This window comes from Oscillatoria sp. FACHB-1406 (assembly GCF_014698145.1).
Lineage (GTDB): Bacteria > Cyanobacteriota > Cyanobacteriia > Cyanobacteriales > Spirulinaceae > FACHB-1406.
The window spans coordinates 1-57,154 of the sequence record NZ_JACJSM010000007.1; the positions used below are offsets into that span (position 1 = coordinate 1).

General features: G+C 46.9%; 58 protein-coding genes and 1 pseudogene (1 of these 59 cut by a window edge). 37 read left to right on the forward strand and 22 right to left on the reverse strand.

Going from position 1 to position 57,154, the window contains the following annotated elements:
- Positions 1–172 precede the first annotated feature (172 nt).
- The 5 genes from H6G50_RS09360 to H6G50_RS09380 all read left to right on the forward strand — a co-directional run bounded on the left by H6G50_RS09360 (position 173) and on the right by H6G50_RS09380 (position 5,258).
- On the forward strand, positions 173–445 hold the full coding sequence (locus H6G50_RS09360; protein WP_190715521.1) for a hypothetical protein: 273 nt from the start codon (positions 173–175) through the stop codon (positions 443–445).
- Positions 446–450: 5 nt separating this feature from the next.
- Entirely contained in the window at positions 451–906 is a 456-nt protein-coding gene (locus tag H6G50_RS09365; protein ID WP_190715523.1) for a type II toxin-antitoxin system VapC family toxin, read from the forward strand.
- A gap of 18 nt (positions 907–924) precedes the next feature.
- Positions 925–1,686, forward strand: coding sequence for a hypothetical protein (locus tag H6G50_RS09370; protein ID WP_190715525.1), 762 nt, complete (start codon positions 925–927; stop codon positions 1,684–1,686).
- 119 nt (positions 1,687–1,805) lie between these two features.
- Positions 1,806–4,802 carry a peptidase domain-containing ABC transporter gene (locus H6G50_RS09375; RefSeq protein ID WP_190715528.1) on the forward strand — a complete coding sequence of 999 codons (2,997 nt, stop codon included), beginning with the start codon at positions 1,806–1,808 and terminating at the stop codon, positions 4,800–4,802.
- A 255-nt stretch (positions 4,803–5,057) separates the two neighbouring features.
- The gene (locus H6G50_RS09380) at positions 5,058–5,258 is read left to right on the forward strand and encodes a hypothetical protein (RefSeq protein WP_190715530.1); all 201 of its coding nucleotides are present in this window, start codon (positions 5,058–5,060) and stop codon (positions 5,256–5,258) included.
- Positions 5,259–5,472: 214 nt separating this feature from the next.
- On the opposite strand, the gene H6G50_RS09385 is transcribed toward H6G50_RS09380, so the two are convergent.
- Positions 5,473–6,015 carry a transposase gene (locus H6G50_RS09385; protein ID WP_190715532.1) on the reverse strand — a complete coding sequence of 181 codons (543 nt, stop codon included), beginning with the start codon at positions 6,013–6,015 and terminating at the stop codon, positions 5,473–5,475.
- A 392-nt stretch (positions 6,016–6,407) separates the two neighbouring features.
- On the opposite strand from H6G50_RS09385, the gene H6G50_RS09390 reads away from it, so the two are divergent.
- The 8 genes from H6G50_RS09390 (at position 6,408) to H6G50_RS09425 (ending at position 15,101) form a co-directional block, all read left to right on the forward strand.
- Positions 6,408–6,623 carry a hypothetical protein gene (locus H6G50_RS09390; protein ID WP_190715534.1) on the forward strand — a complete coding sequence of 72 codons (216 nt, stop codon included), beginning with the start codon at positions 6,408–6,410 and terminating at the stop codon, positions 6,621–6,623.
- A 264-nt stretch (positions 6,624–6,887) separates the two neighbouring features.
- On the forward strand, positions 6,888–8,453 hold the full coding sequence (locus H6G50_RS09395) for an HlyD family efflux transporter periplasmic adaptor subunit (RefSeq protein WP_190715537.1): 1,566 nt from the start codon (positions 6,888–6,890) through the stop codon (positions 8,451–8,453).
- Between the two features lie 165 nt (positions 8,454–8,618).
- Positions 8,619–11,714, forward strand: coding sequence for a DUF4347 domain-containing protein (locus H6G50_RS09400; protein WP_190715539.1), 3,096 nt, complete (start codon positions 8,619–8,621; stop codon positions 11,712–11,714).
- 182 nt (positions 11,715–11,896) lie between these two features.
- Positions 11,897–13,007 (forward strand): peptide chain release factor 2 gene (gene prfB / locus H6G50_RS09405; protein ID WP_190715541.1). Its coding sequence is split into 2 segments (ribosomal slippage): positions 11,897–11,968 and positions 11,970–13,007, totalling 1,110 coding nucleotides; the frame shifts between segments, so codons are not numbered across the junction.
- A gap of 50 nt (positions 13,008–13,057) precedes the next feature.
- A complete protein-coding gene (locus H6G50_RS09410; RefSeq protein WP_190715543.1) occupies positions 13,058–13,255 on the forward strand; it encodes a DUF3285 domain-containing protein in 198 nt (65 codons plus the stop codon).
- A 6-nt stretch (positions 13,256–13,261) separates the two neighbouring features.
- A complete protein-coding gene (gene ybeY, locus H6G50_RS09415) occupies positions 13,262–13,783 on the forward strand; it encodes an rRNA maturation RNase YbeY (RefSeq protein ID WP_190715545.1) in 522 nt (173 codons plus the stop codon).
- 157 nt (positions 13,784–13,940) lie between these two features.
- Entirely contained in the window at positions 13,941–14,477 is a 537-nt protein-coding gene (locus H6G50_RS09420; protein WP_190715547.1) for a diacylglycerol kinase family protein, read from the forward strand.
- A gap of 18 nt (positions 14,478–14,495) precedes the next feature.
- Positions 14,496–15,101, forward strand: coding sequence for an aminodeoxychorismate/anthranilate synthase component II (locus H6G50_RS09425; protein WP_190715548.1), 606 nt, complete (start codon positions 14,496–14,498; stop codon positions 15,099–15,101).
- 276 nt (positions 15,102–15,377) lie between these two features.
- Here H6G50_RS09425 and H6G50_RS09430 read toward each other — a convergent pair whose 3' ends face one another.
- The 3 genes from H6G50_RS09430 to H6G50_RS09445 form a co-directional block, all read right to left on the reverse strand.
- Complete coding sequence (locus H6G50_RS09430; RefSeq protein WP_190715885.1) at positions 15,378–15,548, reverse strand: hypothetical protein; 171 nt, start codon at positions 15,546–15,548, stop codon at positions 15,378–15,380.
- Positions 15,549–15,683: 135 nt separating this feature from the next.
- Entirely contained in the window at positions 15,684–15,887 is a 204-nt protein-coding gene (locus tag H6G50_RS09440; RefSeq protein ID WP_190715552.1) for a type II toxin-antitoxin system HicB family antitoxin, read from the reverse strand.
- A gap of 157 nt (positions 15,888–16,044) precedes the next feature.
- Positions 16,045–16,449, reverse strand: a complete 405-nt coding sequence (locus H6G50_RS09445) for a hypothetical protein (RefSeq protein ID WP_190715555.1) — start codon at positions 16,447–16,449, stop codon at positions 16,045–16,047.
- A gap of 242 nt (positions 16,450–16,691) precedes the next feature.
- On the opposite strand from H6G50_RS09445, the gene H6G50_RS09450 reads away from it, so the two are divergent.
- Positions 16,692–16,955, forward strand: coding sequence for a helix-turn-helix transcriptional regulator (locus H6G50_RS09450; RefSeq protein WP_190715557.1), 264 nt, complete (start codon positions 16,692–16,694; stop codon positions 16,953–16,955).
- A complete protein-coding gene (locus tag H6G50_RS09455; RefSeq protein ID WP_190715559.1) occupies positions 16,952–17,869 on the forward strand; it encodes a hypothetical protein in 918 nt (305 codons plus the stop codon). Before H6G50_RS09450 ends, H6G50_RS09455 begins: the two co-directional genes overlap by 4 nt.
- Here the strand turns inward: H6G50_RS09455 and H6G50_RS09460 are convergent.
- The gene (locus tag H6G50_RS09460) at positions 17,835–18,923 is read right to left on the reverse strand and encodes a DNA methyltransferase (protein WP_190715561.1); all 1,089 of its coding nucleotides are present in this window, start codon (positions 18,921–18,923) and stop codon (positions 17,835–17,837) included. The genes H6G50_RS09455 and H6G50_RS09460 overlap by 35 nt on opposite strands.
- A gap of 237 nt (positions 18,924–19,160) precedes the next feature.
- Between H6G50_RS09460 and smc the strand changes: the two genes are divergently transcribed.
- From smc to H6G50_RS09475, 3 genes are all read left to right on the forward strand, one after another.
- Positions 19,161–22,766 carry a chromosome segregation protein SMC gene (gene smc / locus H6G50_RS09465; protein WP_190715563.1) on the forward strand — a complete coding sequence of 1,202 codons (3,606 nt, stop codon included), beginning with the start codon at positions 19,161–19,163 and terminating at the stop codon, positions 22,764–22,766.
- Positions 22,767–22,848: 82 nt separating this feature from the next.
- Positions 22,849–23,463, forward strand: a complete 615-nt coding sequence (locus H6G50_RS09470; protein ID WP_206756564.1) for a cold shock domain-containing protein — start codon at positions 22,849–22,851, stop codon at positions 23,461–23,463.
- Positions 23,460–25,193 (forward strand): hypothetical protein, encoded by a 1,734-nt coding sequence (locus H6G50_RS09475; protein ID WP_190715567.1) that lies wholly within the window; start codon positions 23,460–23,462, stop codon positions 25,191–25,193. The genes H6G50_RS09470 and H6G50_RS09475 overlap by 4 nt, the downstream gene beginning before the upstream one ends.
- Before the next feature lie 42 nt (positions 25,194–25,235).
- On the opposite strand, the gene H6G50_RS09480 is transcribed toward H6G50_RS09475, so the two are convergent.
- From H6G50_RS09480 to H6G50_RS09495, 4 genes are all read right to left on the reverse strand, one after another.
- Complete coding sequence (locus H6G50_RS09480) at positions 25,236–25,841, reverse strand: Uma2 family endonuclease (RefSeq protein WP_190715569.1); 606 nt, start codon at positions 25,839–25,841, stop codon at positions 25,236–25,238.
- A gap of 110 nt (positions 25,842–25,951) precedes the next feature.
- Complete coding sequence (locus H6G50_RS09485; RefSeq protein ID WP_190715571.1) at positions 25,952–26,401, reverse strand: ATP-binding protein; 450 nt, start codon at positions 26,399–26,401, stop codon at positions 25,952–25,954.
- A gap of 14 nt (positions 26,402–26,415) precedes the next feature.
- On the reverse strand, positions 26,416–27,417 hold the full coding sequence (locus H6G50_RS09490) for a sugar transferase (protein ID WP_190715572.1): 1,002 nt from the start codon (positions 27,415–27,417) through the stop codon (positions 26,416–26,418).
- 30 nt (positions 27,418–27,447) lie between these two features.
- Complete coding sequence (locus H6G50_RS09495) at positions 27,448–28,098, reverse strand: DUF3318 domain-containing protein (RefSeq protein WP_190715853.1); 651 nt, start codon at positions 28,096–28,098, stop codon at positions 27,448–27,450.
- 225 nt (positions 28,099–28,323) lie between these two features.
- Here H6G50_RS09495 and H6G50_RS09500 point away from each other — a divergent pair, with 225 nt between their 5' ends.
- Positions 28,324–29,268 carry a GDSL-type esterase/lipase family protein gene (locus H6G50_RS09500; protein WP_190715573.1) on the forward strand — a complete coding sequence of 315 codons (945 nt, stop codon included), beginning with the start codon at positions 28,324–28,326 and terminating at the stop codon, positions 29,266–29,268.
- Positions 29,269–29,326: 58 nt separating this feature from the next.
- Positions 29,327–30,271 carry a homogentisate phytyltransferase gene (locus tag H6G50_RS09505; protein WP_190715574.1) on the forward strand — a complete coding sequence of 315 codons (945 nt, stop codon included), beginning with the start codon at positions 29,327–29,329 and terminating at the stop codon, positions 30,269–30,271.
- Positions 30,272–30,697: 426 nt separating this feature from the next.
- Here H6G50_RS09505 and prmA read toward each other — a convergent pair whose 3' ends face one another.
- Positions 30,698–31,585 carry a 50S ribosomal protein L11 methyltransferase gene (gene prmA / locus H6G50_RS09510; RefSeq protein ID WP_190715575.1) on the reverse strand — a complete coding sequence of 296 codons (888 nt, stop codon included), beginning with the start codon at positions 31,583–31,585 and terminating at the stop codon, positions 30,698–30,700.
- 143 nt (positions 31,586–31,728) lie between these two features.
- Complete coding sequence (gene serA, locus H6G50_RS09515; RefSeq protein WP_190715576.1) at positions 31,729–33,309, reverse strand: phosphoglycerate dehydrogenase; 1,581 nt, start codon at positions 33,307–33,309, stop codon at positions 31,729–31,731.
- Between the two features lie 183 nt (positions 33,310–33,492).
- Between serA and H6G50_RS09520 the strand changes: the two genes are divergently transcribed.
- The 3 genes from H6G50_RS09520 to recJ all read left to right on the forward strand — a co-directional run bounded on the left by H6G50_RS09520 (position 33,493) and on the right by recJ (position 37,369).
- The gene (locus tag H6G50_RS09520; RefSeq protein WP_190715578.1) at positions 33,493–33,999 is read left to right on the forward strand and encodes a hypothetical protein; all 507 of its coding nucleotides are present in this window, start codon (positions 33,493–33,495) and stop codon (positions 33,997–33,999) included.
- A gap of 120 nt (positions 34,000–34,119) precedes the next feature.
- Positions 34,120–34,899, forward strand: coding sequence for a photosystem II S4 domain protein (locus H6G50_RS09525; RefSeq protein ID WP_190715580.1), 780 nt, complete (start codon positions 34,120–34,122; stop codon positions 34,897–34,899).
- Positions 34,900–35,047: 148 nt separating this feature from the next.
- Entirely contained in the window at positions 35,048–37,369 is a 2,322-nt protein-coding gene (gene recJ / locus H6G50_RS09530) for a single-stranded-DNA-specific exonuclease RecJ (RefSeq protein ID WP_190715582.1), read from the forward strand.
- A 69-nt stretch (positions 37,370–37,438) separates the two neighbouring features.
- On the opposite strand, the gene H6G50_RS09535 is transcribed toward recJ, so the two are convergent.
- Together H6G50_RS09535 and H6G50_RS09540 are read right to left on the reverse strand one after the other, a co-directional pair.
- Positions 37,439–39,253 (reverse strand): DUF262 domain-containing protein, encoded by a 1,815-nt coding sequence (locus H6G50_RS09535; RefSeq protein ID WP_190715584.1) that lies wholly within the window; start codon positions 39,251–39,253, stop codon positions 37,439–37,441.
- A gap of 36 nt (positions 39,254–39,289) precedes the next feature.
- Complete coding sequence (locus H6G50_RS09540; protein WP_190715586.1) at positions 39,290–39,457, reverse strand: hypothetical protein; 168 nt, start codon at positions 39,455–39,457, stop codon at positions 39,290–39,292.
- 88 nt (positions 39,458–39,545) lie between these two features.
- Between H6G50_RS09540 and H6G50_RS09545 the strand changes: the two are divergent.
- Positions 39,546–40,705 (forward strand): annotated as a pseudogene (locus H6G50_RS09545) (IS4 family transposase); the annotation flags it as partial.
- A 74-nt stretch (positions 40,706–40,779) separates the two neighbouring features.
- On the opposite strand, the gene H6G50_RS09550 reads toward H6G50_RS09545, so the two are convergent.
- Both H6G50_RS09550 and H6G50_RS09555 read right to left on the reverse strand, forming a co-directional pair.
- Positions 40,780–40,998 carry a hypothetical protein gene (locus H6G50_RS09550; protein WP_190715588.1) on the reverse strand — a complete coding sequence of 73 codons (219 nt, stop codon included), beginning with the start codon at positions 40,996–40,998 and terminating at the stop codon, positions 40,780–40,782.
- Between the two features lie 55 nt (positions 40,999–41,053).
- Entirely contained in the window at positions 41,054–41,254 is a 201-nt protein-coding gene (locus tag H6G50_RS09555; protein ID WP_190715589.1) for a hypothetical protein, read from the reverse strand.
- Between the two features lie 32 nt (positions 41,255–41,286).
- Between H6G50_RS09555 and H6G50_RS09560 the strand changes: the two genes are divergently transcribed.
- The gene (locus H6G50_RS09560; RefSeq protein ID WP_190715590.1) at positions 41,287–41,502 is read left to right on the forward strand and encodes a hypothetical protein; all 216 of its coding nucleotides are present in this window, start codon (positions 41,287–41,289) and stop codon (positions 41,500–41,502) included.
- A gap of 65 nt (positions 41,503–41,567) precedes the next feature.
- On the opposite strand, the gene H6G50_RS09565 is transcribed toward H6G50_RS09560, so the two are convergent.
- A complete protein-coding gene (locus H6G50_RS09565) occupies positions 41,568–42,146 on the reverse strand; it encodes a GNAT family N-acetyltransferase (RefSeq protein WP_190715591.1) in 579 nt (192 codons plus the stop codon).
- Between the two features lie 267 nt (positions 42,147–42,413).
- Between H6G50_RS09565 and H6G50_RS09570 the strand changes: the two genes are divergently transcribed.
- From H6G50_RS09570 to H6G50_RS09600, 7 genes are read left to right on the forward strand one after another with little or no spacing between them, the layout of a single operon-like run.
- Positions 42,414–42,749, forward strand: a complete 336-nt coding sequence (locus tag H6G50_RS09570; protein WP_190715592.1) for a cation:proton antiporter subunit C — start codon at positions 42,414–42,416, stop codon at positions 42,747–42,749.
- Positions 42,746–44,194 (forward strand): cation:proton antiporter, encoded by a 1,449-nt coding sequence (locus tag H6G50_RS09575; protein ID WP_190715593.1) that lies wholly within the window; start codon positions 42,746–42,748, stop codon positions 44,192–44,194. Before H6G50_RS09570 ends, H6G50_RS09575 begins: the two co-directional genes overlap by 4 nt.
- The gene (locus tag H6G50_RS09580; protein ID WP_190715594.1) at positions 44,191–44,565 is read left to right on the forward strand and encodes a Na+/H+ antiporter subunit E; all 375 of its coding nucleotides are present in this window, start codon (positions 44,191–44,193) and stop codon (positions 44,563–44,565) included. Before H6G50_RS09575 ends, H6G50_RS09580 begins: the two co-directional genes overlap by 4 nt.
- Positions 44,566–44,576: 11 nt before the next feature.
- Positions 44,577–44,822: a hypothetical protein gene (locus tag H6G50_RS09585; RefSeq protein ID WP_190715855.1), complete on the forward strand. Its 246-nt coding sequence runs from the start codon at positions 44,577–44,579 to the stop codon at positions 44,820–44,822.
- Positions 44,819–45,103: a monovalent cation/H(+) antiporter subunit G gene (locus H6G50_RS09590; protein WP_190715596.1), complete on the forward strand. Its 285-nt coding sequence runs from the start codon at positions 44,819–44,821 to the stop codon at positions 45,101–45,103. The genes H6G50_RS09585 and H6G50_RS09590 overlap by 4 nt, the downstream gene beginning before the upstream one ends.
- Positions 45,090–45,650: a DUF4040 domain-containing protein gene (locus tag H6G50_RS09595; protein WP_190715598.1), complete on the forward strand. Its 561-nt coding sequence runs from the start codon at positions 45,090–45,092 to the stop codon at positions 45,648–45,650. Before H6G50_RS09590 ends, H6G50_RS09595 begins: the two co-directional genes overlap by 14 nt.
- Positions 45,647–46,306 (forward strand): Na(+)/H(+) antiporter subunit B, encoded by a 660-nt coding sequence (locus tag H6G50_RS09600; protein WP_190715600.1) that lies wholly within the window; start codon positions 45,647–45,649, stop codon positions 46,304–46,306. Before H6G50_RS09595 ends, H6G50_RS09600 begins: the two co-directional genes overlap by 4 nt.
- A 210-nt stretch (positions 46,307–46,516) precedes the next feature.
- Here the strand turns inward: H6G50_RS09600 and H6G50_RS09605 are convergent, their stop codons facing one another.
- Both H6G50_RS09605 and H6G50_RS09610 read right to left on the reverse strand, forming a co-directional pair.
- Positions 46,517–46,765 (reverse strand): helix-turn-helix transcriptional regulator, encoded by a 249-nt coding sequence (locus tag H6G50_RS09605; protein ID WP_190715602.1) that lies wholly within the window; start codon positions 46,763–46,765, stop codon positions 46,517–46,519.
- Between the two features lie 282 nt (positions 46,766–47,047).
- Positions 47,048–47,764: a C40 family peptidase gene (locus H6G50_RS09610; protein WP_190715604.1), complete on the reverse strand. Its 717-nt coding sequence runs from the start codon at positions 47,762–47,764 to the stop codon at positions 47,048–47,050.
- A gap of 149 nt (positions 47,765–47,913) precedes the next feature.
- Between H6G50_RS09610 and H6G50_RS09615 the strand changes: the two genes are divergently transcribed.
- A complete protein-coding gene (locus H6G50_RS09615) occupies positions 47,914–49,539 on the forward strand; it encodes a B12-binding domain-containing radical SAM protein (protein ID WP_190715606.1) in 1,626 nt (541 codons plus the stop codon).
- Between the two features lie 234 nt (positions 49,540–49,773).
- On the opposite strand, the gene H6G50_RS09620 is transcribed toward H6G50_RS09615, so the two are convergent.
- Positions 49,774–49,977 (reverse strand): NfeD family protein, encoded by a 204-nt coding sequence (locus H6G50_RS09620; RefSeq protein WP_190715607.1) that lies wholly within the window; start codon positions 49,975–49,977, stop codon positions 49,774–49,776.
- Between the two features lie 93 nt (positions 49,978–50,070).
- On the reverse strand, positions 50,071–50,541 hold the full coding sequence (locus H6G50_RS09625) for a hypothetical protein (protein ID WP_190715609.1): 471 nt from the start codon (positions 50,539–50,541) through the stop codon (positions 50,071–50,073).
- A gap of 125 nt (positions 50,542–50,666) precedes the next feature.
- On the opposite strand from H6G50_RS09625, the gene H6G50_RS09630 reads away from it, so the two are divergent.
- Positions 50,667–51,932, forward strand: a complete 1,266-nt coding sequence (locus H6G50_RS09630) for a hypothetical protein (protein WP_190715611.1) — start codon at positions 50,667–50,669, stop codon at positions 51,930–51,932.
- Between the two features lie 29 nt (positions 51,933–51,961).
- Here the strand turns inward: H6G50_RS09630 and H6G50_RS09635 are convergent, their stop codons facing one another.
- Both H6G50_RS09635 and H6G50_RS09640 read right to left on the reverse strand, forming a co-directional pair.
- Positions 51,962–53,530, reverse strand: coding sequence for a glycosyltransferase family 39 protein (locus tag H6G50_RS09635; protein ID WP_190715613.1), 1,569 nt, complete (start codon positions 53,528–53,530; stop codon positions 51,962–51,964).
- Between the two features lie 28 nt (positions 53,531–53,558).
- Positions 53,559–54,500, reverse strand: coding sequence for a hypothetical protein (locus H6G50_RS09640; RefSeq protein ID WP_190715614.1), 942 nt, complete (start codon positions 54,498–54,500; stop codon positions 53,559–53,561).
- A gap of 489 nt (positions 54,501–54,989) precedes the next feature.
- Between H6G50_RS09640 and H6G50_RS09645 the strand changes: the two genes are divergently transcribed.
- The 3 genes in view from H6G50_RS09645 to H6G50_RS09655 are tightly spaced (at most 40 nt apart) and all read left to right on the forward strand, a layout consistent with a single transcriptional unit that may run on beyond the window.
- Positions 54,990–55,991, forward strand: a complete 1,002-nt coding sequence (locus H6G50_RS09645) for an Npun_R2821/Npun_R2822 family protein (protein ID WP_199302785.1) — start codon at positions 54,990–54,992, stop codon at positions 55,989–55,991.
- A 14-nt stretch (positions 55,992–56,005) separates the two neighbouring features.
- Entirely contained in the window at positions 56,006–56,929 is a 924-nt protein-coding gene (locus tag H6G50_RS09650; RefSeq protein WP_190715616.1) for an Npun_R2821/Npun_R2822 family protein, read from the forward strand.
- A 40-nt stretch (positions 56,930–56,969) separates the two neighbouring features.
- Positions 56,970–57,154, forward strand: partial view of a DUF3747 domain-containing protein gene (locus tag H6G50_RS09655; RefSeq protein WP_190715618.1) — the 5' end (the start) only. The gene runs 523 nt beyond the window's last position; 185 of the gene's 708 nt are visible here — the first part of the coding sequence; the start codon lies at positions 56,970–56,972; its stop codon lies beyond the right edge, outside the window.

The window sequence follows — 57,154 nt, forward strand, 5'->3', positions numbered from 1 at the left end:
GAAGCACTAGCTCAAGCTTATGCTCAAGTGACTGAGCAGGATTTTCGTAACTGGTTTACACATTGCTGTTACTGTACCTCACTCACGTGAAAAACGCTATACAATTGAAAAAAAGAAGTTGTATTCTGAAAATGTATCGCTCGTTGATAACAATATAAACTTGTTAAAAGCTATGAAAATTGTTATTGAAGAAATTGTTAAGAAGCTTAATTTGTTGCCCGATATCAAAATATTCAAGGTTTTAAAGTTTATTGATTCTTTAACTTTGAATGCAAGAGAATTAGGAGGGCAGGAACTCGAACAGCCTCCTTCTCAAGAAAATGAAACATTTGAATCGCTAGCCGATTGTCTTGCTGAGGAGTTTCAATTGTACGCTGGAGTGACTATTCCTCTTTTATCGGATTACGCGGTGAGTCGAGCGGGAATTTATGAGGAGCATCCTTGAGCGCAGTGTATTTAGTAGATACCAATGTTTTATTGCGGTTTGCCGATCGCTCTCATCCGCTTCATCCCTCAATTAGAATTGCTGTCCGAAAGCTTTGTCAAGATGGACATACCCTCATAATTGCGTCTCAAAATTGTGTTGAATTTTGGAACGTTATTACTCGTCCTGTCGAGCGGAATGGATTTGGCTTAACACCTTCTGATGCCGATCGACTGTTGCAACTGATTGAACGCTTGTTTCCTGTATTACCCGACAGTTCGGGAGTTTACCAAGAATGGCGCAGGCTAGTCGTCAGGTTTGGAGTTTCAGAAGTTCAAGTTCATGATGCTCGGTTGGTTTCGATAATGAAAGTCAATGCAATCTCGTATATTCTCACTCTCAATGCAGAAGATTTTAAGCGATACAGTTCAGAAGGAATTACGGCAGTGACACCCGAAGACGTTGTGAGAGAAATTGGCTAATCCTAACTGTATACTGAATTGGCAATTATTTTGCTCTTCATTGGCATGACCTTAGACTCCATCTGGAACGCCGAGCAGAGTCCGATCGAAATTGAGGAATTCGCGATCGCGCTCTACGCCCAAACCCTCGATCCCAAAATCGCTCAACCCGACTTCCTGCGCTTCAGCGGCATTATTCCCGCCGACTGGGGACTAAAAGCCGCGCCCATTCTCCAAGATAACCTCACCCAAATCGCCTTCGATAGCGGCGTAACCCTCCTCGCTCAACCGCGCACAGTCAGTTTTTCAGAAGCGATCGCCACTAAAACGCCGTCCGCCCTAGAAGTCCCCGAACTCGCGCGCCGTTACGTCGAAAAACTGCCGAATATTCCCTATCAAGCCCTCTCCATCAACCCGAAACTGATGATCGGCTTTCCTCAACAACCCGAAGCCGCACGCGAATTCGTCCTCACCAAACTGCTCGCGGCGGGAGCTTGGCGGGAGTTTGGTATCGCTCAACCGCGCGCCAACGTTAATCTAATTTACCAACTCGAGCGCGCCCAACTGCAACTCGCGATCGAAGAAGTCCGCGTGCAACAGCCCTCGGGGGACGTAATCGCCGCCCTACTGTTTTCCGGAAGCTTCAACTACGCCATCGAAGGCGAAACCAGCGCGATCGTCCAAGCCCAACTCCAACAACAACTTGACAATTGGGCAACAGATTTAGACACTTTTAGACAGCTAGTGCGCAAACAATTTCTGGGCAGTTCGGATCGCATCTTTCCGAACAACCTTCTGTAACAAATTATCATGGTGCTGTCAGTCTTCCAGCCTTTCTGGTTTATCAAAACTAATAAGCAAGCCATAATCGAAATCCCCTTAAAGCGGTAGTCGCTGATGACCGATAACCGAGAACTGCAATGACCTACACTGCCTCTACCCTCCAAGCCTTCCTGGCAGAACGGACTCCCTTCGGCGACTTGCCCCCAGCCGTCTTAGAGCAGGTTGCCGAACGCTTGCAACCCCTGCGCTACCGGATGGGGCAAACGATCGCGCTGCGCGAAAAAATGCCCGATAGCCTCATTTTGCTCTACCAAGGTCAAGCGCGCCTCCTCGGTTACGAACCCGCCACCCAAATGCCGATCGCGCTGCAACTGCTCGAACCGGGCGAAATTATCGGTTTAGCGGGGCTAATACGCGGTGTCCCCTGCGAAACCGCGATCGCATCTACCGAATCCGTCGGCTTCAGTCTCAGCACCCAAGACTTCTTCAAACTCCTGCGCGATTACCCCGAATGGTCTTCCTACCTCCAATCCCGCCCCTACCTCATCGAAATCTTTGAAATCCTCGCTCGTCAAGAAGCCCTCGAAGCCCTAGGGGCAGCCCAACTCAAAACCATTGCCCTCAAAGCCGACCGCCACGCCCGCATCTACTCAATCGAACCCCGCCAATCCGTCACCTCCGAACTCAACGGCGATTGTCTTTGGTTCCTCAGTAGCGGTAGCCTCGGCGACCTGCCCTCGGGCAGTTGTATCAATGTCGAAGCCGAACGCGCGCCCCTGCGCGTCACTGGCAACCGCCCCGCCCGCCTGCTGGGGCTGCGCGAGAGCGATCTCGTCGTCGAAGACGAACCCTCACCCGCCGAACCCGCGCCCCCCGAAGATATCACCGCCCCTCTCGATACCAGTTTTACCCCCGTTCCCTACGCGCCCGACCCCGTTATCGACCTCGACGCTTCCCCTCGCGCCGAACCCGCTCGAGAGCAACGCAGAGGGCGATATCCCTTCGTGCGCGGTGGCAGTTCCTTGGAGGTCGGTCTCGCCTGCTTCCAAATGCTCTGCCAATACTTCCAAATCCCCTTCCGGCGAGAAGTCTTGCGCCGCGTCCTCGCCGACCAACTGCAACGCAACGGCAGTTTATCGCTCTATTTCTGCGGTGCAGTGGCGGAACTGCTGGGCATTAACGCTCAACTGATGGATGTTCCGGCGCGGGCGATGACGCGACTGCAAACCCCTGCTTTAGTGATGTGGCAGGATAGTTTAGCGATTCTTTATGAAATTAGCGATCGCGCCTGCGTCATTGCCGTTCCCGAAATTGGGATTCTCCGCCGCAAACCTGCCGATTTCCTCGAAACTTGGGGCAATCGCGGTCAAGTTCTACTCCTCCAACCCACCAAAGAAACCCCCCAAGAACGTTTCGGTTTGAGTTGGTTTTGGCCCTCAATCTGGCGCTACCGCATTGTTTTGCTCGAAGTGTTTATCGCCTCTTTCTTCGTGCAACTTTTCGGGCTAGCCAACCCCTTAATCGTTCAAATTATCATCGATCAGGTCATTGTTAAAAATACCCCCGATCTCTTACAAAGTTTGGGGTTATTTCTAATCGTGGTTGCCTTCCTCGAAGCCCTCCTTTCCACCCTACGAACGTATCTTTTTGTCGATACTACCAATCGCATCGACCTCGGTTTGGGATCGGAAATTATCGACCATTTAGTACGCTTACCCTTACGTTACTTCGAGCGCCGTCCGGTTGGGGAAGTCGCCAGTCGCGTCAACGAACTCGAAAATATTCGGTCTTTCCTCACTGGAACGGCTTTAACCGTCGTTCTCGACTCGATTTTTTCGGTGGTCTATATCGTCGTTATGGTTATCTATAGCTGGAAGCTAACGCTTGTGGCTTTAGCGGCGATTCCAGCTTTTATCTTACTAACGTTACTCTTATCGCCTACCATCCGCTCTCAAATTCGGGCTAAAGCCGAACGCAATGCCGAAACCCAAGCTTATTTAGTCGAAGTTACCTCCGGAATTCAAACCGTTAAGGCGCAGAATATCGAATTGCGATCGCGCTGGCAATGGCAAGAACGCTACGCCCGCTACGTTTCCGCTGGCTTTAAAACCGTTATTACTTCTACCTTTGCCCAATCGGCTAACAACTTCTTTAACAAATTCTCCGGTCTTGTCGTTCTCTGGGCGGGTGCATTCCTCGTTCTCGAAGGTAAACTTTCCCTCGGAGAACTGATCGCTTTTCGCATCATCGCCGGTTACGTGACCTCGCCCTTATTGCGCCTCGCCCAACTCTGGCAAAACTTCCAGGAAGTCGGGCTATCTTTGGAACGTTTGAGCGATATTGTCGATACGCCCCAAGAAGCGGAAGCCGATCGCAATAATATCCCTCTCCCCGCGATTTCCGGCGCGATTAAGTACGAAAATGTAACCTTCCGCTTTAAAGCCAATACTGCCCCCCAGTTAGTTAACGTCAACCTCGAAATTCAACCCGGTCAATTTGTCGGGATTGTCGGACAAAGCGGCGCGGGCAAAAGTACGCTCGTGAAGTTACTTGCACGCCTTTATAATCTCGAAACCGGACGTATTTTTATCGATGGTTACGATATTGCCAAAGTTGAGTTATATTCGCTGCGGCGGCAAATTGGTGTCGTTCCTCAAGATACTTTACTGTTTGATGGAACCGTGCAAGATAATATTGCGATTAATAATCCCGATGCGAGTACCGATGAAATTATCGAAGCGGCACAAATTGCCGCCGCTCACGATTTTATTATGGGATTGCCGAATGGATATAATACCCGCGTTGGGGAGCGCGGGGCGGGGCTTTCTGGGGGACAGAGACAGCGAATCGCGATCGCGCGCACAATCCTGCAAAGCCCGGAAATGGTCGTTCTCGACGAAGCCACCAGCGCCCTCGATTACACCACCGAACGGCAACTTTGTTCCAACCTCGCCGAAGCATTTGCCGAACGCACTGTTTTATTTGTCACTCACCGTCTCGCTACCATTAAGAATGCCGATATCATCGTCATGATGGATAAAGGGGCTGTCGTTGAAGTCGGTTCTCACGACGATTTAATGGGATTGCGCGGGCGATATTATTCCTTGTATCAGCAACAAGAAGCCGCGCGATAAAACCCACTACTCCTCATCCTTAGAGCGGGTCAGAGAGCAAACGCAATTAATTTTTAATGGATTATTTTGAATCACTTTACCCACCCCTAAACTTCGGCGAGCATTGCTGATTTAAAATTCTCTCTTTAACTTAAAGAAATTGCAGCAATTCCCACCCGACGACTCTTGCCCCCAGTCTTTCTTCGTCGCAGCGCGCACCTTGACTATAATGCCTATAATAGGAAGAACGACCCGGATTTAACTGGAGTGTTTTATATGGTTTCATCAGAACTCATCTCGACCTTGAAAAAGCTAAGTCGTTCGGATAAATTTCAGATCGTGCAAATCCTCATTTCGGAACTCGCACAACAAGAATCAGAACTAATTCAGCCCAACCAATCATATCCAATCTGGTCGCCCTACGATGCGTTTGAGGCAGCAGATACGATGTTGAAAGTGTTAAATGCAGCTAAGTAGGAAGGCATAAAAAAAGTTAATAAGATATGTAGGGGCGGGTTTACCTCACATTTCTGTATACACACGAGCGACTCGATGGGAAAACCCGCCCCTACTTGTTCACTTCTCCCGCTCCGCGAGAAGCGATGCACCGAGGACTTGGATGAATTGGTTGTTTAAATTGGTGCGTTACGGCGCAGATTCAAATCTGCTTTTTTAAAAAACTTACTCGCACCTAGCGCACCCTACTAATGTTATCTTTTTCCTTTATACCGAAAATTGGATTTTCAGTATCTTCTTTCCAGCGTTGAGGATTTTCCAGAACGTATTGTCGAATTTGTTCTAAGGCGCGTTCGTCGCGAATAATATGTTCGTAATAGTTGCGCTGCCAAACCGGAACATTCCGCATTTTACGCATTTGATTAATGCGACGCGCAGAAAAGGTTTTAAAACCCCGCACAATCTCGCTTAAACTCTTGGCTTTTGGGGTTATAACATCGGTTAATTCAATAATACCATGAAGATGGTTTGGCATAATTGTAAAAACATCTAATTTCACTCGCTCGTGATGGCGTTCCAAATTTTCCCAGAAAGTTTTAACCGTTTTTCCATAGAGGTTTAAGTGCATTTCTCCATTCACGATTTCGCCGAAAAGAGGTTCGCGATTGTGAAGGCATAGCGTCAGAAAATAGGCACCGGGCGACGCATAATCGTATCCCGGCAGGCGAATCGAACGACGATGGTGAATTTCTGGGTTATACCGCGTGGGTTTGGACATTGGTAGGGGCAGGTTTACCTAAAATCTCTGGTTTCATTTTATCAAATTCATTTGAAAACCTGCCCCTCGCCTTGATGAAACCGAAAAATTGGGCGGGTTTTTAGATTCGATTTGGCACGGGGGAACGATAGGTTTTGGATAAACCCGCCACTACCAATTGCCGGGATTATTCCTTGAAATCGGAAAATTGGGCGGGTTTTTAGATTCAATTTGGCGAGGGGGAACAATAGGTTTTGGATAAACCCGCCCCTACGAATAAAAAAATTTCGCGCTTCGCGCGATGGCAGAGGGTGAGGATTTTGTTCTCTAGTTTAACGCCTGCAAGCAAGCGCGCGCTCCTGCCATAATTTCTATAATCAAGAGACGACCTGGATTTAACTGGAGTGTTTTGTATGGTTTCATCAGAACTCATCTCGACCTTGAAAAAGCTGAGTCGTTTGGATAAGTTTCAGATCGTGCAAATCCTCATCTCGGAACTCGCACAACAAGAATCAGAACTAATTCAGCCCAACCAATCTTATCCAATCTGGTCGCCCTACGATGCGTTTGAGGTAGCAGATACGATGTTGAAAGTTTTAAATGCAGCCAAAGCTGAAGACGATGCCTAACTCCGAGCCATATCCATCCAAAAGTTTCTGAATCAGCCTATTTTTAGGGAAGGGGAGAACTCAAAGATAAAAATATTTGTGCGTTGGTCGATCCAATGATTGCCAGTGATTGCCAGAAGGTGGCAGGATATGGCATAAAAGACAGATTCCTCCATCCCGGACGCAGAAGTTAATCTTTATTAAGATTTCGATCGCATCGAGTCCTTTGCGGTTTGTCATATTGTAATGAAGATCGTTCGTCGAGTCGCAGAATAACGCATTATTATGAATAAACCACGGTCGCAAAACTCCCTCAGAAATCGCTTGCTCCCCCAGCAGCACGATCGCGCCGAAATTGCCAGCGATCGCGAATCGACTTCTTTTTTCGAGCCTTACAACTCTAGCGCGATCGATGCCTTCGATCGCCCTGTCGTCCTGCGTCAGTCCCCCGCTTGGTCGCGCGCTATCGTCTGGACGATCGTCGGCGTGGTAACGTTGGGCGTAACCTGGGCTTACTTTACTAAAATCGAACAGGTGATTCCCGCCCAAGGTCAACTCAAACCGGAAGGAACGGTTAAGGAAGTTCAAGCGCCACAAGAAGGGGTGGTACAGGCAGTCTACGTCGAAGACGGTCAGCCCGTCGAACCGGGAGATTTATTGGTTCGCTTCGATTCGAGCGCCGAACTCGCAAAAGTCGATGCGATGAAGAAGCAGCGCGAGGCGTTGAACAAGGAAAACCAACTCTATCGCAGTTTACTCTCCTCGCCCGGTAGTGCGAGCTTACAGACAAGCTTAGCGAGTTTGAAACTGCCGCCGCAAATTCTCGCCCTCACTAGCGATCGCGAAGCATTAGTGCGGGAAAATCAGACCTTTCGCGCGCAATTAGCCGGAACGCAAGGCGAAGATGCGGCGCGCGTTCGTGCTGCTCGTGTGGAAGCGGAATCTCGCCGTCGCGCGTCAGATTTAGAAGTGGCACAAATTCGCCAGCAGTTGATTCAAACTCAGGTGAAGATTGCCGACGCGCGATCGCAACTCGCCACGCAACAAGAGGTTGCAGAACGGTTGCGGGGACTGTCCGAAGAAGGCGCGATCGGACAATTACAATACATCGAACAAAAACAAAAAGTTCAAACCCAACAAGCGGAAATTAACCAGTTACAGGAAGAAGCAAAGCGCTTGCAACTCGATATCGCTCAAGGACGCGAAGAAACTGTCGTTACTGTAGCGAAGACGGAAAACGATTTGCGCGATCGCATTGCAGCGAATGAAAAACGGATGACTGAAATTGACAGTCAATTTTCTCAATCCGTTCTTCAAATTATCACGAGCAATGAAAAGCAACTCACCGAACTCAACGGACAGATTAGCTCCGCCGAACAAACCTTAAAATATAAAGAATTGCGCGCCAAAGAAGCGGGAACGGTGTTTGACTTAAAAGCCCACGCTGGCTCGGTCGCCAATCCGACAACCCCTTTAATGAGCATCGTCCCGAATCAAAAGCTCGTAGCGGAAGTATTTATTACTAATAAAGATATCGGTTTCGTGCGAGAAGGTCAGAAGACAGATGTCAGAATCGATTCTTTCCCCTTCAGCGAATTTGGCGATATTAAAGGCGAAGTGATTTCTATCGGTTCGGATGCCCTGCCGCCCGATGAAGTGCATCGCTTCTACCGCTTTCCGGCTAAAATCCGCTTAGACGAACAAGTATTGAAGGTGAAAGAGCGGCAAATTCCTTTACAATCTGGGATGGCGGTGAGCGTTAATGTTAAAGTGCGAGAAGACCGCCGCGCGATCGCTCTTTTCACTGAGTTATTTACCGATCGCATCGAAACTCTCAAAGAGGTTCGCTAGCGCTAAGGGTGTATTTCCGAGAAGGTTTCGACCGAATTCAGTCTATAAACCAACCGCTAAAATTAACCAATTTTCGGCTTTTCAATTCTCGTCGTCCGAGATATCCTGGTTGAAAAACCTGGAAGCGGAAGCCAAGTTTTCCTAAATCTGCGTGAGAGAGTGAAAATGAATACGAGCAGCCCAGCCTTAGCCAGTCCGAATCGCCCGATTCGCGAACAATCTACCCCTTACGAGGTTTTAGTCGCGATCGCTCCTGATATCGCCAATCGCCAGCAATTAGCGGCGGGAGTTCGTCCGGGGGTTAGCGTCCTGCTTCTCGATGCGAAGGAAGACGCGATCGCGCAAATTCGTTACCGCCTGCAACAATACTCCCATCCCGTTAGCCTTCACCTCATTACTCACGGCGCGCCGGGATGCTTGCAATTGGGCGCAACGCGACTGAATGCCGAAAACTTGGACGACTGGGCGCAACAACTCCAAACTTGGCGAGAACGAGTTAGCGAAATTTTACTTTACGGCTGCGAAGTAGCTTTATCACAAGGCAAGCATTTTGTCAATAAACTGGCAGAAATTACCGGCGCGAACATCGCCGCCTCCGAAACCGTAACGGGAAGCCAAGCATTAGGCGGAAACTGGAACCTGGAGTATGCAACCGGCGAAATTCAGACATCTTTAGCCTTCCAACCCGAAGTTTTAGCCGCCTACGAAGGGATTTTCTTCGATCGCACCGTTAACGACGTTACGCAGTTGATCCAGGCCATTAATGATGCCAACGATGAAGGAACAAATCCGGGTGCGGACACGATTCGGTTGGTCGCGGGAGTAACATACGGCCTGACCAACTTCTTTTTCCATGCGGGAAATGGTCTAGCTGACGGTCAAGTTTTTCCAGTTGGCAATAACCAAGTTTTGCGAGGGTTTGTCGGCCTACCCCGCATCAGTAGCAGCGTTACGATTGAAGGCAATGGTGCAACGATCGCAAGAAGCGGCGGCTCGGATTTCCGACTGTTCTATGTCGATGGAGAAGGTTCTTCAGGAAATCTGACGCTGAATAACCTGACGCTATCGGGAGGTAAAGCTTCATCGCCCAACCCGCCCTCAAACTCTGGAAACGACGGCGGCGCAATTTGGAGTACCGGTACGGTAACGATTAACAAGGCTACGATCCAAAACAACGAGGCTACGGATGATGGTGGCGCGATCGCCAACTTCGGGATTATGACCATCACCGATAGTATTATTCAAAACAACAAAGCGGGCGATGGTGGCGGCGCGATCGCCAACGAAAATAGCTTGAACAAAGGCGGACAGCTAACTCTGCTCCGAACGACAATAACTGGAAATACCGCCGCCGATGGAGGCGGCATTCGCAACGAAGATAACGGGGCGTTAGTTCGAGAGAATAGTCCCATTACCGGAAATACACTCAACGATATCACCAATACAGCCACCAATTTAGCCTCCGATATCGAAGTCCGCGACGGTGCAACGCCCATCTCCGATGGCAGTACCGGAGTTAACCTCGGTTCGCTTAATCCCGGTCAAACCAGAACCCTAACCATTGCCAATACGGGGAACTTTGACCTCGATATCCTCAACATCACGCTACCGGCTGGGTTTAGTCTCGTCGGAGCCGCCCCGACTACCATTGCCTCGGGAGCAACCCAGAATATCGTCATCGGCGGCACTGCCCTTGAAGATGGCGGCGTGAAAACAGGTAGCTTGTCGATTGACAGCAACGACGGCGATAATGCCCAAAATCCTTACGATTTTACCTTCAGCATTACCGTCAACGGACCGGAAATTAACGTCCTCGACCCAAATAATAATAACGTCCCCACCGGCACGGGCAACTTCAATTTCGGCACGGTAACGCCCGGAACGACCTTCCCCTTCACGATTCAAAATACGGGGACTCAAGCGCTTAATCTAAGCAACCTGCAACTTCCTAACGGTTTAGTTTTAGCAGGGAATTTCCCAACAACCCTCGCTCCTGGCGCATCGATCGCGCTGCCGTTGCAGATTGCCTCCAACTTCAGCGGTGCTTTCAACGGTACGATTCGCTTTAACAGCAACGACTTCAACGAAGGAAGCTATGAGTTCGCGATCGCGGGGACGGTATCGACGACTCCTCCGGGCCCTGGACCCGGCCCTGGCCCTGGACCCGGCCCTGGCCCCGGCCCGGGCGGGAATTTCCAAAACCTCACCAACATTGGCGATAACGTTTTTGTAATCGGAAATGGCGGTCAAACCAACCTCACATTCCAACTCAATTATCGCGAGGCCAGGTTTATCAACGAAATGGGGGTTTTCCGCGTTGGAGCGAACAACGAAATTTTGGACTTCCAAGGGAACTCCACTGGCATAACGCCCGGAAGTCAGAACTACACGCAAGCTGCATTGACCTATGGCAATGCCATTTTTTCTGCCGTGCCGACCGTTACTTATAACGATGGTCTGATTACCCGCACGCTATCCGGACTGAGCGATGGAACGAGTACGACTTCCTCAAAATTTAATGCTGGCGATCGCTTAGCCTTTTATTTGATCTCTAATGGTACGACTGATGGAAACCTCAGCGGAAGACCGCCTGCGGGAACCGCCCTACTCGGTTCGACCTTCGGTATCTCGAGCTTCCAACAACTGCGAACCAACGAATTGGGAACCGGTGCTTTCCTACTGTCTTGGGAAGATGGACCGGGCGGCGGCGATCGCGATTTTAACGATATGGCAGTGACAGTCAAGCAAACCACAGCAACCCCTCCTCTGGGGACGACCGTGCAAGGAAGTTTTGAGGGAGAAGTCCTGGATCTGCGATCGTTCAATACGTCTAAAACCGTTCGCTTTACTGTATTCCAGAAAGAGGCAAGCTTCAACAACCGAGTGGGTTTGTACCGCGTCGATCTCGACGGGCAAATTCTCAACCCGACTACAGGCGAAGCAACCGGCGTTCGGGTCGGTGCGGGCAATTATAAAGACGTAGCGCTCGCCAATCGCGTCAGCGGCTTGAATTTAAGCTCGAATACCGTGACTAGCACGCTCGACGTTAAACTCGAGGCAGGAACTAATGCCCTCTATGCTCCGTTTATTATCGCCAACGGAGATACGAATAATGTTTACTTCCCCTTCCTCGGTTCTAACTCCGATGGAGTCGATCATGTGCGCTTGCTAGCCGATAATACCTTCGGCTTTGAAGATTTTGCAGGCGGTTTCGACTTTGACTACAATGATTTCGTCTTCAAAACGGAAGTCGTAGCCTAGGTTTGACAGGAGAACGGGAAGGGGAGGTAATTTCCCTTCCTCGGTTCAAACTCCGCTGGAGTCGATCGCGCGCGCTTGCTGATAAGACCTTTGGTTTTGAAGGTTATGCAAGCCGTCTATTCAAACTTTTGACTACAATAACTTTGTATTCAAAGCAACGGTTGTCGCTTAATTATCAATAAATGGAAATCACCGACCTCAAACGCGATCTGCAAACGATCGCCACTCGCCTGGGGAAAACCCAGGACTATCTTTGACCTTCCCGCACTGAATGCCCAAATTCATGATTTAGAGCAATCGGCCGCGCAGCCGAATTTCTGGGACGACCAAACCTCAGCCCAAAAAACGCTGCAACGCCTTAACGATCTCAAATCGAATTTAGAGCAGATGCAGCAATGGCAGTCGGAATGGGAAGATAGTTCCGCGATCGCGGAATTACTCGAACAGGAAGACGACCAAACGCTCTTAGAAGAAGCAGCAAGCACCCTCCAACGGCTCGAACGAGATTTAGATCGTTGGGAGTTGCAACAACTTCTATCGGGGCAATACGATAGCGCTGGAGCCGTTTTAACGATTAATGCTGGGGCGGGGGGAACCGACGCGCAAGATTGGGCAGAAATGCTGCTGCGAATGTATACCCGCTGGGGCGAAAAACAGGGCTATAAAGTTCACCTTGCCGAACTTTCTGAGGGCGACGAAGCGGGGATTAAGTCCGTTACTTTAGAAATTGACGGGCGCTATGCTTACGGTTACTTGAAAGGCGAAAAAGGAACCCATCGTTTGGTTAGAATTTCGCCCTTTAATGCCAACGGCAAGCGGCAAACCAGTTTTGCTGGGGTAGAAATTATGCCCGCGCTCGAGGAGAATGAAATTGCTCTAGAAATTCCCGAAAAAGACTTAGAATACAGTACCTTTCGTTCCGGCGGCAAAGGCGGACAAAACGTGAATAAAGTGGAAACCGGCGCGCGCGTCGTTCACCTGCCAACGGGGATTGCCGTGCGCTGTACCGAGGAACGCTCCCAAGCACAAAATAAAGAAAAAGCGCTAACCTTGTTAAAAGCAAAGCTGTTAGTAATTGCCATCGAACAACGCGCTAAAGAAATTGCGGAAATTCGCGGCGATATGGTAGAAGCTGCCTGGGGAAACCAAATTCGTAATTACGTTTTTCATCCCTACCAATTGGTCAAAGATTTACGGAGTAACGTAGAGACGACCGCAATTAACGACGTGATGGACGGCGCGATCGATCCCTTTATTGAGGCATATTTGAGAATCGTCGATCGTGAATCGTGAAGGGCAAAGTATTAAATTTTGAATTTTTTTTAGTAATTTAAGAGGTTTTGATGAGCAATTCTTCTCCTTCTACACCGAGTTCGGAAGCGAACGAAACGACCTCAACAGAAGGTCAAAAACCGCCCAGTTATGTAAAACTGGCGATGCGAAATATGGTTCGCAAGCGGGGAACATCCCTGAAACACTTCTTTCTATCGACGGCGGGCATTCTCGCGCTCTTAATCGGTTTGGCTTATTTAACGCGGTGATGGGCGATGCAGAGTTCTTCCTTTAATAGCGCACCCCTCGAGATCGCGGTTAATATTCAAGATGCCTTTTTTGAAAACGAGCCTCAGAGCAGTCCAATTTCCCTAGAAACTTGGGAACAATGGTTTCAGGGGTGGATCGAAGCGCGGGTTGCAGATTTGCCGCCTGCCCCGAGTTACGAACTGACACTGCGCCTGACGAATGATGCTGAAATTCAGTCATTGAACGCCCAATATCGGGGTAAAGACCAGCCCACCGATGTTTTAGCGTTTGCAGCCTTAGAGGTCGATTTTCCGACGGCTGAGGAACTGGAATTCGAGCCGCTATATCTCGGAGATCTCGTAATTTCTGTGGAAACGGCGAAACGTCAAGCGAGCGAGTACAATCGAACTTTAAGAATGGAATTGGCTTGGCTGGCCGCTCACGGTTTCTTGCATTTGTTGGGTTGGGATCATCCGGAGGACGACAGTTTACAGCGAATGCTGGAGGAGCAGGAGCGGTTATTAGCGATAGGGGCTTGTTCTGAATAGTAAGGGGATAATTTATCTCGCCAGAGAATAATGAAGCTCGGAAAAATGTCAAATTGTGATTACTAAAGGAATAGGCTAAAACGCTCGCTATTGACTATAATGCCGATGACTGATATCGATCGGTCATTCGATCGCTAGGACGGACAGACTGACGCTCATGACCCTCAAGCAACACCTAACAACATCCGATCTTATGGAAACTGCCCCCTCTCAATTCTTTGGAACCGATGGTATTAGAGCCAAAACTGAAGTGACTTCGCCAATTCCCGATTCCCCCGAACCTACGCCCGCCGCTAACCGCAAATTAGCCTGGAAAGTTGCGCCCAATCTCTTCATTAGTTTCAAGTATGCTTGGGCGGGGTTGACTTATGCGTTTGTCACGCAACGAAATTTCCGCATTCATACGATTATTGGTACAGTCGCGATCGGACTGGGAATTTTTCTGCATCGTTCCGCGATCGAAATGTCCGCAATTGGCTTAACCATCGCGCTTGTGATGACGTTAGAACTGCTCAATACCGCGCTTGAATCCGTCGTGGATTTAACAGTGAAGCAGTCCTATCACGAACTGGCGAAGATTGCCAAAGACTGTGCGGCAGGGGCAGTCTTAATTGCTGCGATCGCAGCTATTTTTGTAGCCAGCTTGATTCTGATTCCGCCCTTGTACGTTGCCATTGTTACTCAGTTGAGATAGAACCCACTCTAAAACCGAATGATTCTTGTTATCGATAACTACGACAGCTTCACTTACAACTTAGTTCAATATCTTGGCGAAATAGGTCAAGAACTCGGGGTTGCATCAGAGATTCAAGTCTATCGCAACGATTGCATCGATATCGATAAAATTCTTCACCTCAATCCCGACGGAATCGTCATTTCGCCGGGGCCGGGGCGACCGGAGGATGCGGGCATTTCTTTAGAAGTTATCGAGCGTTTGGGGCCGACAATGCCGATTTTAGGCGTATGTTTGGGTCATCAAAGTATCGGTCAAGTTTTTGGTGGAAAAGTTGTTTCTGCTCCCGTCCTCATGCACGGTAAAACTTCAGAAATTCAACATACAGGGGTTGGAGTTTTTCAAGGTGTAGAGAGTCCATTTTCCGCCACTCGCTATCACAGTTTAGTTATCGAAAAAGAGAGCATTCCTGACGTTTTAGAGATTACAGCTTGGGTTGAAGACGGCACGATTATGGGAGTCCGACATCGCCAGTATCCCCACATCGAAGGCGTACAGTTTCATCCCGAAAGCGTATTAACGTCATCGGGGAAGACTCTACTGCGTAATTTTCTGGAATCGCTGCCCGTGCGAGAACTTTCATGAATTGACGTTATTTTATTAGATACAGAATAATCTTTGATGTAATGACGCTGCGATATAGTTCCAGCACCTCGATTAACGTCAGAAAACGCATTATACCAATTTAAGATTACGTTGCCTAGAATCAACTCTCCTAAATTCTCAGGATAGCGGTGCGTTACGCTTCGCTAACACACCCTACTTTTCATTCTATGCAGCTTCACATCAATCTGGTATTATGCTAATCGCTGATATAACTGAGAATTTTTGGTTAGCACATCATTAGCTGCATCAAAAAACTCATTCTTTTGAGAATTGAGCCAATCTTCTAAGTTTGCCTTCTATCTGCCAAGTTTCGGCTAAAACTCGAAAGCGAATATCTTGGGTAAAGAGAACGCGCTTAAGCTCCGTCACTCTGACCAAAAGCCGATCGTCAGGTAGTTCCGTAGTTCCGTCCTCAAAGGCAGTCAATACGTCTACGTCTCGGCATAGAGAGAATTTTTTCTACTTGAGGATTTTCATAAATATGATGGCTTCCAGTAATCCTCTGTAAAATCCAACCTTTTCGCTCAACAATCTTGCAAAGTTGTTTTCCGGAAATGGACTTCATACAGCAATTTCCACAACTCGAGCGCTTGAGTCTACATTCTTCAGCTTGTTAGCAACGGTCAACCAACCCTCAATTGCGTCACGTAAATTTTGCATCACCTCATCTAGGGTATCTCCTTCAGTGATACACCCTGGTAGTGCTGGCACTTCTGCCCAATAACCGCCCTCTTCTGCTGGATGAATGACTGCTTTAATCTTCATAGACTGATTCTTTAAATAATTTGACTTAATTATAGCGAGAGCGGAATTTTCAGAAAGATTTGCACTCTATTTGCCAAATCAATCCTTTGATTTTTGCTTTGTTTTCTCCTTGAACGCTTCATCTATGTGCATTGCCAGTCATGGAAAATATTTATTTTCAGACAGATTTATCCTTCCTTGGATTGCTCTCATTATGCCGATTGTACGTCACCCAGAAGGCCACAATCGGACTCATGACACCAACGCTGGGAGCCAGAATATTGATGAGGCTAATACTGCCAATCAGGATTGGGGAGGGATGAATCAATGGTTGATTTTGAGCATCGCGTCCAAAATTTTGCTGTCCCAGATCGGATAACCAGCCAAATGCGAAAATGTTGATGCTGAGTACCACTGAGGCTGCGATCGCCCATCCCTTCAAAATGCCAGGAGACAGATCTCGGCGAACAAAAACAGAGAGCAAAAAGAAGCCTAATGCTAGTATCCCACCAAGAGTTAAACCCGCGATCGCCAGACTGACAAGAGCGATCGCTTCAAAATCTCCAGGGTAAATATCCATCATGGCAACGATCGACACTCAATCTCTCCCGATCTCTAAGTTTGGCAGAAAGCAATAGCTAACGGCTAAAGTGAGCGGCGGCAGATAACCCATGTTTCACCACCAGTATATCTTGCCCGTCCGCTTCATCGACTTGTTGGGCTGCGTCACTACTGAAGTTTATTGAGGCAATATCCCAGTTTGGGATTATCCGAAAATAGGTTTATTGTACTTGATGTACACATGAGTGCTAAAGCCAAAGCACAATGAGATTTATTTCTAGCCATGAGTATGACATATTTTGTCGTTGTATGATTGCGGCTCGCAAGGACGCGCAACTTACTCAAGAATCTCTCGCTAAATATCTTCAAAAACCGCAATCTTTCGTATCAAAATATGAGAATGGTGAGCGACGCTTGGATGTTGTTGAGTTTCTTATAGTTAGCCGCGTAATTGGTGTAGATCCTTGTGTTCTTTTGAGTAAGGTTGAACAGCAAATATTTGAAGCGTCCCGTGAGGAAAAACTATGAACACACCGGATGTAATCAGACTTGCATCTCGATACCTTGCTAATTTAGCAGGGCATAAATTTGATGTTTTGGAGGTGTCTAAACCTGTAACTGTTGATTCAGCAGTTAATTTAGCCAAGGTAATCTCAAAGCTTTCACCGTTTCTTGGAAATTTAATTGAATTTAACACTGTTGAATTTTTGAACAAGCAAGATGATTTTTTTGAATTCGGAAAATGGAAGAGACAAGACCCAGGATTTCCAGACACTATTTTTGTTGGAGACGTTCAACCAACACCAGGATTAGAGATTAAAGCATGGTTTCCGTTAGCGACGGAAATAACTGCACGATTCAAAGATAGCCAAAATCACTTTCAGTTCGATCAAACTTATGTTGCAATGTTGGCATGGCTACCTGAGAAAATTATTTATGGAAAACCGTACATTCTAGACGTTTGTGTTGTATCTGGCTTATCAGTGGCTTTGGCTAGAGATACTCATTATCATAATCCACCAGACTATCTTATTCTAGAACCAGAAGATACAACCCAAAGAACCGCAAATCTTCAGCAAACAAACACCAGTGGTTATAAGTTTCAAGGTTCTGCCGATGAATTTTTAGAGGCTCAAAAAATAGTTGCTTCATGGGGTTCTGAAGCGAAAATCTATAAGCCAACTAGAGAGTATCAACAACTTCTACGAGAGTTATTGGTAGGGTATAAGTATAGACTGGATACTAATTTTGCAAAGATGGATAGGATTGTACATCCTGGTATTGAGGAGTTTAAGGAGCGTATTTATAATGTCGAAGTTTCCGGTATGACAGTAGGAGAATGGAATAGACTGTTATCAAGTCGTCGAGAAGATAGAATCAGAAAATTGCTCCAGGAACATCTAGAAATTAGAGAAGAGAATATTGATGAACTTCTTGATTAAATCGCTGGACTCCATAATAGAAGTAGTCTGGATCGATTTCACAAGAATAGGCTTTTCGGTTAATTTTTCTTGCTGCCAAAGATGCACTGAATAATCCTCCAAAAGGCTCCCAGATTATATCATTTTCATCACTTGAAGATTCAATAATCATACTCATCAAATCGAGAGGTTTTTGGTTAAAATGCAATGCCTTGCCAGAATTTGTTTTAACTCTTTCATTACCTCTCAGTGCTTGTCGTTCCCATACATTAGTAAAACCATAAGGGCATCTAAATTTCGAGCGCATTTTGCTCCATTCCTGCCCTGTTAAAGATTGATTACCATCTAATGAGAAGTAAGGCTTTCCTTCAGGACTACCATGTTCATTCGCGTAATTGACCAGCTTTTCAAACATTTCTGGAGGTGGAAAGTACCATAAGTGTCCCCGATCGAAATATTTTCTAGTCGCAGCATCTACTACGCCACACGCATCGTTTGCTCGTCGCAATGGTAATCTAGACCGTTTCCATTCATGTAACAACCAAGTCTTTAAAGTAAGTTCATTGAGTTTAACCTCTCTCACGTATTGAACGCATACCTCTGTAACTACTGGGAATCTACGGATTTTTTCTGTGTTAACATTTCCGGCAATATGACCCTTGCCTTTATTCCAAACATTGCAGTTAACATATCGCCAACCATACTTTTCTAAAATTGGATGCACAACAGCCCAGCCAATTTCTGAGTTCCAGAACCAGAGTGTTGTGCATGGCATTGCTGCATTTGACCATGCTTCAATATGAGGCTGATACCAATTGGGTAAATCAATGTGATCGGACGTATCTCCTTCAAAGCCAAGAACACCATAAGCTCCGTCTGAAACGATTACAGTAGGCTGCTCCCAGTTCTTGTAACATTCAAGACTGTCACCTAGCAATAATGAAACGCGTTCATCGCTCCATTCAGAGAAATTGAGTTTGGTATTTAGGTTTACAACCTTACCGCGCCCAACTGTACTCGTAGCTTTTCGTTTCAAAACTTCGGTAGAACTAGCTTTTGAATTAGATCGACTCATTTATTCTTGTAGCGCTTCAAATCCTGACGTATGTACTTTATCCCATTTTAGGATATTTGCATAGAGAGAAACACTAAAATTAATGGAGATTGCCGAAAAACTTCCAGTCCGTGGGAGTTTTATAGCAATCCATCTAGTATGCAGATATCTCTTCCTCGCGAAGATGGGCGCACCCGGAAAGTGCAAGATCGCCTATCATAGGTCAGAATACGCCTGTTCCCACGCTAACAGCGCCCGATGGTTCATATTAAGCGCGTCGAACTCTCACACTTTAAGTCCTTTGGCGGCACGACTCAGGTGCCGTTACTGCCCGGATTTACGGTGGTTTCGGGGCCGAATGGTTCGGGAAAATCGAATATCTTGGACGCGCTGCTGTTTGCGCTGGGTTTGGCGAGTTCTAAGGGGATGCGGGCGGAACGGTTGCCGGATTTGGTGAACCACAAGCAGGCGCAAGGACGCAATACGGCGGAAGTGAGTGTCAGCGTGACGTTCGATTTGGAGGGGTTGGAAGCGGGTGCGATCGCGGAATTTGCCCGGATTCCGGAGGAACAGGACGCGCTACCCGCCTTGGAATGGACGGTAACGCGCCGGTTGCGGGTGACGAAGGGGGGCAGTTATTCTTCGACGTTTTATATCAATGGCGAAACTTGCACGGCGACGGAGTTACATCAGTTTTTAAATCGGCTGCGGATTTACCCGGAGGGGTATAACGTGGTGCTGCAAGGCGACGTGACGCGGATTATTACGATGAATGCGCGGGAACGGCGAGAGATTATCGATGAGTTGGCGGGGGTGGCGGAATTCGATCGCCAGATTGGGAAGGTGCGCGAAACTTTGGGGGAGGTGAAGGAGCGGGAGGAGCGCTGTCATATTATTGAGGAGGAGTTGACGCGATCGCTCGAAAAGTTAGCAGCAGATCGAACCAAGGCGGAAAAGTATCAGAAGTTAAAGGAAAAGATTCAGGAAAAGCAGCGCTGGGAAGCGGTATTGTTATGGCGATCGCTGCGAGAAAAAACCAGCGTCCTACAAGCGCAGATTGAGGCGGGCGCGATGGAGGAGTTGCAACTAACGGCGCAACTGACAGCGTTAGAAGCAGAAATTGGGGCGAAAAGCACCGAACTCGATCGCCTCAACGCACAAGTCAAAGCCTTGGGGGAAGAAGAACAGTTATCCGTCGCCTCGAGCTTAGCGACTCAAAAGGCGAAATACGCCCAATTACAACAACAGAAAGGGGAACTCGCCGCAGCGCGAGAAGAAACGCAAACCGCGATCGCGCGCGCTAAAACGGAGATCGAGCAGTACGAGGCAGAACGAGAAGCCTTGAGCGCCGAATCTCGCCATTTACGAGCGGAAACGCTGACGCAGTTGCAATCGGAACGCGATCGCGCCCAAACGACCCTCGAAACCGCCCGAGAGCGCGCGACAGCCATTGCTGCGGCTTCTCAAGCTTGGGTTGCCGAGCAAACCGCCCTCAGCAAGCAAGTTAACGAACTCCAACAACAGCTTAATCCCCAACGTACCGAACAGGCGCAATTAGCAGAGCGCGATCGCCAACTCGCCCAAAAAATCCTCGATCTCCAACAACAGCGCCGAGGGAGCGAAATTTCCCTCGCCACCCAGCAAGAAACCACCGCCCAATTAAACCCCCAAGCCTCTCAGCAGCATATTTGGGAAATTGCCGAACGCCTCGCCGCTTTAGAATCGGAATGCGCCCTCGAGCAGGAAACGCAAAAGCGCTTGCAAAACGAACAGCGGGAAAAGCAGCGCCAACTCGATAAGCTCGAAGCCACCGCCCAAGCGCAGCAGGAAAGTTTGGGAACCTACGCCAGTCAAGCGATTTTGCAGGCAAATCTGCCGGGAGTTTGCGGGTTAGTCGCTCAATTGGGGCGCGTCGAACCCAGCTTTCAACTGGCGCTGGAAACCTCGGCGGGAGCGCGTTTGGGGAATATTGTGGTGGAGGATGATGGGGTAGCCGCAGCCGCGATCGAATTGTTGAAACAACGCCGCGCCGGACGTGCGACGTTTTTGCCCTTGAATAAGATTCGCGCGCCGCAGATTCCGCCGGCGACATCCTTGCGTTACGCGCGCGGATTCGTTGACTATGCGGTGAATTTGGTGAGTTGCGAACCCCGCTACCGCGAGGTTTTCGCTTATGTGTTCGGGGCGACGGTGGTTTTTGAAACGCTCAATGACGCGCGATCGCATTTGGGACAGTTGCGGATGGTGACGTTGGAGGGGGATATCCTCGAAAGTAGCGGCGCGATGACGGGGGGAAGTCAGCAAGGGGCGCGATCGACGCTACATTTTGGCAAGGCGGACAGCGGCGAGTCGCGAGAGGTGCAGGCGTTACGCGATCGCATTGCAGAGATTGATGTTATTGTCAAGCGTTGCGAGCAAAATATTAGGGAGAAAACGGGCGCGATCGCGGAATTATCGAGCGCGCTAACGGAATTGCGCCAGCAGCAGCGAGAGCAACAGTTGCGATTGGAACAGGGGGAAAAAGAGCGCGATCGCCTCGTGCGAGAACAGGCGAATTTAGACGCACAGTTAGGACAAAATCAGCAAGAGTTAGAGAAATTGCAAGCGCGGTTGCAACTGCTGACGATGGAGATTCCCCAGCAGGAAGTCCGCCTTGCGCAACTGCAAGAACAATTAACGCAGTTGGAAGCGTCGCAAACCCACAGCGAGTGGTTATCGATGCAGCAAGAAATTAAGCGTCAGGAAGGCGAGTTACAGGAGAAGGAAGCAGCGCTGCGAGAAGCAGAAGCAAGGTTGCAAGGGTTGGAGAATCAGCAGGTGCGTTTGGGCGAGAAAGTGCAAGAAAGTCGCGATCGCATCGAACGAGAGCAAGCGCGCGAAGTGCAAATTGACGGGCAAATCCGAGAAACGGGGGAACGTTTGGGGGGACTCGAAGCGCAGATCCAAGCCACAGAAAGCCAACTAGCGGAACTGACTGCCAAGATGGGAGAAGTGAAGGCAGAACGCGATCGCGCCGAGACTAGCTTACAGAATATAAAGAGCGATCGCCAGCACCGCTCCTGGCAACTCGAAAAACTCCAACAAACCCAGCAAGAACGCCAAGAAACCCTTACCCAACAACAAGAACAACTCAACATTCAACGCGAAGAACTCATCGCCGCAGAACGTTGGGAACTCGCCACCAGCGACGAAACCCCCGAATCGCCACTTCCCCTTTCCGAACAACTCGAACAATTGCAACAAGAAATTCGCAGCGGACAAAAGCGCCTCGAAGCGATGGAACCCGTGAATATGCTTGCCCTCCAAGAATACGAACGCACCCAAGAACGCTTGCAAGAACTGACTGAAAAAGTAACGACTTTAGAAGGCGAACGAACCGAACTGTTGCTGCGAATTGAGACTTTTACGACGCTACGATTGCGAGCTTTTAAAGAAGCGTTCGATGCAGTGAATGAAAACTTTCAGCAAATTTTTGCCACCCTTTCTGAAGGCGATGGCTACCTCGAATTAGAAAATGCTGAAGATCCCTTTGTGGGCGGATTGAACCTCGTCGCCCACCCCAAAGGTAAACCCGTGCAGCGTCTCAGTTCGATGTCCGGCGGCGAAAAATCCCTCACTGCGCTTAGCTTTATTTTCTCCCTACAACGCTATCGTCCTTCGCCGTTTTATGCGTTCGATGAAGTCGATATGTTTCTCGATGGCGCGAATGTCGAACGATTATCGAGCATGATCAAACAGCAAGCAAAAGATGCACAATTTATCGTCGTTAGTTTGCGCCGTCCGATGATTGAAGCCTCACAGCGCACGATTGGGGTGACGCAAGCGAGAGGCGCGCACACGCAGGTTTTGGGGATAAAGTTGTAGGAAAGTGTTAGAAAAGATTAGCAGGCTAAAGTTATTTTTAATTCAGTAGATCTTTATGAAAAATAGGAGCAATGTTGAAAACATGAATATTGGCAAAATTGATTGGTTTGGAGGGATTAACAATAAAACGGGTCAAGTTAACAATTTTGGCTTTATCAAGCCAAGGGAGAATGAGGGAAGTGAGGGAATTTATTTAAACAGGAAGAATGTTCCTCCCGAACTACAAGCTCGGTTAGAGCCAGGACTATATGTTGAATTTGAACTTTATGAAGACGATTTAGGCAGAAAAGCAGCAATCTTATTGGATTTGGTATACTGCGTCGGAGTTGTGAGTTGGTACAAAGACGGTAGAGGTTATATCAATTGCGAAAATAGACCTGATGTTCGAGTTTTAGATGCGGAGTATCTACGAAAAGACGATATTGTATTTTTTTCTCTCAAACACAACGCTAAGCTTAACAAGGATGAAGCTGTTTTAGTCAAAAAGATATTGCCCTCCGAAGAAGACCGCTTTATCATTGAGAAATGTGCAAACAGTAATATACCGAGTATTTATAGACAGTTCCTCCTAAACTACGCCTTGACTTTGCCAGCTTCAGAAGCAGTAGAATTAATTTTAGAACGAGTTGAAAAACTTAATATTGGGGAGAAAAATTCATTACTTAGAGGACTAATAGAGGAGGGAAAAAAATATTGATTAGCTCGCCCGAACTTCGCAAACATTTTATATTTAATAAAGCTCCTTACTTGGAAATTAATTATACTTTAGTATCAGATTTTGTCAACCAGCACATTGAGTCAAAAGAAGAGCCATTATTTGCTCGTCAATTGCTCGATGAAGTTGTGGATTCGCTCCGAAAAGCTGATGATAATATGCGTTTGATTTATTGGAAACACATTCGTATACTTTCAAGGCGATTAGAGTATCAGGGAAAGTTTTGGGATGTTGCACCGCTCAATGAGAAGAAAAAAAAGATTGAAGAAAAGTATTCCGCTTTTTTCGAGCTTTTAGAGCAATTCAAGCAACTTAAATATCCTTTTTCTGATGCCTTATCTTTACCTTGGAAAGATGTTTATAATTTCGACAGTATAGATAGAGATATAGTTTCAAATTGGTGTTCTGATGAAGCTGATTATTCTGATGAAGCTGATTATCAGGATAAATTAGCTAAAATGACTTCCGCTCGTGGGGCTGAGAAACTGGTGTTAAAGTTTTATGAGAAACTGGGATATACAGTTGAGGATACTTCCAGTCACCAAATTACCGGAGAAAGTGAAACTTGGTTGAAAGGAGATATTAAGCTCAACTCTAAATTTTTACTTGATGTTAAAAATGCGAGGAATCCCGTTAATTCAGATACTTATTCTGAATTTTGCGTCCCTACTTTTAAAAAAAATAATAAAAAGGGGCGAGAGCAGGATGTTTGGATTGCTGCCGTTTTATCACCTTATCTTCAGATAAAATTCATGAATGGTAGGACTGAGCCTAATTTTCGGGTTAAGAACCCTGTCTTTCTTGGAGTAGTTTCTCGTAAGATATTAGACCAGTTAGAGAAAATATTTAATAACAATATGCTGACCATCGATCTACGAAGGAAACTTGACTCAAACAAATATTTGCCTCCTTGGTTGTTCGATTATGGAAAATGCTTTTATGTCGAACAAGAAAAAGTTACATCTGCTTTCTTAAGCTTAGATGATTCGGATATTCCGGAATGGGAAGATATGAGAGTATTAGATAAAACACAGCTACCTCTTCTTATGGCAGCTTTTATAGCAGCAAAAAGAAAATTACCGAAAAAATGGAATATAGAAAATGAACTGCCTCAATGGCAAATTGATTTTGCAAACGAATTAATTGAATTGAATGTTAAGAAAATTTCACTCCCTTATTTGTTTTTAGCATTACTCAAGCATTTTTTGAAAATGGTAAAGTGTGAAGATTCAACCTATTCACCAGAAAAATACAAAGAATTATTATATTTTGAAATTGGCAAAAAGCACCCGCTTGGAATTTACGATCCATTAAATATAATTTTGGGATTCTGTAATACATTGCAAACTTTATGGGAGCATCGAAAAACTGCTAACTTAAATGAGTTCAAAAGCTTTAGCTTTAAGGGTTATGGGATATTGAAAGGAAAAAGAACCTTAAACAATGATTGGATAACTCTACTCGCCTATTGCGGAGGAGAAGTTCCGAAGAAAGGAAAGTGTGGATACAGACCTCTTGTTATCGGAGAACATGAGAACTGTCCCGTTTGCGGTCGTTTAATTTGTCCTCAAGAAAACTGTAACTTTTGTGAAGAGGGGTGTATTGAATATAAATTGAGGAGAACGAGATCGAGTAATCTTAATAGCTCGGGAATAAGTCAACTTAAACCGCCTTCTTATACTTCAAAAAAAACAACTCATTATTTTTGGTAATCGAGCTAGCTATTCGAGCGTTTTTTAAAGTCTTTTTGCAACTCACACAATGCTAAAAATTTGCTCTGCGGTCAATTTTAATTGAGGAAAAGTGGGAGAAACGATACAATCTTTAGCTCGAAACAGTTGAGATTCATATTCTCCCTTAACAAGGCGATTGACTGTGACAGTCGGCAGTTTTTCCGATCCGATAAATCTTCGTCCGCCCAAGCCTAAATAATCGACAATCCAATATTCTGGAATTCCCAAAGCTGCATAATCTTCTGCTTTCCGGGCATAGTCATTCTGCCAATTCGTACTGACAACTTCTGCTACCAGTTTAACCGAATTCCCCAACGTAATAATCGGTTCCTTTTGCCAAAGCGGTTCGTTGGTGAGTTCGGTTTTATCGAGGATTAATACATCGGGGCGGAAGGCTGTATTTTGTCCGAGAAGTTGAATCAGACAGCGCGAGGGTAAAAACCAAGGTAGATTTAAGCGATCGATTTCTACATTAAATTTACGAAGGAGAAAAGCGACAACTTCTTCATGAGGTCCCGTAGGTTCCATCTCGATTAATTCTCCGTCAATTAATTCATAACGGTAATCATCGCCATAGCGATCGAAAAAAGCCTCAAGGTCGAGAGAGCAAACGGTTGTTACCATCATAATCTTTTCCTGACAACAGTAAGCCGAAGTTTCGTTATAGACCCTCAATACAAGCTAACGAGTTAGTCCTAAAAGTTACCGATACAACTTTTAGGATTAGATGTCTTCATTTATCCCTTAGACCTTAAATATTTCCGCATCACCAAGCAATTGCGCGCATCGCTACCGCGCGTGTAACTGAGTTCGTCGGTGAGTTTGCTCATAAAGAAAAGTCCGCGTCCCCCTTCTCCTTGACCCAGCGGATCTTCTAGGCTGCAATTGAGTTCCCTTAACTTTGCGTGGAGATCGAAAGGTTGCCCCCAATCCCAAATCCGAATTTCTAGATATTCAGGAACGACTTTCACTTCAACTTCAATAGTGGTTGTTAACGGTAAATCTTTATGAGCGTGACGGACGGCATTAGTAAATCCTTCAGCTAAAGCAATCTGACATTGCCAGTATTGCTCTTCTGAAATTAAGGGTGTAACCATTTGCTCGAAGCGCTGAAGGATTTCATTAAGAGCGCCGAGTTCTGTTTTAAGTTGAAGCTGAAGTTGCTGGGGAATATTGAAATCTTGCATTCGCGCCAGAAAATCTAATAAGCACCACTGTTTTTGCGAAATAATATGAGAACGGTTTGGAGGATGAGCTTGAGATCGTAGGTCAAACTCCAGTTTTCTTGGTAGCGCAAGTCGAGGCGAATAACATCCTCAAAGTTACGGACTTGCGATCGCCCGTTAACTTGCCATTCTCCGGTCATTCCGGGTTTAACATCTAAGCGCTGCCATTCAGGGACTTCATAAATTTCGACTTCGTTGGGAGTTGGGGGTCGAGTTCCCACCAAACTCATTTCTCCTTTTAAAACGTTCCAGAATTGAGGAATTTCGTCAAGACTGGTGCGTCGTAAAAAACGCCCGACTCGGGTAATGCGGGGATCGTTTTCATTTTTGAAAAATGCACCGCTGGCTTGATTCTGAACTTTCGATTTGAGGAACTCCGCATTTTCACACATGGACCTAAATTTCCAGATGGTGAATTCCTGTCCCATCCAACCGCAACGGGTTTGACCGAAGAGAATCGATCCGGGGCTGTCGAGTTTAATGGCGATCGCGATTGGGATAAATAAAATTGCCACAATGACTAATCCGACTATACTGCCCATAATATCGACCAATCGCTTCAAGCGCGAGCGAATCGAGGGATGGGTTTCGGGGGGTTGGATGGGCGAGGAACCCTTGGGGGCATTTTCGGAAGCAGGCAGGCAGTTTTCGATCGCTAACACGCGATCGAGTCCCGTCATAGACAAAACCGCCATCACAGGAGGATGGACGTTTTGTAAGACTAATTTCTTACCTTGCGCCTGCGTGCTTTTAAAATTATTAACTAAAGCCCCTATACCACTACTATCGATAAATTTCGTGATTTGGAAATCAAGAATAATCCGTTCGGAGCTAACATCGCCCTCCAATAACTGGTGATAGCTGCTTTTAAAAGCAACAGCTTCTAGGACGCTCAAGCGAGCGGGAATTTGCATCACAATCGCATCCTTAGAGACAGTAATCGGGAATGCAGCTTGGGTTTCGGGGGTTTCACTCATTACAATGGCTCGAACGAGAAATGGGGTGAACTATACCATCGGTTTGCCTTCGCGCTGAGATTGCATTTGCGCTTTTGCTTTGGCTGCCCCTTTTCTCAGCGCTTGTAAGCGTTCTTCGTATTTTTGCCGTCCTCGACGATTAGGAGTTTGTTCGATCAGCGTTTTTAAGGCACTGCCCAAGCTTTTATAAGCGTTAGGAAGCGTGTAACCGAAGCGAGTCGCTAGCGAGATCGCTTTTTCGTCAGCGGCGATGCTTTCATCGATTTGTCGGCGATTGTTATTTTTTTGCCAGAGACGATAACCAGAAACACCGCACAATGCTAGGGCAAGCAGCAATAACAAACCATCTTGTACCCATAGTTCCCCAACTGCACCGCCTAAACCGATCGCGAGGGCTGCCATTTCCCACCCTTCTTTAGGAATGGTGTCGTTTTGAATGCGTCCGACTTCGTGCCAAAAGAGTAGGTTTCGCTGGTCGATGGCGAGGTTTTCCCACTTCACCAGATCGATTTGAATTTCAACCTCATCCCTACCAATCTCTTCGCAACGAATGAGAGGCGGATTAATTTCTGTCGAACCTTCAACGAGAACCCAGCTTTGCAGTTCCGGGGGCAGTAAGCTTTTTAACCGTCTCAGTTCGCTCATCTCAGCCCTGGCTGAGGCAGTTGCATAAGAAGTCATAGATTTTCCTAACAATACGCCTAAACCTATCATAATATTTCCTTTGAGATCGCAGGCATCCCGGGCAAATTCTGCCAATCTCGTTGGAAGCGCGATCGCCGCTGACCAATCCGTCGATTTTTTCGCAACTGCACGATTTTTTCCCGATCGCGGGACTCAATCGCTGTATGAAGGAGGGGGAAAAACCCGCAGGATTTAGAGTTCCCTTTAGTTGTTAATTTATCGATGAGCGATCCGTTTGTCCTAGCTGCTAGCTTACTAACCACCGCACAGGCTGCTACTCCGCCGATTCCCGTTCGCCTGCTGGGGTTCGATCCCGAACTTGCGGTTCGCACCGCAGAGGATGAGTTCGAGTTACCGACTTCTAGGGAGAGTCCGAGCGTGGAGCCAATTACGCCAGAGTTTAGCATCCCGTTCCCCGAAGCGTCGAATAATACCTTTGCCGAACTCAGTCCGGTTTCGGGGGCGCAGTTATACGAGCAGCGCCGTATGGCGTTGCAGGCAGGCACGCTGTATACTCGTCTGAGTTCGGATAGTTTTTACGAGCGTTGGGCGAATGCGACGCAACAGCCGACGCACGAACAATGGCAAAACTTGTTAGCTAGAGAAGCTACAGCGATCGCGAAGGGACAAGGCTCTAACCCGCTTAATATTTTGGTGGGAGATTCTCTCAGTCAGTGGTTTCCCTCTTCTTTGTTGCCGGGGGGCAAATTCTGGCTCAATCAAGGGATTTCCGGGGAAAATACCCGCCAAGTTCGCCAGCGCTTGCAAGCATTAGATGCCACTCGTCCCAATACGATTTACGTGATGGCGGGAATTAACGATTTGCGCCAGGGGGCGAGCGATCGCGAAATTCTCGATAATCTTCGCGCGATCGCGCATTCTCTCCGCAGCCAGCACCCCGGGGCAGAAATCGTCTTACAATCGATTCTCCCCACCCGCAAACCCGAACTCTCTAACGCCCGCATTCGCTATCTCAACCGCCAAATCGTCTATATCGCCCGCGTTGAGGGCGTAAGTTTCCTCAATGTCTACGATCGCTTCACCGACGATCGCGGACAATTGCGCGCCGATTTAACGACGGACGGATTGCATTTAAACCGGCGCGGCTATCAAGTTTGGCAGGGCGCGATGCAGGAAGCAGAAGATTGGATTGCCGCGAATCGATGAATTGGAAACGGGAAATGTCCGATAATTACGAATTACGAGTTACGAATTACGAATTACAATGACCCAGGTTTCCGCATCCCAGCCCCTCAACTTTTGGAAAAATCCTCGCTCTTGGCTTTATAGCTTCTGGAAGTTTTCGCGCCCCCATACGATTTTTGGCACCAGTTTAAGCGTTTTTGCGCTGTACGGCATTGCTTTTGCCCGCGCTCAGCCAAGTGAGGTTGCCGTAGTGCCGCTCTTGGTGGCTTGGCTGGCTTGTTTGTGCGGCAATATTTACATTGTCGGTCTCAATCAGCTAGAAGATGTCGCGATCGACCGTATTAATAAGCCCCATTTACCGATCGCGGCGGGAGAATTCTCGATCGGGGTGGGTCGATGGATAGTTGGAATAACTGGTACCGCAGCGCTCCTCTTAGCCGCGTTTTCCGGGCGTTGGTTGATGGCTGTGGTGGGGGCCAGTTTAGCCCTAGGAACCGCTTATTCTCTGCCTCCTGTGCGTTTGAAGCGCTTCCCTTTCTGGGCGGCGTTTTGCATATTGGCCGTAAGAGGGGCAATTATAAATATTGGATTGTACCTTCACTTTAGCACGATTTTTCAGCAAAAGGAAGTAATTTCACCGGCAGTTTGGGCGTTAACTTTCTTCGTGTTAATTTTCAGCATTGCGATCGCGATTTTTAAAGACGTTCCCGACACTGAAGGCGACAAAGAATATAACATTGCAACGTTAACGCTACTCCTGGGAAAACCCGCCATTCTTCAACTCGCGCGCGGTTTAATTAGCCTCGGTTATCTTGGATTAATCGTTGCGGCAATTCTTGGTTTGCCGGGAGTTAATGCAAGCTTCTTAGCCATCAGTCACTTATTCTTACTGGGTTTATTGTGGTGGCGTTCCCGAAGGGTAGATTTAGAAGATAAAAGCGCGATCGCGAAATTCTATCAATTCATTTGGAAGCTTTTCTTCTTAGAATATTTACTGTTTCCGCTCGCTTGCTTTTTGAGTTGAAAATTTGGGTCTAGCGAGCCTCAATCAATCCTAAACTGCGATCGCGTCACCCTAAATTTTTGAACGATCGGCTTAAAGCCCGTCCCCCTCCTGACTTCTGAACTTCTGAAGTTTTCCTCTAAAGGAAATTCACAGCCCAGATCTGCCCGGTATAAGCACCTAAGCAAATTTATTTACACATCACTCTACGCCAGAACCTTTGTAAATCAAGAGTTTCAGCGATCTAGAACAGGTAATTTATTTTGCATAAGTGCTTATTAAAGTGAAAACCGGGCGAATTGAAAAACGCTATATCAATTATCCATTGTCGAATGGCACTGACTTAAGGCTGGTGGGCGCTGCCCACCCTACGAAATTATCTCTTATTTCAGCGCCATTCATCAATTATCAATTATCCATTATCCATTATTCATTATCCATTATCAACTATCGTCTCACATTCAAACAACACCATTCCTGACGCTTCCACAACGTCGCCACCGTCCAACCGTGAGCCTCTAAAGTTGCCGAAACGTAGTTCGCTTGCTCGAGTAAAATTCCGCTAAAAATGGCCCAACTTTGAGGCTTCACAATTTTGCTCATTTCAGGAATTAAATCGACGATAACTTCCGCCAAAATATTGCAAACGATCCCATCAATTCCAACCGGGGATAATTCTGCGATCTCGCCGACACTCCCCTTAGAAATAGCAATGCGATCGCTACTAATTTGATTTAACTCGCGATTGTTGTAGGCTGCGCGAACTGCCATAGAATCGACATCCACCGCGTACACCTTTTGCGCGCCGAGCAGAATTGCACCAATCGAAAGAATGCCCGAACCGCAGCCAATATCGGCTAAAACTAGCTCCTCTGCGCCCTCGCTCAAGCGCATTTCCAACGATTCCAAACACAGTTGCGTGGTGGGGTGCGTTCCCGTACCGAATGCCGCGCCGGGATCGAGGCGAATCACCAAGCGATCGCCGTGTTCCGGGGGAGTCAACCAGGCCGGACAAATCAAGAAGCGATCGCCAATATCTTGCGGCTCCCAATACTGCTTCCAACTGCTCGCCCAATCTTCCTCATCGATTAAATGCCATTGCGTTTTAGGAAGGGGAAACTCCAGCGCCAAAGCATCCTGATGCAACCACAGCGATAAAGCCGCGACATCGAGCATCTGTGCGTCTTCCTGGGCGATATAAGAAGAAATCAGCACCGAATTTCCCTTCTTTTCGCTCGCCGTACCGCTACAGCCAAAAGCATCCAGCCGCCAGAAGACTAAATCTTCCAAGGTCGGATCGCTTAATATTTTAATTTCCCACCAACTATTGGACATATTTAGCGATCGCGCCCTTCCCCGAATTTAAAAATTGCACCCTAAAGAGCCAGTCCACTACAGCATCATAACCGAGGTAGGCATTGCCGATTTTTAGCGTTTTTTTTGAATCCGAGCGAAGAACGGCAATGCCTACCCTACACCTAAAGCGTTACCGTGTAAGCATCAGCAATGCCAGGAATCTTCGCAATTTCCTCAACAATGCCTTCCGGGAGAGGATCGTCTAAGCTCAACACCATCACTGCGTTGCCGCGTACAATCTTCCGCCCCACTTGCATACTGGCAATATTCACATTGAAATTCCCCAGTAGCATCCCAATCTTACCAATAATTCCTGGCATATCGCGGTGCAAGGTAAATAACATATAGTTGCTGGGCGGTACATTCACCGGAAAACCATCCAGACTGGTAATGCGAATTTCCCCATTACTCAACAGCGCGCCCGTCACTGAATGTTCGCCGAGGGAACCGCGCGCCGAAAGATGCAACGAACCCGAATAATCCCCCGTCGCCGCATCCTTGGTTTCAATGACGCGAATCCCCCGTTCCTTGGCTTCAATGCTAGCATTGACATAATTCACGCGCTCGCGCAACGCTTGGGAGAGCAATCCTTTAATCGAAGCAACCACCAACGGCTGGCTTTGACTGGTTGCCAAATCGCCTTGAAGTCGCACTTCCAGCTTGTCGATGCGTCCGCCTGCGAGTTGCCCGACTAAAGCACCTAACGTTTCTGCCAAACGCAGATAAGGCTTCAGTTGTTCCATCACATTCGGGCTAAGTCCGGGGATATTCACCGCAGAACGTGCGGGCAATCCCAACAAGACATCGCGAATTTGTTCGGCAACATCGATCGCGACATTGACTTGCGCTTCCTCCGTGGAAGCACCTAAATGAGGGGTAAGGATGATACGACTGTCGAGGGAACGTAAAGACGAATCGCCCAAGGGTTCGCTATCAAAAACATCTAATGCTGCTCCAGCAATCGTTCCCGCTTCCAACGCTTCGGCTAACGCAGCCTCGTCAATAATACCGCCCCGAGCGCAATTAATAATTCTCACCGTCGGCTTCATTTTGGCGAGCGTTTCCGCATTAATCATATTGGCGGTTTCCGGTGTTTTCGGGACGTGGAGCGTGATATAGTCCGACTCGCGGAATAAAGTTTCCAAGTCCGCAAGGCGACAGCCGATTTGTTCGGCGCGTTCTGCGGTGATAAACGGATCGTAAGCCAATAATTGCATTCCCATCGCTTTCGCTACAGCGGCAACGTGGGAACCAATTTTACCCAAACCAACAATACCGAGGGTTTTTTTATAAACCTCGCTACCCATAAACTTTTTGCGATCCCAGCGCCCTTCGAGCATGGATTGATGCGCTTGGGGGATGTGACGAGAAAGCGCCATCATTAAGGCAAGTGCTTGCTCGGCAGCGGCGGTAGTATTACCTTCTGGGGAATTAACAACAACGATTCCCCGACGAGTTGCGGCAGGAATATCGACATTATCGACTCCAACGCCCGCTCTGCCAATGATTTTTAGTTGCGTTCCCGCTTCGATGACTTCTTCAGTAACGCGCGTTCCCGAACGAATCATCAGTGCGTCGTACTGCCCAATAACATTAATCAGTTCGTCGGCGGATAACCCGGTTTTAACATCAACTTGAGCGACTTGAGAGAGAATATCAATTCCCGCTTGGTCTACGGGATCTGAGACAAGAACTTTAGCCATAGGATTGAAAATAAAGCGTTTGACGAGAAATTTAAGTAGAATTACGCAGGTTCGCGATCGGACTAGATCAGTTTATCATTAGCTAGCAGCCTTTTAAGCCGTTCCGATCGGAAGCTGACAGATTGCGCTGATTAAGCGTTAGAGTGAATGATTGTAGCCCTTTAATCGACAAGTTCGCGCAACATGGATTATCTCATTGCGATCTTCCCCGATCGCCTGAAAGCTGAAGAAGCATATACTGCCCTCGAAAAAGAAGCCCTGCCAACCTCTCAAATCGCGATTTTGGGGCGAGGTTACAAAACTGCCGAAGAATTCGGACTCGGAGATCCGAAAGCGAAAGCCAAGAAGCAAGCGTTGCTGATGGCATTATGGATCGTGCCGTTCGGCTTCATCGCCGGTTTTGTGTTTAACTTGCAGACGGGAATCGAGATTGTTCCAGCTTTGGGAGGATTGGGAAATCATATTCTCGGCGGGCTGTTTGGCGCGATTGGAGGAGCGATGGGTAGTTTTTTTGTCGGCGGTGGCGTGGCTCTCACTTCCGGGAACGATTCTATCATTCCGTACCGCGATCGCCTCGCACAAGGACAATATTTAGTTGTAGTAGGCGGTACGCCAAATCTCCAACAACAAGCACGCCCGATTCTCCGTCGTTTTACCTCCGAACCCTTACAAACTTACGCCGATTCATAATAATTCGTAATTCGTAATTCGTAATTCGTAATTCGTAATTCGTAATTCGTAATTCGTAATTCGTAATTCGTAATTCATCATTCCCCCATTCATTATTCACTTTTCATTATTCATTAAAAAATGTTGCCCAGAGAAGAATTATTGAAAGGAGTTGAAAATCGCGACAGTTTGGCACGCGTTATCGACTTAGCCGAACAAGCCATTAAAACTTGGGAAGTAACGGTGACAGATTTTTTGTCGCCAGCGGTGTTAATTGAAGTCGAAGAACGCTTCGCAAAACTTACCGAAATCGATCGCGTCGCTTGGGGAGGATACCCGCAAGCAGAACGCCAACGCATCGGGATTGCACGTTCTGAAATTCCTTTGGATGCAGCACAAGTAAACCTCGCTGCTGTCGATATTGCAGGTAATTTTCTTTTCGATGCGGCGACGCATCGCGATTTCCTCGGTGCAATGTTAGGAACGGGAGTCGTGCGCGAGAAAGTCGGCGATATTCTCGTCCTCGGAGAACGGGGCGCGCAGGCGATTGTCGTCCCGGAATTGGTAGAATTTTTGGAGACGAACTTGAATCAAGTGCGATCGGTTCCAGTGAAAGTTCGACGCATCGAACTCGAGGAATTAAAAGTTCGCCCCCCCAAGAAAAAAGAAATGACAACCGTTGAAGCATCGCTGCGGTTAGACGCGATCGCATCGGCTGGTTTTGGACTCTCTCGCAGTAAAATGTCAGATGCAATTTCTGCCGGGGATGTGCGCGTTAACTGGAAAGAAGTATCGCAACCCAGTTATGCTGTCAAGTCTGGCGATCTAATTTCTTTTCGCGGCAAAGGACGTTTAGAAGTGGGCGAAATTGCTATTACAAAAAAAGAACGCTACCGCGTGCAATTAACTCGTTTCGTCTAATGATGAATTTTGAAATTGCCACAACCTATTTGGGATTGCTATATTTCGTAGGGTGGGCAGCGCCCACCAACCTTAAGTCAGTGCCATTCAACCTTGGCTTGAGTGAAGAAGCGGTATATTCTTCGTGTCTTTGTGGAACTGAAAAACGATGATGCAAGCTCAATGGCAAATCGCCGCCCCTTCAACATCAACAATTCCCCTCGAATTTCTCGAAGCCGTTCGCGCTTATACGCCATATTCTGAAGGAAAATATGCCGCGCAATTATTATGGAAAAGAGGCATCAAAGAGATAGAAGAGTTACCGGGATTCTTTGACCCAGAGCGCTATCTAGCGTGCAGTCCGTTTGAATTCGGACAAGAAATGAAACAAGCCGTTCGACGATTGCTTGCAGCGCGCGACACCGGCGAAAGAGTTACGATTTGGGGCGATTTTGATGCCGATGGGGTCACTTCAACCAGCGTTTTATGGGAAGGATTGGGACAGTTTTTACCCCAAGAACTCCAGTTAAATTATTACATTCCCGATCGCTTCACCGAATCCCACGGCTTAAATTGTGAAGGCATCGATCGCTTAGCCGCAGCGGGAACCACGCTTATCGTCACCTGCGATACGGGTAGCACGAACTTGCGCGAAATCGAGGCAGCGACAGCATTAGGGATCGATCTTATTATCACCGACCATCACGCCCTACCGCCGGAACGCCCGGAAGTCGTCGCCATAATCAATCCTCGTTATTTCGCCGAAACGCACCCGTTTTATCACCTTTCCGGCGTAGCCGTTGCTTATAAATTGGTGGAAGCGATGTATGCAACGCTACCGGAAGTTCCGCAACAACCCTTAGAAGACCTGCTGGATTTAGTCGCGATTGGCTTAATTGCTGATTTGGTCGCATTGAAGGGAGATTGTCGCTATCTCGCCCAGCGCGGTTTGCAGCAATTGCGGAAGCAATCCGTCGCGCCGACTCGTCCCGGAGTGGCGAAATTGCTGGAGTTGTGCAAGCGAAGCGGCGATCGCCCGACGGATATTTCGTTTGGGATCGGGCCGCGCATCAATGCAGTCAGTCGCATTCATGGCGATGCACGCTTTTGCGTAGAATTACTGACGAGTCGCGATCGCGAGCGTTGCGAACAATTAGCCCTAGAAACCGAACTCGCCAATAGCCGCCGCAAGGAGTTACAGAAAACCGTCGCTGCCTCGGTTAAACGACGTTTGGAACAGATCGACCTCTCCACGACAAGCGTTATCGTGTTGGAAGATCCGCAATGGTCGGGGGGCGTGTTAGGGTTAGTCGCAGGGCAGATGGCGCAGGAATACGGCCGTCCGACGGTGTTGTTGAGTCGGGGGGAAGAGGACGAAGATGGGCTGGCGCGGGGTTCGGCGCGATCGATTCGGGAGATAGACTTCTACGAATTAGTGAAATCGCAAGCGCATCTGCTGCATCGTTTTGGTGGTCATCCGTTTGCAGCGGGATTGAGTTTGCCGGTGGAAAATATTCCTTTATTTCGGGACGCGATCGACCGAGAATTAAGAGCTAAAATTGTCGAACCAACAGCGTTAGTCCCAACTTTTAAAACCGATCTAACCGTCACGGTTGCTGAATTAGGAAAAGAATTATTTCGGGAATTAAACCTGCTCGAACCGTATGGAATGGGCAATCCAATTCCGCAACTGCTGATTAAGAATTGCTGGTTTAAAAATGCTTGGAATAAAAATATTACCGATGCCAAGAATAAAACGGTGAGCTATTTAAAAACCACCTTTAAACTCTGCGATGAATCGCGTCCGCAGGGGATTGCAGGGATGTGGTGGGGACATTCGCGGGACGAACTACCGCTAGAGGGGGTACGCTGCGACGCGATCGTTGAGTTAGATTTTAATACTTACAGTCGGGGAGAGGACGGGAAAGGCAGCTACGAAGCGCGTTTAGTTGCGGTGCGGGTTGCGGGCGAAAGTGCCGTTAGCGAGGGGGAGTGGAAGGGAGAATGGATGGCAGATTGGCGGGGTAAAGGGGAAGAGATGGCGGAAGCAGCAACTTCTTATGCAGTTTTGAGGGATTGTCCGAGTAGTTGGAGGAAATTGCAGGGGGAATTTAACGCCGCAGTTGCGCAATCCAAACCTTTAGCCCTGGCTTATCCTTCTCCCGAATCGCCCACCCCAGAGCAAGTTTGGCGCAAACTCATCGGGATTGCGAAACACCTCGATCGCACCGCTACCCCAGCAAGTTTAGAGCAAATCGCGATCGCGTTGGGTCTGAGTCGTCTTACCCTCGAATCGGGATTGGAAGCGTTGAAAAGTTTGGGGTTCGAGCTAAAACGCACGGGCGATTCTTTAAGCATTCGCTGGAAATCCCAAAACTCGAATCCTGCAACTGACGCAATTTCTTTGTTCCTATTGCAAATCGAAGAAGAACAATTCAGACAAGGATATTTTTATCGCGCTCCTGTAGAAACTTTACAAGCCGGATTGTAGAAAAATTTCCTTCAATTTTTTATTTAACTTAAGAAAGACAAACGATAAACTAAAACACTTTAGCTAAAATTATGGAATAAAAATTTTAAGAGCAGCATCTATTAAAAGCTCTTTTTGGTCATTTATTTCGATTTGTGTCCAAGTTGTCTTTGAACCTATTTCTTGAGTCAACAAAACAGAAGATTGTTGATAAAGCGGTGCTTTACACATAAAGGGATCATTCCCGCCTAAAGTATTTTGACCTGGATCCATAATTGTCAAGTTCCCAAGTGTATTTTTAAGTGGCTCAAGATTAGAGTCTAAAACTGAACTACCTGAATTACGTGGATACACATGTTCAATGGATGTTCCTGCAAAGTCATAAACCCTACTTTTATCAACACAAACAGGTACTCCTGCCGCACCATTTTTGTACCATTGATAATAGTATTCAACGGTCATAAGAAAATATTTAAGTGGTTTGTTCCCACCAGACTCTTTATACTCAAGCATATTAAGAGCATTTTTAAATGTTGAATCTGTAGCTTTTGTACTGATTAGATTTTGCAGTTTTGTTTTTATATTAGAGATAGTATAAGAATTCGGGTCTTGTCTGATAGCTAGTGACTCTTGATAGTAAATACCCTTCAAAGGGGTTGCGTGCTGATTGCATATTATTTTATATCTAAAAAAAGTTCTTTCGACTATCTGAACTATTTCGGAGAATAATCGATGATCGAGTTTAGCCGCTGCAAGAAATAAAGGAATTGATAAATCATGTCCAAGTTCAACTAAAAGAATATTTAAGCGAGTTATATCCCAGCCAGTAATAGGTTGCTGTTTTGAATATAACCACTGACCTTTTATGAGCTTTCTACACTTGATGATATCCTCATGGATGTTCTTTACCGTTTCATGAATCTGCTGTGCATGGTGTAGTGTTAAGCTAATCTGCTGATTTTGAGGAAAGAATTTATCGAGAAACATATCAAACAAAGCATTTTGCTGAGGTCTATTTCCTTGATAGGACTCATAAATCCAGTTAAGATAATTCTTAGTATCAGCAGGAGGATCGGCTAGTATTTCGTCCCACATTCTTTCAACAGCGTCCTGTTGTTGATTAAAACCTTCTAAAAGCTCTAATGTTTTAGCTCTTAAAAGGTCACCATCCGTTAGATTAGTACCTCTATCGTTAATAACCTGAAAAAGCCGAAACGCATCCTCTCGGCTGCCAGTTACCATGTGGAGAATAGTAAAGTCATTGTCCAGAATATTTTGAACTATTTCAAGATCGTCAATTTTGTCTTCAATCCTAGCATGAGAAGCAATGATTGACTGAATAGTGGTTCTCAGGGAATTATAGGCATATAAAATTTTGTTATGAGAATCTCTTGAAACAGAAGTCTGAATGTCACGAATTAATTCTTTATAAAAAGATCGATCGGCTTTAGATAGTTCTAAAACTTCAACAGGAGTAACCACTCTTTGGACTTCTTGGCTAAATTCTATAAAACGTTCAGATAGCTTTTCTATTCGTCCTTTTATAATTGATTCATTATCAGTATCGCCTAATCCATTTGCTTCTACTTGCAATTCTTTGTAGCTTTTTACTAAGCACGCGACTAGCAAAGTAAATGTTGCAATTCTTTGCTGACCATCAATGATTTCGTATTTATGCTGATTAACTGTGCCTGGAACAGAGTGTTTTACGCTTAGGATTCCACCAAAGAAATGGTTTACAGGTGAATCCGATCTCCTTTTTTCAAAACACTTTTTTAAGTCTTTTATGAAATCAGATACAGATTCAGCATTCCAAGCATAAGCTCTTTGATACTTTGGAATGAAGAACATGGGTTTATAGGAAAATAGGTTACCAATAGAAGTATATGCCGGCTCAATATTCATATATATTTATTCAAATCTTGCTGCAATATCTTTATACTATATCACCGTATCATCTTCCAACTGACCGACAGCACGATAATCTCTATTGATGCGTGCTGAATAGATGGGCAAATTGGGATGGACTTTCTTGAATCGCAAGCTGGGATAGCTCGGATCTTGCTTGAATTGCCGATAGGCTTTACGGGCTGGGGGGGCGACAAGCAAGCCGAAATCTAGACAGGGATACAAATTGAAGCCAATATGGTAAAAAAAGATCGGTCTACTATTGTCAATGAGACCGACCTACCTAAAAATGATTCATCCATTATACCAAAAACACTTAGAACATCAACTCTCTCAAGCTCAACTGTTGTTTCTCTCAGTCATTATTGAAGTTCTTCAAAGTCTCAAACAAGTTAAAGCCGAACTGATAGCGACAGCCTTGCCCTTGCCAATCTTATTTGAGAGCCGTCGCAAAAAGTTGCAAAGATTATTATCCTTGAAAGCCCTGAATATGAAAAGGATATGGTTTCCGATTCTTCAAGATTGGCTGGCGACCACATTCCCGGATTCAGACCATCTTTACATTGCTTTAGACCGTACCAATTGGGACAACCTTAACTTGCTGATGGTAAGCTTGATTTACCGCAACAGAGCAATTCCTTTATATGGAGAATTCTTAAATAAACTCGGTTCGAGTAACCTGAGCGAGCAAATCCGAGTTTTGTCGCCGGTTTTAGCCTTGTTGAAGTCCTATCGAGTTGTCGTTCTCGGAGACCGAGAATTCTGTTCGGTTCTGTTGGGAGATTGGCTTGGGGAGCAGGGTGTCAGCTATGTATTGCGTTTGAAGGAAACGACTTCGTTCCAAAAAAATGGCAAGTTTGAGAGCCTCAATAAACAAGGACTTAAACCGGGGACTTCTTTCTTTTTTAAAAGGGTCAAAGTGACTCAACAAGTGAAAAGTAAAACTTTTAATGTAGCGGGGAAGTGGAAGCGGACTTATCAGCAGACTTCGGTGGCAGAAGGTTGGTATCTGCTCACCAATCTGGAGAGTAAAAATGAAGCGATCGTCGCCTATAAAAAACGCTTTGATATTGAAGAAATGTTCCGCGACTTCAAGAGGGGTGGTTACAACTTGGAAGACAGTCAAATTCGAGGTGAGAGGTTGAATTCTTTGATGTTGTTACTGTTTATGGCTTATTTTCAAGCAACGATGACAGGGCAGAAATTTAAACGTCAGAATCTCCAAAAATATTTGGGAAGACCCGAACAAAAACGGCGCAACACCCGTAGACACAGTAGCTTTTACTTGGGTCTTTACTGTCGAGACTGGATTCCTTTTTGGCATCAATGCTGGGAAATGGTGGAGAAGTTAATGCAATTAAGTCCGAATAAGCTCCCGTATTATCAGCGAGGCATGAGGGCTATGAAGCTGATTCTTTCTACATTTTAGCCTTCTTGTCGCCCCCCCAGCTTTACGGGTCTGCTCTTGAATCGGTTCCGGGAGATCGGCAAACATTTCTCGGAACCGAGCAGTATACGAGATTTCACAACGTTTCCGGGTCTAATTCTTGAGTCTCACCCGCTCGATATTCTGCCATTGCTTCGGCTGCTAGTTTAGCCAATAAGTCTGGCGATCGCGCAAAGGAGTCGTCCCATTGCTGCTCTTCTTCGAGTTCTTCTAAAATTAGGGTTGCGATCGCATCCTGTTTATCTGTTGGTAAGGTTTTTAATCGGGCGATCGCTTGTTCAAGCAATTTGGTCATGGTTACAGTCCTCCTATATGATAGCATTGCCAAAATCTACGAGTCGTAAAATGCCTCAAATTGCTCGGTAGTGTCCTGCTTCAAAATCAGCTATTGCTTCTTCAGCTAAGTTATCTAGTTTGCCAGCGGCAATATCATTCTCAAGCTGTTCGTCCCAATGCTGATAATCTAAATCGAAAAACCACACTAGAAGCTGATTAAAATCATTAGGTGAAAGCTGGAGGATTGCAGTTTCGAGTTGTTCGAGCGTTAACATTGTCTTTCCTCTTTCTTCTGCTGGATGAATGATTGCTTTCTTTTCAAAGTGTAGTGACGGATACCGATAGTCTTGTTTCAGAAATTCATAGCATCGGTCGGCTAGCTCTTGAATCTCGTCGGGCAACTGTCGATAATGATAATGATACCAAAAATCAGGGGTTGCACGATGTATCACAAGTCAGTACAACGCCCTTCCCGTATATGTTGCAGTGTTATGCCTTACATACCGTCGGCAAAATATCTTAAAAGTGTTGAGATATATTACCTCAAACTCAACACTAACAGTTTTGTCCGTCCGCTGCCATGAAGTGTTAGCTCGCGTCACGCACCTTGGCATACATGAAGGCATCTCTAGGAATTGTTGAAATGTTAGGGCGGATTTGGTAGCAACGCAACCTCCCTTCACACACTAAACCACTCTTTTCCAGAACTTTAACTGAAGCAAGGTTTTCCGTATCGCAAGTTGCCCAAACTCGATGAATTTCTGGCAAGTTAATTGCCCATTCCACGACAGCACAAGCGGCTTCTGTTGCATAACCTTGTCCCCAATATTTCTGATTGAGCAGATAACCAAAACCAGCCGCACGATCTTCTACCCAACAACTAATCGTGCCAATGGGTCGATCGTCAGGTTTGACTGTAAGTACCCAGGAGAAACTACCTGATTCCCATTCTGCCGGACGGCTCTCCAGGAATTTTAAAACCTCGCTGACATCAGTACGAGGACGATAATCCATGTAGTGAATGACTTTGGGATCGCTAGCATATTCAAAGATTGCCTCCGCATCTGCGAGACGAGGGCGGCGTAAAATAAGCCTTTCTGTTGTAAATACTTCAGGAGCCTGTAACATGAGAGCGCTTTTATCTTTATCGGCAAATAACGGACTCACACATTTGAGATTATCCAATAAAACCCAAATTAGAGTTTTCTTAATAATTTATCTATCTCATCACCTTTTAGCGCCTCGATCGCTAACATTCACAAAAATCAATGATTGCTCTTGCGATCTTGTATCGCGAGGGGTACAGCAGTCTGTTAAACTCAGAAAATGGGATGTTTTACCTCGCGCTTGCAATCGAAATAAAGAGCCAGCATTACTCAAAATCTTGGCTTGAAATGGAAGTTAATTACCGAGATCGATAAATAAAGCTAGTCTATGTTAGAAGCGTGCGCGTTAACAACAATATTAATCGGTTTTCTAGGGATTATTTTAAAGAAAAATCTCGTCATGAAAATTGTTTCAATGGATGTCATGAGTACCGGAGTTGTTGCTTATTACGTGCTAATGGCATCGAGCGATGGTTTGTTGACCCCAATTTTAGGGGATATCAAAAATACCGACTATGCCGATCCAGTTCCCCAAGCCGTTATTTTAACCGCCATCGTCATCGGCTTTTCCATTCAAGCATTAATGCTTGTCGGCGTGATGAAACTCGCCCGAGACAATCCAACCTTAGAGAGTCGCGAAATCGAAAATAATAATAGGCTATGAATGCTCTGACAATCGCTTGGATTGCCTTCCCCTTCTTCATTGGGTTCCTCATCTTCCTATTTCCAAAAATCGATCGCGTCCTCGGAGTAATCGCAACCTTCGCCTCCATTGAATACGCGATTCTTTTATTTCTTCAGCCCTCACCCCTCAACTACCAGCTATTAGACAGCTTCGGGGTGACATTAATTTTAGACCAGCTAACCAGTTATTTCATCCTCACCAATGCCCTCGTTACCTTAGCCGTCTTGTTCTACTGTTGGCAGCGCGGGAAAAGTGCCTTTTTCTACGGCCAACTGCTGATTTTACACGGTAGCGTTAATGCGGCCTTTGCCTGTGCGGATTTAATCAGCTTGTACGTGGCGCTGGAAGTGAGCGGAATTGCCGCATTCCTGCTGATTGCCTATCCGCGCAGCGATCGCACGCTTTGGGTTGCCTTGCGCTACCTCTTCGTCAGCAATACTGCCATGCTGTTCTACCTCATCGGTGCAGTCTTGGTGTATCGGGCGAGTCATTCCTTCAGTTTCGCCGGATTGGGGAACGCGCCCCCCGAAGCGATCGCGCTGATTTTTCTGGGATTATTAGTTAAAGGTGGAATCTTCCTCTCTGGATTGTGGCTTCCGCTGACGCACTCCGAATCCGAAACCCCCGTCTCGGCAATCCTTTCCGGCGTTGTCGTCAAAGCAGGCGTATATCCCCTAATTCGCTGCGCGTTGATGGTGGAGGAAGTCGAACCCATCGTCCGCTTTTTTGGCGTAGTAACGGCCTTACTCGGCGTATTCTTCGCTGTCTTTGAAAAAGATAGTAAGCGAATGCTCGCATTTCATACCATATCCCAACTGGGTTTTATCCTTGCCGCACCCGTTGTCGGCGGGTTCTACGCCCTCACCCACGGACTGGTGAAAGCGGCGCTATTTATGCTAGCCGGACGCTTACCGAGTCGCAGCTTTAAAGAATTGCAAGAACGTCCCATCGATCGCCAGATTTGGATTGCTTTAGTCATTGCCAGCTTTTCGATTTCCGGTTTCCCGATGTTAGCCGGTTTTGGAGCCAAGATCTTAACCTCCAAAAACTTTTTGCCGTGGCAAGAAGTCGCGATGAATATTGCAGCCCTGGGAACCGCAATTTCTTTTGCAAAGTTCATCTTTTTGCCCTTCAAAAACTCGGAAGAGAAGTCAGAAATCCAACGCGGTTTTTGGGCAGCTATGTTAATCTTACTGGGTGGATTAATCGCCGCCAATAGTGTTTACTACGAAGCCTATACTTGGGGGAACGTTATTAAACCGATCGCAACGATTGTTGTAGGATGGGGACTGTACTTAACAATTTTCAAGCGAGCGAGCGTCAAACTTCCTCGCGTTGTTGAAGAATTCGAGCATTTAATCGGAGGAATGACGTTAATGTCAATGTTTATTTTTTGGATTGTGTTGATACGTTCAAACTTATGAATCTCCTATTAAGATTGACGATTTGGTTCTTATTAACCTCAGATTTCAGTTTGCCGAACATTATTATCGGGATTGCGATCGCCTTACTGCTGCCCGGGCCGCGCATAACCTCGGCATCGCTGGGAGATTGGCTGCGCGCGCTGCGCGAGATTTTTGTTGCCGTTCCTCAAGCTTATGTCGAAGCAGTTGAAATGATCCTGCGCCCGCACCGCCACGAAGAGATCGTCGCCGAACGGGTTAAACCGCAGCGATCGCTGGGATTAATTTTTCTCGATATTTTTCTGATTACTTTTACCCCAAAAACCATTGTCGTGAGATATCGGCAAGAAGGATGGTACGACGTTCATTACGTGCGAAGGAGGCTGCATTGACTCTCAATGAAATGATTTTAATGGGCGCGATCGCAACCTTGCTCGTTCCCCTATACGAAGCGTGGAAAGATGAAAATATCTGGCAAACTATGCTTGCTTTTGCCAGCATTTCCAGCAAAACCGCAATTATTGCTTTGCTCGTTTCCGTGCTGCGCGACGATTGGATGCTGGGGGTTGTTGCAGTTATCATCCTCAGCGTTGGTAATGCCGGATTAATGTTACTCGCTCACATTCTCAAACGCTTGCAAGAAGAATGATCAATTTACTCAGTTATCTTTGCTTGGGAATCGGTCTCTTTTTTTGGTATTGGGGAACCTTACCGCTGTTGGGCAAGCGATCGGTATTATTCAAACTGCACAGCTTGTCCGTATCCGATACATTAGGTTCGATCGCGATCGTTATCGGACTGCTGCTGAGAATTCCCAGCGAATGGCCGCTTCTCGTCCTCGCCCTCGTTAGCTTAGCCCTCTGGAATACCATGCTGGGCTACGTTTTAGCTTATTGCTCGACCAAAGAAGGCGAAAATGACCTCTCCTAACCTTGAAATTAACTTTATCGTCCTTTTGCTCCCGATCGCGGCTGCCTTAGTCGTCTTTCAGGTTAACCCCTATCATACCCTCGTGCTGCGGGGAATGCTAGGCGCGATCGCAGCCCTCGTCTACACCGTCTCCGGCGCGCCCGATGTCGCCCTCACCGAAGCCTTAGTCGGAACGCTGCTGGCGATTACCCTTTACGCCGTCGCGGTGCGATCCTCCTTAGTCTTGCGCCTGGGCATTTTAGAAGGAAAAGAAAGCGAATTGCAGCGCGTTTTAGCCGACTTGCGCGCCGTTATCGAACGGCACTACCTGCGGCTAGAAATCGTTCCCTACGCCGAAAAACAAGCATTAGAAAGCGCCCTCGCAGAAAAGGAAATTCACGCAATTTGCTCGTCAGAAGGAATGCCGGAAAAAGCCGCCCGCCTCACCGTTCGCATTCGCCGCATTTACGACATTCTCGAAGCCGAACTGCGATCGCCCGAGACGATTTTAAATCATGTTGAAGTAACCGACGCGATCGTCCCCCAATTGGAGAAAAAGCATCTATGAAATGGGTTTATATTATTGCAAGCATCCTACTGTTCGTTAAAATGCTCCTCGTGGCGAACCCTAGCGCAGACTTTCCGCTGCCCATTGTCGAAACCATCGTGCGAGAAAGTGGCGTTCCTAACGCCGTCTCCGGGGTAATTTTCCGCAACCGCCTCTACGACACCATTTTTGAAGTCGTCGTCTTTACGATCGCAATTTTAGGCTGCAACTACCTCCTCGCCACAGAAAAGCCCTTTCCGATGGTGTATCAACTCCCTGACAGCCCTTCAATTTTATTAGCACGCTTAGGAGCAACAATCTCGGCGTTGGTCGGAATCGAACTAGCAATTCGCGGCCATCTCAGTCCTGGAGGCGGTTTTGCGGCGGGCGTTGCAGGCGGAACTGCCATTGGTTTAGTCGCGATTACCTACTCCCCCCAAGCCATGCAGCAAATTTATCAACGTTGGCAAGCTGCCCGCTGGGAGAAAGTTTCAGTATTGCTATTTATCGTGCTTTCTGCCGTTACTCTCTGCGGTTGGGAACTCCCCCACGGCGACTTAGGGACATTAGTTAGCGGCGGTATTTTGCCCTTCCTCAACTTTTTAGTTGCCGTGAAAGTTGCATTGGGTTCTTGGGCGGTAATTTTGTTGTTTATTCACTATCGAGGATTGTTGTGAGCGATCGCATTGTCTTGACAGACTGTAGACGATCTGTCACCATGAAGACTAGAGATCGTTTGTTCTTAACTATGGAATTGCAACTCTCTTTATTTCCGAGCGATCGAGAAGCTCCAAATACCAGCAAGAAATCCGATAATAAATCGAAGACTTTATACTGGGAGGAACTTTTCTTAAACTTTTGCCTGAGATTTTCCGCCGATTCAAAATTCATTCTCTTTTCTCGCTCTCTCGCTCCAGGTTATTAAGAAGGTTTGAGACGGTAAGATTTAAGCCTCTAGCTAGGGCGACAATCGCCGTTAGAGAAGGATTTCTCACGCCGCGCTCTAATCCCGATATATAGGTGCGATCGAGGTTACAACGCAATCCCAGTTCTTCCTGCGAGATCCCGGCTGCCGTCCGATGTTGTCTGATTAAAGAGCCGAAAGCTTTCAGGATTTTTGCTTTTGAGGGTTCCATTCAACCATCGTCAATGCTAGATGACAATGAGTCTACGGACTATCCGTCACATATTTCAGGATAAATTGTCGTTTAAGGCAACAACTCAAAGTAATCGCAGTGGCTTGGACGAATAATTGAAAAATCTCGACGATCGAGTTTTATACCTCTGAAGCAATCAATACTCAACCCTATATAGCGGTTTTCACATGAATGAGGTACACCCAGCGGGCGAATACCATTCGCCCCTACGGGGCGGCGTTTAATTTCGAGGCGACCTCGAAATCCGCGCCCCTACCGATTTCATTTTTGGATCTGTACCTCACACAAAAGAAAAACGTTATAACTTTCCATCACTCGCCCCGCCCCGCAAAATTGCTCGTAATAAGCGCGACTCACCGCGTCGCCCTCTGCCGAAAGTTCGTCAATCCCAATCCCATTACGTCCAATCTCTTTCCCCGAACTATGGATATATTTTCCCTCTCCTAAATACAGCGCAACGTGAGTCACTCGATGGGTTTTCTTGAAAAACAGTAAATCGCCCCGTTGCAAGTCTTCTACCTCAATTGGTTGGGTAAAATCCGCTTGTTGATAAGAATCCCGAGGCAACCAAATTCCGGAAGCAGAAAACGCCGCCTGCATTAGTCCCGAACAATCGTAGTTCGGCGCAACCGTTCCGCCCCAAAGATATTCATTCGTACAGTCCATTGCTGCTAACATGAAATCAATAATTTCGGGAAGTCGTTGTTCGATTTCCTCGCGGGTAACGAAGATCGATTTGTAAGGCGTTGCTGGTGCTTCGAGGTGCGGTAAATCGGTCATCAGCAACCAACCGCTATAGCCATCCTCGCATAACTGCACTTCTATTGCCGCTTCGACGGGTGCGGGCGTAAGGATGCGTAAAAAGCGCCCTGCGGCGGCTTGCGTGACTAAACTTTCGGCTTGAGGCGACTTGTAAAGATTCAGCGCGGTTAAGCAGCGATATTGCCCTGTTGCAGAGGTTGGTAAGGTTGGTATCATATCAGTTCGATGCGATCGCGCGGTTTTTTAAAAGTTACCCGAGGCATAGCACTGCGGCTGCCCCTATTTAGCTTAACTGGGTCAGGTAGCAGCGAACAAAAAAGCAAAATCCAGTTAGAATAACTCTCAAGCTATTCCCCAAACTGGCGATGACTGCGACTCTAAAAGAATTCGAGATAACCATTCCCGAAATGACAGCGGGGCGAAAGCACTACCGCCCGCAAAATCACCGCCGCATTCTCTGCGTGTTTCCGAAGTACGCGCAATCCTTCGGAACGCTGCACCACGCCTATCCTCTCACGGGCGGACGGGTGCGCGCCTTTATGCCCCCCCAAGGACTTCTGATTGTCGCTGCTTACCTCCCCTCGGAATGGGAGGTTCGCTTCATTGACGAAAATATTAAACCGGCGAAAGCTTCGGATTATCGTTGGGCGGATGTTGTCATCGTTAGCGGAATGCACATCCAGCGCCCTCAAATTAACCGCATCAACGAACTCGCCCACAAAGCCGGAAAAATAACGTTTGTGGGCGGTCCTTCCGTTTCCGGCTGTCCGGAATATTACCCCGACTTCGACCTGCTGCATTTGGGCGAATTGGGCGACGCAACCGATAAAATTATTGAGTACGTCGATTTGCACGGCGATCGCAGACCCGAACAACAAATTCGCTTTGAAACCCAAGAACGCCTCCCGTTAAGCGAATTTCCCACCCCCGCTTACCACCTCATCAATCTCGACCAATATTTCCTCGCGAATATCCAATTTTCTAGCGGTTGTCCCTATCGCTGCGAGTTCTGCGACATTCCCGAACTCTACGGGCGCAATCCCCGCCTGAAAACGCCCCAGCAGGTTGTCGCCGAACTGGATGCGATGCTAGAAAGTGGCAATCCCGGCGCGGTGTATTTCGTCGATGATAACTTTATTGGCAATCGGCGCGCGGTGACGGAATTGTTACCCCATCTCATCGATTGGCAGAAACGGCGCGGTTATCCGGTGCAATTTGCTTGCGAAGCGACGCTCAATCTCGCTCAAAGTCCCCAAATCTTGGAGATGATGCGCGAGGCTTACTTTTGTACGGTATTTTGCGGCATCGAAACGCCGGAAACCGACGCGTTAAAGTCGATTTCTAAGCAGCACAACCTGAGTATGCCGATTTTGGAGGCCGTGAAAACCTTCAATCGCTACGGAATGGAGGTGGTTTCGGGGATTATTATCGGTCTCGATACCGATACGCCCGATACAGGCGATCGCATCCTGGAATTTATTCGCCTTTCCAATATTCCGATGTTGACAATTAACCTTCTTCATGCTTTGCCTCGGACTCCACTTTGGCGAAGATTGGAAGCGGAAGGGCGATTGTCTTTTGATGAAACGCGCGAATCGAACGTCGAATTTCTCTTACCTTACGAACAAGTGGTTGAGATGTGGCGGCGTTGCATCACCACCGCTTACGATCCGGATTTTCTCTATCGACGCTATGCGTATAATATGGAGCATACTTATCCCAATCGCATCAAAGTTCCGAACAGTCCGGCGCGAGTTTCAAAGAAGAATATTCGCAAGGGATTGACGATGTTAGGGAATATTTTATTGCGCGTGGGCGTTTTTAGTCGCTACCGCAAGACGTTTTGGGAGTTAGCAGGCCCGAAACTGAAAGCAGGTAAGATTGAGGGAATTATTCATGTGGGAATGGTGGGGCATCATTTGATTCAATTCGCCCGAGAGTGCGGGCGCGGCGATGAATCTGCCTCATTTTACGCTCAAAAATTACGTTGAATGAGGCTTTAAGGGCGAAGGCCATTCGCCCCTACTTTTTTGGGTTTAAACCGACTTTGGTTTGAGAGTGTTACTCGACTTTAAGGGCGAAGGCCATTCGCCCCTACCCTAGGTTTAAACCGGATTTGGTTTGAGAGTCTAAACTCCGAATTACGAATTACGAATTACGAATTACGAATTACGAATTACGAATTACGAATTACGAATTACGAATTACGAATTACGAATTACGAATTATTCCAGGCGTTCGACGACTAAAGTCAGGTTCTCTCTACGGAGAACTCGCACGACTTCGCCAGGGACAAAAGTCATTTTGCGATCGCAGCGTGCCTCCCAGTAAGTGCCGCGAAACTTAACGCGCCCGCTTTTATAGGGTTGGATTTCTTCATCGACAATCGCTTCGCCTTGCCAAGGATTGGAACTGCGATCTATGGGCATAAAATTTACGCTTCGGATATTTCTGTATATTCAGATTTTGCACGATTCTCGCTCGAGTTGGAAAAATAACTGGGTTTCCTCAATAAATGGCGACTAACCAAGCGTACAACTCCCCGCGCTCGAACGGAGAAACTGCCCCGCCCCCAAGTAATGAACGATCTGGACTTGTTGCGGACTACCGCTGAGGGGACGCAAACTTGCATAGAGTCCGTGTTGCGATCGCGCCATACTATAAATTCCTCTACCATCGTTCGCTTTACCTCGGAATTGCCCGCTAAAGGGCAGTTTAGAATAATCGGCATCGGGGGCGATTTCCTCGAAAGCACTGAGGGGAGCGCGATCGAGTAATGTTGAGATGCGAGCGTTGCGATCGCGGCGCTGAACCGTTATCGTAAAGTTGCCCCGAGAGCGACCTGTAATTTTGTAGGTTAAGCTGGAACCATTATGAGAGGCGATCGCTGCATTGCACGTTAGGTTTTGAGGGATTGCCCGCGCAATAGTCGGGAACAAAATAGAAGAGGCTAGAACTGAAAAAATTGCTAAGCTGTTTAAAACTTTCTGCATGGGCTAAATCACTCTCAAGGCGTTCGTATCGATGAACTCAAACTAGCCAAAACTTTTGAGGGGTGCGCTTGCGTATCAATTTTGGTAACGCGCTCGATTTTTGAAGAAATTTCGTCTAAGTAAGAATGAAACAATATTCAGAAATTATGGTCAAAAATCTATTATTCTCCACCGCCGCGATCGCAACCTTCAGCATCAGTTGGAGTCCTGCGGTTTTTGCCAATCCCACCGAATCCCTAGCTGCAAGTAGCGCCCTGCGTTCCCGAGGTGCAGCAGGAGTTGCCGAATTTATCCAACAGTATCGCGATCGCCTCGACGATCCGCAAGTTCGCCTTGCCCTCGATAAAATTTGCCAGCAGCGGGATTGTTACGCCTCGCAACTGTATTGGTACACGGATTTAGAAGCCGCAAAAGCGGAAGCGAAGGCAACCGGAAAACCGATTTTATCCTTGCGATTGTTGGGACGGTTGGATGAAGATTTGAGTTGTGCGAATAGCCGCTTTTTCCGCGTTGCTTTGTATCCGAATGCAGAGATTTCTAAAGTGTTGCGCGATCGCTATATTCTACACTGGCAATCGGTGCGCCCCGTCCCGCAAGTGACTATCGACTTTGGCGACGGGCGACAATTGAAACGGACTTTAACCGGCAATAGCATTCACTACATTCTCGACTCCGACGGGCGCGTACTGGATGCGTTACCGGGAATGTACGGCCCGCAAGCCTTTCTGCAACACTTAGAACGCGCCGAAACCCTCGATCGGCGCTTGCAACAACTGCCCGAAAGCGATCGCGCCGATACCCTGCGCCAATATTACCGCGATCGCGTCGCCACCCTCCAAAATGACTGGCAAGCCGACCTTTCTCAACTCGGAATCCAGCCCCCCAGCGAACTCGCACCCCTTCCCGCCGAAATTCCCACCGCCGCCGAAGCCGGACGCTTAGCCGTCAGTAAAATGATGGTTGAAGCACCGCTACTCAACGCCATTGCTAGCAGCAATCGAGAACGGTTGAACGCTGCCACTGAAATCGCCGGATGGGAGAAACTCGCGCAACTCCGCGCCGCCGACAGTCGTTTGGATGAGAACAGTCGCGCTTTGATGCGGGCGAAAAATCCCCGCACCTGGGAGATGCAAATCGGTCAGGAGGATGCCCTAGCGCCCGTTGTCGAACGCTTTGAGATGGTTATGGCGATCGATACCATCCGCAATCAATATCTCCTGCAACCGCAAATTTATCAATGGTTGCTGGATCGTCCCAATTTTGCCAACAATCTCGACACTTTAAACGCGCAAGTTTACGATCGCCTCTTCCTTACGCCGAATTCCGATCCCTGGCTCGGTTTATTACTTGAAGATGAGTTTACCGCGATCGACAATCAGGGCGCAATCTAAAATTGGGTTCAACCCTTCATTGTAACGTTTTAAGGCGATGTTTTGACGAGTTTATAGAGCCTTTTATTAACAACAGGCTCGGCTTTAAAATTGCGATCGCGAGCGATAAATTCAAGGAACTGCTTATCGGGATAATACAAAAATAAATCGCTAAACTCGCGGCTTTCCTGCTCCAAGTTTACTTTTTGCTGCCACTGCGCTTCGTCCTCATTTTTGAGGAGTTGAAAGCGAACTTTAGGGTTGACTAAATAACTGAGAGCGAGTAGGAAACTGTGGGTTGCTTCGCTGATAACTAAAGGACGTTCTGCTCGATTGATTTCAGGAGCAATTTTCAGGTTTTCCGAACTCGCAGTTCCCCGTTGGTCGTCCAATCCCCAGTCTTGCGCTCCTAACAACTCAATCCCAGACAAAATGCCTCCAACCAGCAGGAAAATTAACAAAATTTTTCCGAGGTTGCGCTGCAATTGTTTGTGTCCGCTCATGAGATGAATAACTCCTCCAGCGATCGCAAGTTCGGCAGCCAGAAAGTAAGGGAGATAATAACGCGCTTGTAGCGAACGAATCGAAGTTGAGATTAAATCGGGAACGATCTGAGCGAGGGCAGGAATAACTGCTAACAAAATCAGGAAAGACCAAATTTTTAGAGGGGTATAGCGACAGAGAAGATAAAAGGCAAAAATAACCAAAATAACAATCGCATAATCGAGATACTTATCGAGACGAGTAGGCGTGTAGAAATTGATAAATGTATTGCCGGTATTGTCGATCAGCTTGGTGACAATTTTGCCAATATTGTTATCAAACTGACGGTAATATTTGGTGTTGTTCCTAACCGTATCTAAGTTATTGAAGATGTGGAAAAGCCAGGGAAAGAAGAGAACAAAGCCCGATCCCGCAGAAAGTAAGTAAGCTTTTAAAATCGGAGTGTAACGGAAGCGTTGGACGAGCAAAACGTAAATTCCCTGCGCGAGAGCAACAAAGGCGAAAAATAAATGGGTATAGAAGCCCATCGCAATGGTTACAGCGTAGAGAATCCAAAGTTTAAGGGTAGGTTGACGGAGCGCTCGTAACAATAAGGCACTTGAAAGCGCGATCGCAACCGTCCATAAGCTATATTGAGTTGTATTTTGAGCCGCCATCATCTGAACAGGAGAAATAGCAACCAGTGCGACGGCAACCCAGCCTACAGCGGGCGATTCAAACAGTTCTAAGCACCACCAATAAATGCAAGGAAGGGCGAGCAAAGATAGCACGATTGAGAAGACGCGGGCTGCGCTTGGAGTATTAAAAATCTGCATCCAAAAGCGCGTTAAGAGGGGATACAAGGGCGGATGTTCCGGATTGCCCGCGATCGCATCGAGCGCATCTCCTAACGTTCGATCTGTTCCCGGCTTTTGATAGTGTTGTAAATCTTCAACGCTGAGGATATCTCCCGTAAACTTCGTTTCGATAAATGCGCTACTTCTCATTCCCGATAGTCGGAGAATGCTTCGGACTTCATCAGCACTATACACTTTTTTATCAAAATCTGCAAAACGGAAAAATATCCCCAATACTAAAACAATAATGAAGAGAAATATGGCAGATTTTTTAAACATAGCTCTCCTGCTTTTAATCTGAAGTCGCTCAAAACCATAAATCTGAAATCAGATCGTAATGACCGGCTTGTTCGGGAGGATATTCGCCTCGTTCGATGCGTTGAATGATATCGGGTAAGGCTTGAATAAACTCCGGGCTGCGGTCTTTAGGGTGAAGCGTCCAGGCTTTAGGGGTAGCGAGTACGCCCCGATAATAATGAGTTTGTTTGAGTCTCTGAGAAACCATAACTTCCCAGGAATCTAACTCATTTCTTCCAGTCCAATTGTTTAAAAAAGTTTTGAGAGCAACCGGCAGACGATCGAGGGGTTTGATGCGATAGGAGCGCCAAATAACGGGTAAAGGGAGAAATTCATTGAAGCCTTTGCGTTGAATTAAGTAAACGCGACTGCTAAAAGACTTAAACCTATAAAAGCCGTCAGAATCGCGTTCGTAAGTCCCCCTTTGGTAGAGAGTTCCATCGTCAGTAGGCGGTCCTGTTAAGGGGCGCAGTGACATGAGTTCGGGACGTTTTTTGATTAACTCGATGGCTTCTTCAATCCAACTGTAACCGGATTCTTGATAGAGCAACATATCGCTGTCGTAATGCAGCATATAGTCGCCTTTCGATTCTTCGATGGTGAAAATCGTGCCGAGGATGGGATACCCTTTGTAGTTGTGGGTTTTGCGGATGGGAGTGCGGAAGTGTTTGCGATAGACGCGATCGCGGTATTGGTCATCGTAGCGCATATCGACGGCGCGATCGACTACGCCATCGGCAATTAATTGTGCCACGCGATCGCGCAATTCCTCCATCGTCCCAATTCCCGGACGGCCGACTTTATCCCCCGTCAGTTCGGCACGATCAACGGCTAAGACGCGCTCGTTGAAGGGAAAATGACTCATTTTGACCAAGTGGGGAATGGTCTGCATCATAAAGGGAATATCGGTTCGCGCTACTGTAATCCAGAGCGTGCAGCTTGGTGATGCCATTGAATTCACCTCTTTTTCGTTAACTTTCTTGAAATTTGGTTCTAAGAAACTCTAACTTCCTCTAGAGTGACACGAGATTAGGGGAGTGCCAAGTTTTGGATTACAAAAATATATGGAAAATCTAGCCCAAACCGTTTACGCCCCGAATTTGGCGATCTACACTTAAAGGAGCGTCACTGAGTTGGTTATGCAACTGTCAAAAATTCGATGAATGGAATTTGTACCCTCGCTAACGATCGCGTTTACGCTCGACGGGTGACTCTTCTCAGAAGTCTCGAATCGATCTCGACATTTCTCTATCCTGCTAATTCTCGACAGAGGACTCGATCTCCCCTGAGTTGGGAGCGATCGTAAAGTTAAAGATAAAGAAAACTCTCGATGAAAGCAGGGATGAGTTATTTTGTACTGAGGAGGAAATACTTTGCCTCATAAGACCCGATTTTCGCTTCAACCTACTCGTCAAATCTATTGCAAAACTCCCCTAATATTATGAATGGAATTTACACTTTAGCAAATGATATTGTTTACGATCAACTGGTTGCATTACTTAATAGTATAGAAGTTAATGTTGGGAAAGATTTCCCAGTTCGAGTGATTGCTTACGATCGCAACTTAGAGAAAGTTCGGGAGTTAATTAAAGATCGCAAAAGTGTTGAACTTATTGATGACTGGGAACTCTTTCATCCCTGGCATGATTTTTCACGAAAAGTTTGGGAAACTCACCCTTCAGCGCTACAAACTTGGAAAGAAAAAGGAATTGATGGAGTCTATCGTCTCTCTTGCAACCATCGATATTTTGCCTTCGACGAACGCGCTCCCTTCGATCGATTCATTTATTTTGATGCGGATGTAGTGGTTCTCAATTCCCTCGAATTTATCTTTGAGCAGTTAGACAAAAGTGATTTTGTTATTTACGATTTTCAATACAAAGATCCGAGTCATATTTTCAATGTAAATTCACCCAAGCTGTTTGACGTTTTTCCGGAAAATAAAGTGCGATCGGAAATATTTTGTTCGGGATTTTTTGCTTCTAAAAAAGGGGTGTTTCCTCTAGAAAAAAGAGATTGGCTCGTGTCTAAACTCCAAGAAGGAGAAGCAGAAGTCTTGTACATGAATGCACCGAATCAATCGGTGTTAAACTATATGAGGATGCGTTCGGAAATTCCGATTTACAACTTTTCCTTGCATTTACCGGAAGCAGAAAGGACTGGCTGTTCGGTCACATCTCCTCATTTTGAAATGCGAGACAATCTTTTATACGATAAGGGAGCGCGATTAACCTATCTCCACTATATCGGTCTCTCCTCTAAGCTTTTTTCGCGATTATGTGAAGGCGAAAATATTGACTTTCCTTACCGCGATATTTTCCTGCACTACCGCTACCTCAAAGAACCGGAAAAACGACCGCAATTTCAAGGAAAAGCGAAGCCTTACGACGCGCCGCCAAGTTTCGCCGATAAAGTTAAAAAGAAATTGGGACTTTTCAAGTAAGGAAAATAACTCTCATGCGTGGAATTTACATCACGGCGAACGATAAAGTAACCGAACAAGCGATCGCGCTCCTCAATAGCATCCGCCTTTACGATCCCGACGTACCCGTTACCCTCATTCCCTACGACGACAACTACAGCGCGATCGCGAAACATTTAAAAGAGGCTTACGGCGTTAAAACCTACACAGATTTAGACTTTATCGAGCGCCTTTCCCAAAAATTATACGATATTTTTGGCGAAGGCTTCTTCGCGCGTCCCAATCAGTTTCGCAAGCAAGCCTGTTGGTTCGGAGAATTTGATGAATTCCTGTACATCGATACCGATATCGTCGTTTTTGAAAAAATTGCCGACAACCTCGACTCCTTAAAAGATTACGACTTTCTCTGCTGCGACTACCAACATTCCGGCGGTATCACCAACGTTTTTACCCCAAAAGTCATTGAAGAGGGCGTATTCAGCGAAGCCGAACTCAAAGATATCTTTAACGGCGGTTGGTGGGCCTCTAAAAAAGGCTTGCTTACAGAACAAGATTTGTACGATTCCTTCGCCGAATGTATCGCCCACCCGGAATACTTCGATTTCTCCCAAAAAACCTCCGACCAACCAATTATTAATTACACCATTCTCAAGCGAGTTCCCCGCCGTTTTAACCTCGTGCGTCGCGACGAGCAAATACCGGGAAGCTGGGCGGGAAGTCGTCACTTCCAACGGCGCGGCGATATTTTAATCGATCCCAGAAATGGCGATCGCGCCTTACAATATCTTCATTGGGCGGGAATTCGCATCGAACCGGGCTGCCCGTATTGGGACATTTGGAAGCACTACCGCTATCTGGGGGATCCGAACCCCCCTGCCGACCCGCCGCCTGCGCCAGAAAGCCTGAAAAAGAAATTAAAAAAGATGATTTCTGGCTTCAAAAAGCAGATTGGCTCTTAAAATTGCAGCCAAACTAACGTTTAGCTCGAGACAAGTACCTATGAAGCAATTTTTGCCTAGAGTTTTAGCGCTTGCGTCGCTGCTGAACCTTGCATTTCCGTACTCAGCGCCAGCGTCCTTATTCGATAACACTGAAGTCCGCCAAGAAAAGTTTATCGCGATCGCGTCTCCGTTTGGCGTAGAGCAACGGCGTTACACCTTGCTTCTCGTCGAACAAATTTCTAA

Coding starts and splice junctions, on each gene's coding strand:
- H6G50_RS09360 (WP_190715521.1), top strand. CDS start 173: ATGAAAATTGTTATTGAAGAAATTGTTAAGAAGCTTAATTTGTTGCCC.
- H6G50_RS09375 (WP_190715528.1), top strand. CDS start 1,806: ATGACCTACACTGCCTCTACCCTCCAAGCCTTCCTGGCAGAACGGACT.
- H6G50_RS09380 (WP_190715530.1), top strand. CDS start 5,058: ATGGTTTCATCAGAACTCATCTCGACCTTGAAAAAGCTAAGTCGTTCG.
- H6G50_RS09385 (WP_190715532.1), bottom strand. CDS start 6,015: ATGTCCAAACCCACGCGGTATAACCCAGAAATTCACCATCGTCGTTCG.
- H6G50_RS09390 (WP_190715534.1), top strand. CDS start 6,408: ATGGTTTCATCAGAACTCATCTCGACCTTGAAAAAGCTGAGTCGTTTG.
- H6G50_RS09395 (WP_190715537.1), top strand. CDS start 6,888: ATGAATAAACCACGGTCGCAAAACTCCCTCAGAAATCGCTTGCTCCCC.
- H6G50_RS09400 (WP_190715539.1), top strand. CDS start 8,619: ATGAATACGAGCAGCCCAGCCTTAGCCAGTCCGAATCGCCCGATTCGC.
- H6G50_RS09410 (WP_190715543.1), top strand. CDS start 13,058: ATGAGCAATTCTTCTCCTTCTACACCGAGTTCGGAAGCGAACGAAACG.
- ybeY (WP_190715545.1), top strand. CDS start 13,262: ATGCAGAGTTCTTCCTTTAATAGCGCACCCCTCGAGATCGCGGTTAAT.
- H6G50_RS09420 (WP_190715547.1), top strand. CDS start 13,941: ATGACCCTCAAGCAACACCTAACAACATCCGATCTTATGGAAACTGCC.
- H6G50_RS09425 (WP_190715548.1), top strand. CDS start 14,496: ATGATTCTTGTTATCGATAACTACGACAGCTTCACTTACAACTTAGTT.
- H6G50_RS09440 (WP_190715552.1), bottom strand. CDS start 15,887: ATGAAGATTAAAGCAGTCATTCATCCAGCAGAAGAGGGCGGTTATTGG.
- H6G50_RS09445 (WP_190715555.1), bottom strand. CDS start 16,449: ATGATGGATATTTACCCTGGAGATTTTGAAGCGATCGCTCTTGTCAGT.
- H6G50_RS09450 (WP_190715557.1), top strand. CDS start 16,692: ATGAGATTTATTTCTAGCCATGAGTATGACATATTTTGTCGTTGTATG.
- H6G50_RS09455 (WP_190715559.1), top strand. CDS start 16,952: ATGAACACACCGGATGTAATCAGACTTGCATCTCGATACCTTGCTAAT.
- H6G50_RS09460 (WP_190715561.1), bottom strand. CDS start 18,923: ATGAGTCGATCTAATTCAAAAGCTAGTTCTACCGAAGTTTTGAAACGA.
- smc (WP_190715563.1), top strand. CDS start 19,161: ATGGTTCATATTAAGCGCGTCGAACTCTCACACTTTAAGTCCTTTGGC.
- H6G50_RS09470 (WP_206756564.1), top strand. CDS start 22,849: ATGAATATTGGCAAAATTGATTGGTTTGGAGGGATTAACAATAAAACG.
- H6G50_RS09480 (WP_190715569.1), bottom strand. CDS start 25,841: ATGATGGTAACAACCGTTTGCTCTCTCGACCTTGAGGCTTTTTTCGAT.
- H6G50_RS09485 (WP_190715571.1), bottom strand. CDS start 26,401: ATGCAAGATTTCAATATTCCCCAGCAACTTCAGCTTCAACTTAAAACA.
- H6G50_RS09490 (WP_190715572.1), bottom strand. CDS start 27,417: ATGAGTGAAACCCCCGAAACCCAAGCTGCATTCCCGATTACTGTCTCT.
- H6G50_RS09495 (WP_190715853.1), bottom strand. CDS start 28,098: ATGACTTCTTATGCAACTGCCTCAGCCAGGGCTGAGATGAGCGAACTG.
- H6G50_RS09500 (WP_190715573.1), top strand. CDS start 28,324: ATGAGCGATCCGTTTGTCCTAGCTGCTAGCTTACTAACCACCGCACAG.
- H6G50_RS09505 (WP_190715574.1), top strand. CDS start 29,327: ATGACCCAGGTTTCCGCATCCCAGCCCCTCAACTTTTGGAAAAATCCT.
- prmA (WP_190715575.1), bottom strand. CDS start 31,585: ATGTCCAATAGTTGGTGGGAAATTAAAATATTAAGCGATCCGACCTTG.
- serA (WP_190715576.1), bottom strand. CDS start 33,309: ATGGCTAAAGTTCTTGTCTCAGATCCCGTAGACCAAGCGGGAATTGAT.
- H6G50_RS09520 (WP_190715578.1), top strand. CDS start 33,493: ATGGATTATCTCATTGCGATCTTCCCCGATCGCCTGAAAGCTGAAGAA.
- H6G50_RS09525 (WP_190715580.1), top strand. CDS start 34,120: ATGTTGCCCAGAGAAGAATTATTGAAAGGAGTTGAAAATCGCGACAGT.
- recJ (WP_190715582.1), top strand. CDS start 35,048: ATGATGCAAGCTCAATGGCAAATCGCCGCCCCTTCAACATCAACAATT.
- H6G50_RS09535 (WP_190715584.1), bottom strand. CDS start 39,253: ATGAATATTGAGCCGGCATATACTTCTATTGGTAACCTATTTTCCTAT.
- H6G50_RS09550 (WP_190715588.1), bottom strand. CDS start 40,998: ATGACCAAATTGCTTGAACAAGCGATCGCCCGATTAAAAACCTTACCA.
- H6G50_RS09555 (WP_190715589.1), bottom strand. CDS start 41,254: ATGTTAACGCTCGAACAACTCGAAACTGCAATCCTCCAGCTTTCACCT.
- H6G50_RS09570 (WP_190715592.1), top strand. CDS start 42,414: ATGTTAGAAGCGTGCGCGTTAACAACAATATTAATCGGTTTTCTAGGG.
- H6G50_RS09575 (WP_190715593.1), top strand. CDS start 42,746: ATGAATGCTCTGACAATCGCTTGGATTGCCTTCCCCTTCTTCATTGGG.
- H6G50_RS09580 (WP_190715594.1), top strand. CDS start 44,191: ATGAATCTCCTATTAAGATTGACGATTTGGTTCTTATTAACCTCAGAT.
- H6G50_RS09585 (WP_190715855.1), top strand. CDS start 44,577: ATGATTTTAATGGGCGCGATCGCAACCTTGCTCGTTCCCCTATACGAA.
- H6G50_RS09590 (WP_190715596.1), top strand. CDS start 44,819: ATGATCAATTTACTCAGTTATCTTTGCTTGGGAATCGGTCTCTTTTTT.
- H6G50_RS09595 (WP_190715598.1), top strand. CDS start 45,090: ATGACCTCTCCTAACCTTGAAATTAACTTTATCGTCCTTTTGCTCCCG.
- H6G50_RS09600 (WP_190715600.1), top strand. CDS start 45,647: ATGAAATGGGTTTATATTATTGCAAGCATCCTACTGTTCGTTAAAATG.
- H6G50_RS09605 (WP_190715602.1), bottom strand. CDS start 46,765: ATGGAACCCTCAAAAGCAAAAATCCTGAAAGCTTTCGGCTCTTTAATC.
- H6G50_RS09610 (WP_190715604.1), bottom strand. CDS start 47,764: ATGATACCAACCTTACCAACCTCTGCAACAGGGCAATATCGCTGCTTA.
- H6G50_RS09615 (WP_190715606.1), top strand. CDS start 47,914: ATGACTGCGACTCTAAAAGAATTCGAGATAACCATTCCCGAAATGACA.
- H6G50_RS09620 (WP_190715607.1), bottom strand. CDS start 49,977: ATGCCCATAGATCGCAGTTCCAATCCTTGGCAAGGCGAAGCGATTGTC.
- H6G50_RS09625 (WP_190715609.1), bottom strand. CDS start 50,541: ATGCAGAAAGTTTTAAACAGCTTAGCAATTTTTTCAGTTCTAGCCTCT.
- H6G50_RS09630 (WP_190715611.1), top strand. CDS start 50,667: ATGAAACAATATTCAGAAATTATGGTCAAAAATCTATTATTCTCCACC.
- H6G50_RS09635 (WP_190715613.1), bottom strand. CDS start 53,530: ATGTTTAAAAAATCTGCCATATTTCTCTTCATTATTGTTTTAGTATTG.
- H6G50_RS09640 (WP_190715614.1), bottom strand. CDS start 54,500: ATGGCATCACCAAGCTGCACGCTCTGGATTACAGTAGCGCGAACCGAT.
- H6G50_RS09645 (WP_199302785.1), top strand. CDS start 54,990: ATGAATGGAATTTACACTTTAGCAAATGATATTGTTTACGATCAACTG.
- H6G50_RS09650 (WP_190715616.1), top strand. CDS start 56,006: ATGCGTGGAATTTACATCACGGCGAACGATAAAGTAACCGAACAAGCG.